Origin of the sequence: Dactylosporangium sp. CA-092794, assembly GCF_050948465.1 — a bacterium.
GTDB lineage: Bacteria > Actinomycetota > Actinomycetes > Mycobacteriales > Micromonosporaceae > Dactylosporangium.
Genome location: NZ_CP192044.1, coordinates 3783488 through 3841158 on the forward strand (window position 1 = coordinate 3783488; position 57671 = coordinate 3841158).

Annotated in this window: 39 protein-coding genes (1 of these 39 cut by a window edge); 25 read left to right on the forward strand and 14 right to left on the reverse strand. The window is 73.6% G+C overall.

Annotation, left to right across the window (positions count from 1 at the left end; genetic code table 11):
* Both ACQPXD_RS16275 and ACQPXD_RS16280 read right to left on the reverse strand, forming a co-directional pair.
* A protein-coding gene (locus tag ACQPXD_RS16275; protein WP_432839208.1) for an Hsp70 family protein crosses the window boundary here: on the reverse strand, positions 1 to 1763 show its 5' portion. 1210 nt of this gene lie to the left of the window's left edge; 1763 of the gene's 2973 nt are visible here — the first part of the coding sequence; it begins with the start codon at positions 1761 to 1763; its stop codon lies beyond the left edge, outside the window.
* A gap of 1236 nt (positions 1764 to 2999) precedes the next feature.
* A complete protein-coding gene (locus ACQPXD_RS16280; protein ID WP_432839210.1) occupies positions 3000 to 3893 on the reverse strand; it encodes an SDR family oxidoreductase in 894 nt (297 codons plus the stop codon).
* Between the two features lie 90 nt (positions 3894 to 3983).
* Between ACQPXD_RS16280 and ACQPXD_RS16285 the strand changes: the two genes are divergently transcribed.
* Positions 3984 to 4580: a TetR/AcrR family transcriptional regulator gene (locus ACQPXD_RS16285; RefSeq protein ID WP_432839212.1), complete on the forward strand. Its 597-nt coding sequence runs from the start codon at positions 3984 to 3986 to the stop codon at positions 4578 to 4580.
* On the opposite strand, the gene ACQPXD_RS16290 is transcribed toward ACQPXD_RS16285, so the two are convergent.
* Genes ACQPXD_RS16290 through ACQPXD_RS16300 form a run of 3 tightly spaced genes read right to left on the reverse strand, consistent with a single transcriptional unit; the run spans position 4543 to position 7737 of the window.
* Positions 4543 to 5484, reverse strand: coding sequence for a carbohydrate ABC transporter permease (locus ACQPXD_RS16290; RefSeq protein WP_432843868.1), 942 nt, complete (start codon positions 5482 to 5484; stop codon positions 4543 to 4545). The two genes, ACQPXD_RS16285 and ACQPXD_RS16290, sit on opposite strands and share 38 nt — an antisense overlap.
* Positions 5485 to 5491: 7 nt before the next feature.
* The gene (locus ACQPXD_RS16295) at positions 5492 to 6478 is read right to left on the reverse strand and encodes a carbohydrate ABC transporter permease (RefSeq protein WP_432839214.1); all 987 of its coding nucleotides are present in this window, start codon (positions 6476 to 6478) and stop codon (positions 5492 to 5494) included.
* The gene (locus tag ACQPXD_RS16300; RefSeq protein ID WP_432839216.1) at positions 6475 to 7737 is read right to left on the reverse strand and encodes an ABC transporter substrate-binding protein; all 1263 of its coding nucleotides are present in this window, start codon (positions 7735 to 7737) and stop codon (positions 6475 to 6477) included. Before ACQPXD_RS16300 ends, ACQPXD_RS16295 begins: the two co-directional genes overlap by 4 nt.
* A gap of 326 nt (positions 7738 to 8063) precedes the next feature.
* On the opposite strand from ACQPXD_RS16300, the gene ACQPXD_RS16305 reads away from it, so the two are divergent.
* The 3 genes from ACQPXD_RS16305 to ACQPXD_RS16315 all read left to right on the forward strand — a co-directional run bounded on the left by ACQPXD_RS16305 (position 8064) and on the right by ACQPXD_RS16315 (position 11677).
* Positions 8064 to 8396: an STAS domain-containing protein gene (locus tag ACQPXD_RS16305; protein ID WP_432839218.1), complete on the forward strand. Its 333-nt coding sequence runs from the start codon at positions 8064 to 8066 to the stop codon at positions 8394 to 8396.
* A gap of 48 nt (positions 8397 to 8444) precedes the next feature.
* Positions 8445 to 8879 carry a hypothetical protein gene (locus ACQPXD_RS16310; protein ID WP_432839220.1) on the forward strand — a complete coding sequence of 145 codons (435 nt, stop codon included), beginning with the start codon at positions 8445 to 8447 and terminating at the stop codon, positions 8877 to 8879.
* Positions 8880 to 9040: 161 nt separating this feature from the next.
* Positions 9041 to 11677 (forward strand): putative bifunctional diguanylate cyclase/phosphodiesterase, encoded by a 2637-nt coding sequence (locus ACQPXD_RS16315; protein WP_432839222.1) that lies wholly within the window; start codon positions 9041 to 9043, stop codon positions 11675 to 11677.
* 25 nt (positions 11678 to 11702) lie between these two features.
* Here ACQPXD_RS16315 and ACQPXD_RS16320 read toward each other — a convergent pair whose 3' ends face one another.
* Positions 11703 to 12503 carry an ROK family protein gene (locus ACQPXD_RS16320; RefSeq protein WP_432839224.1) on the reverse strand — a complete coding sequence of 267 codons (801 nt, stop codon included), beginning with the start codon at positions 12501 to 12503 and terminating at the stop codon, positions 11703 to 11705.
* Between the two features lie 30 nt (positions 12504 to 12533).
* Between ACQPXD_RS16320 and ACQPXD_RS16325 the strand changes: the two genes are divergently transcribed.
* Positions 12534 to 13292: a methyltransferase domain-containing protein gene (locus tag ACQPXD_RS16325; RefSeq protein ID WP_432839226.1), complete on the forward strand. Its 759-nt coding sequence runs from the start codon at positions 12534 to 12536 to the stop codon at positions 13290 to 13292.
* Here the strand turns inward: ACQPXD_RS16325 and ACQPXD_RS16330 are convergent.
* On the reverse strand, positions 13255 to 14610 hold the full coding sequence (locus ACQPXD_RS16330) for a DHA2 family efflux MFS transporter permease subunit (protein WP_432839228.1): 1356 nt from the start codon (positions 14608 to 14610) through the stop codon (positions 13255 to 13257). The two genes, ACQPXD_RS16325 and ACQPXD_RS16330, sit on opposite strands and share 38 nt — an antisense overlap.
* Positions 14611 to 14728: 118 nt before the next feature.
* Here ACQPXD_RS16330 and ACQPXD_RS16335 point away from each other — a divergent pair, with 118 nt between their 5' ends.
* Positions 14729 to 17089 carry a ricin-type beta-trefoil lectin domain protein gene (locus tag ACQPXD_RS16335; RefSeq protein WP_432839230.1) on the forward strand — a complete coding sequence of 787 codons (2361 nt, stop codon included), beginning with the start codon at positions 14729 to 14731 and terminating at the stop codon, positions 17087 to 17089.
* Between the two features lie 790 nt (positions 17090 to 17879).
* Here the strand turns inward: ACQPXD_RS16335 and ACQPXD_RS16340 are convergent.
* Positions 17880 to 18656, reverse strand: a complete 777-nt coding sequence (locus tag ACQPXD_RS16340) for an alpha/beta fold hydrolase (RefSeq protein ID WP_432839232.1) — start codon at positions 18654 to 18656, stop codon at positions 17880 to 17882.
* Between the two features lie 53 nt (positions 18657 to 18709).
* Here ACQPXD_RS16340 and ACQPXD_RS16345 point away from each other — a divergent pair, with 53 nt between their 5' ends.
* The 12 genes from ACQPXD_RS16345 (at position 18710) to fxsT (ending at position 37877) form a co-directional block, all read left to right on the forward strand.
* Positions 18710 to 19351, forward strand: coding sequence for a TetR/AcrR family transcriptional regulator (locus tag ACQPXD_RS16345; protein ID WP_432839234.1), 642 nt, complete (start codon positions 18710 to 18712; stop codon positions 19349 to 19351).
* Positions 19352 to 19423: 72 nt separating this feature from the next.
* Positions 19424 to 20176, forward strand: a complete 753-nt coding sequence (locus tag ACQPXD_RS16350) for an ROK family protein (RefSeq protein ID WP_432839236.1) — start codon at positions 19424 to 19426, stop codon at positions 20174 to 20176.
* A gap of 52 nt (positions 20177 to 20228) precedes the next feature.
* Positions 20229 to 22265 (forward strand): alpha/beta fold hydrolase, encoded by a 2037-nt coding sequence (locus ACQPXD_RS16355; protein ID WP_432839238.1) that lies wholly within the window; start codon positions 20229 to 20231, stop codon positions 22263 to 22265.
* A gap of 2 nt (positions 22266 to 22267) precedes the next feature.
* Positions 22268 to 23362, forward strand: a complete 1095-nt coding sequence (locus ACQPXD_RS16360) for a nucleotide disphospho-sugar-binding domain-containing protein (RefSeq protein ID WP_432839240.1) — start codon at positions 22268 to 22270, stop codon at positions 23360 to 23362.
* 279 nt (positions 23363 to 23641) lie between these two features.
* Positions 23642 to 27205 carry a choice-of-anchor D domain-containing protein gene (locus tag ACQPXD_RS16365; protein WP_432839241.1) on the forward strand — a complete coding sequence of 1188 codons (3564 nt, stop codon included), beginning with the start codon at positions 23642 to 23644 and terminating at the stop codon, positions 27203 to 27205.
* Positions 27206 to 27300: 95 nt separating this feature from the next.
* Positions 27301 to 28497 carry an ROK family protein gene (locus ACQPXD_RS16370; RefSeq protein WP_432839243.1) on the forward strand — a complete coding sequence of 399 codons (1197 nt, stop codon included), beginning with the start codon at positions 27301 to 27303 and terminating at the stop codon, positions 28495 to 28497.
* 92 nt (positions 28498 to 28589) lie between these two features.
* Positions 28590 to 29489, forward strand: a complete 900-nt coding sequence (locus ACQPXD_RS16375) for a DUF4231 domain-containing protein (RefSeq protein ID WP_432839245.1) — start codon at positions 28590 to 28592, stop codon at positions 29487 to 29489.
* A gap of 78 nt (positions 29490 to 29567) precedes the next feature.
* Positions 29568 to 29738 carry a hypothetical protein gene (locus tag ACQPXD_RS16380; protein WP_432839247.1) on the forward strand — a complete coding sequence of 57 codons (171 nt, stop codon included), beginning with the start codon at positions 29568 to 29570 and terminating at the stop codon, positions 29736 to 29738.
* A 54-nt stretch (positions 29739 to 29792) separates the two neighbouring features.
* Positions 29793 to 31958 carry an FxsB family cyclophane-forming radical SAM/SPASM peptide maturase gene (locus ACQPXD_RS16385; protein ID WP_432843870.1) on the forward strand — a complete coding sequence of 722 codons (2166 nt, stop codon included), beginning with the start codon at positions 29793 to 29795 and terminating at the stop codon, positions 31956 to 31958.
* 134 nt (positions 31959 to 32092) lie between these two features.
* On the forward strand, positions 32093 to 32764 hold the full coding sequence (locus ACQPXD_RS16390) for a TIR-like protein FxsC (RefSeq protein WP_432839249.1): 672 nt from the start codon (positions 32093 to 32095) through the stop codon (positions 32762 to 32764).
* Complete coding sequence (locus tag ACQPXD_RS16395) at positions 32761 to 33945, forward strand: TIR-like protein FxsC (RefSeq protein WP_432839251.1); 1185 nt, start codon at positions 32761 to 32763, stop codon at positions 33943 to 33945. Before ACQPXD_RS16390 ends, ACQPXD_RS16395 begins: the two co-directional genes overlap by 4 nt.
* Positions 33942 to 37877, forward strand: coding sequence for an FxSxx-COOH system tetratricopeptide repeat protein (fxsT, locus tag ACQPXD_RS16400; RefSeq protein WP_432839253.1), 3936 nt, complete (start codon positions 33942 to 33944; stop codon positions 37875 to 37877). Before ACQPXD_RS16395 ends, fxsT begins: the two co-directional genes overlap by 4 nt.
* A 40-nt stretch (positions 37878 to 37917) precedes the next feature.
* Here the strand turns inward: fxsT and ACQPXD_RS16405 are convergent, their stop codons facing one another.
* Positions 37918 to 38754, reverse strand: coding sequence for an alpha/beta fold hydrolase (locus ACQPXD_RS16405; RefSeq protein ID WP_432839255.1), 837 nt, complete (start codon positions 38752 to 38754; stop codon positions 37918 to 37920).
* Between the two features lie 270 nt (positions 38755 to 39024).
* The gene (locus ACQPXD_RS16410) at positions 39025 to 40029 is read right to left on the reverse strand and encodes a LacI family DNA-binding transcriptional regulator (RefSeq protein WP_432839257.1); all 1005 of its coding nucleotides are present in this window, start codon (positions 40027 to 40029) and stop codon (positions 39025 to 39027) included.
* 113 nt (positions 40030 to 40142) lie between these two features.
* Here ACQPXD_RS16410 and uxaC point away from each other — a divergent pair, with 113 nt between their 5' ends.
* From uxaC to ACQPXD_RS16445, 7 genes are all read left to right on the forward strand, one after another.
* Entirely contained in the window at positions 40143 to 41555 is a 1413-nt protein-coding gene (gene uxaC / locus ACQPXD_RS16415; protein WP_432839259.1) for a glucuronate isomerase, read from the forward strand.
* The gene (locus tag ACQPXD_RS16420) at positions 41552 to 42838 is read left to right on the forward strand and encodes an enolase C-terminal domain-like protein (RefSeq protein ID WP_432839261.1); all 1287 of its coding nucleotides are present in this window, start codon (positions 41552 to 41554) and stop codon (positions 42836 to 42838) included. The genes uxaC and ACQPXD_RS16420 overlap by 4 nt, the downstream gene beginning before the upstream one ends.
* Positions 42826 to 44178 (forward strand): mannitol dehydrogenase family protein, encoded by a 1353-nt coding sequence (locus ACQPXD_RS16425; RefSeq protein ID WP_432839263.1) that lies wholly within the window; start codon positions 42826 to 42828, stop codon positions 44176 to 44178. The genes ACQPXD_RS16420 and ACQPXD_RS16425 overlap by 13 nt, the downstream gene beginning before the upstream one ends.
* Positions 44179 to 44223: 45 nt before the next feature.
* Positions 44224 to 46950 carry an RNA repair domain-containing protein gene (locus ACQPXD_RS16430; protein ID WP_432839265.1) on the forward strand — a complete coding sequence of 909 codons (2727 nt, stop codon included), beginning with the start codon at positions 44224 to 44226 and terminating at the stop codon, positions 46948 to 46950.
* 233 nt (positions 46951 to 47183) lie between these two features.
* The gene (locus ACQPXD_RS16435) at positions 47184 to 49124 is read left to right on the forward strand and encodes a polysaccharide deacetylase family protein (RefSeq protein ID WP_432839267.1); all 1941 of its coding nucleotides are present in this window, start codon (positions 47184 to 47186) and stop codon (positions 49122 to 49124) included.
* Between the two features lie 733 nt (positions 49125 to 49857).
* Positions 49858 to 50544 carry a SanA/YdcF family protein gene (locus ACQPXD_RS16440; protein WP_432839269.1) on the forward strand — a complete coding sequence of 229 codons (687 nt, stop codon included), beginning with the start codon at positions 49858 to 49860 and terminating at the stop codon, positions 50542 to 50544.
* A 15-nt stretch (positions 50545 to 50559) separates the two neighbouring features.
* Positions 50560 to 51630, forward strand: coding sequence for a nitronate monooxygenase (locus ACQPXD_RS16445; protein WP_432839271.1), 1071 nt, complete (start codon positions 50560 to 50562; stop codon positions 51628 to 51630).
* On the opposite strand, the gene ACQPXD_RS16450 is transcribed toward ACQPXD_RS16445, so the two are convergent.
* The 4 genes from ACQPXD_RS16450 to ACQPXD_RS16465 form a co-directional block, all read right to left on the reverse strand.
* Positions 51627 to 52292 (reverse strand): response regulator, encoded by a 666-nt coding sequence (locus tag ACQPXD_RS16450; protein WP_432839273.1) that lies wholly within the window; start codon positions 52290 to 52292, stop codon positions 51627 to 51629. The two genes, ACQPXD_RS16445 and ACQPXD_RS16450, sit on opposite strands and share 4 nt — an antisense overlap.
* Positions 52289 to 53422: a sensor histidine kinase gene (locus tag ACQPXD_RS16455; RefSeq protein ID WP_432839275.1), complete on the reverse strand. Its 1134-nt coding sequence runs from the start codon at positions 53420 to 53422 to the stop codon at positions 52289 to 52291. The genes ACQPXD_RS16450 and ACQPXD_RS16455 overlap by 4 nt, the downstream gene beginning before the upstream one ends.
* Positions 53423 to 53433: 11 nt before the next feature.
* Positions 53434 to 53955 carry a hypothetical protein gene (locus ACQPXD_RS16460; RefSeq protein WP_432839277.1) on the reverse strand — a complete coding sequence of 174 codons (522 nt, stop codon included), beginning with the start codon at positions 53953 to 53955 and terminating at the stop codon, positions 53434 to 53436.
* A 76-nt stretch (positions 53956 to 54031) separates the two neighbouring features.
* A complete protein-coding gene (locus ACQPXD_RS16465) occupies positions 54032 to 57553 on the reverse strand; it encodes a BTAD domain-containing putative transcriptional regulator (RefSeq protein WP_432839279.1) in 3522 nt (1173 codons plus the stop codon).
* Positions 57554 to 57671 lie beyond the last annotated feature (118 nt).

The window sequence follows — 57671 nt, forward strand, 5'->3', positions numbered from 1 at the left end:
AGCTTGGCGAGCAGGAGCGTCAGCAGCTCGTCGGCGGTGTACCGCGCGCCGCCCCGCTCGATGCTCCACCCCGTGCCGACCAGCAGCTTCGCCCCCCGGACCGTCCCGGCCGGGTCCGTCATCGCCCGCCGGGCCGCGGCCGCCCCGATCAGCGCCGCGCCGTCGGCGGTCACCGCCACCACGCTCGGCGTCGTCGTGGCGCCCTCCGCGTTCGGCACCATCCGCACCCGGCCCCGCTCCAGCACGCCGACGGCCGCGTTGGTGGTGCCCAGGTCGATGCCGATGACCGGGTCGCGGCTCGTGGCCGGGCGCTGCCCGGGCACGGCGCCGAGGCCGTTGCCGTACCACAGCTCCCGGGCCCGCCGCGCGACCGCCCGGTCGGGGTCGCCGAGCAGCGTGCGCAGGAGCGACTCCCCGTCCCGCCGCGCCGCCGGCGTCCGCAGCAGCCGCTCCGCCCGCGCCAGCCCGTCACGCTCCTCCTCGGGCGGTGCGGTGGCCCTGGCGTGCTCGACCGGAACCGTCTCGGCCCTGGCGTGCTCGACCGGAACCGTCTCGGCCCTGGCGGGCTCGACCGTGACCGTCTCGGCCCTGGCGGGCTTGACCGAAACCGTCTCGGCCCTGGCGGGCTCGACCGTGACCGTCTCGGCCCTGGCGGGCTTGACCGGAACCGTCTCGGGCCTCGCTGGCTTGACCGCGACCGCCTCGGCCAGCAGGGCGCCCTCGGCGACGACCAGTTCGGGCAGGTCGAGCGTGGTGGGTGCGACCCGCAGGGCCCGGTGCAGCAGCGTGGCCACCAGCGGCACCCGGGAGCCGCCGCCGACCAGGAACACTCCCGCGAGCGACTCCGCCGCCACCCCGACCACGCGCAGCACGGACCGCGTCAGCGCGGTGGTCCGCTCCAGGTGCGGCCGGGCGAGCGCCTCGAACTCCTCCCGCGTCACGTGCACGTCCACGCCGACGAGCGGCACGTGCAGCCCCGCCGTCGGGCGCCGGGACAGCTGCTCCTTGACCGCGCGGGCGGACTGCAGCAGCTCGTAGCGCGCCCGCCGCTCCGGGTTGGTGCCCGGCCGGTCCAGCGCCGCCCAGCCCGCGTGCCCGGCACCGGCCTGGGCGCGCACGTGGTCGAGGATGGCGGCGTCGAGGTACAGCCCGCCGACGTCGCCGAGCCCGTCCTCGGCCAGCACGACGAAGCCGTCGCCCCGCCGCCGCACGACGCTCACGTCGAAGGTGCCGGCACCCAGGTCGTACACCACGAGGCACTGCCCCTCGGCGAGGCGCTGCCCTCCGGTGAAGTACGCGGCCGCGGCCACCGGCTCGGCGACCAGCCGCACGTCGGGCAGCCCGGCCCGCCGCGCCGCCTCCACCAGGACGCCCTTGCGCAGGTGCCGCCAGCTGCTGGGATGGGTCAGCACGGCGGCGCCGACCGCCCCGCCCGCGACCCGCCGCGCCTCCTCGACGACCCTTTCGAGCACGGCCGCGATGAGCTCGACGACGGCCACCTCCCGCTCGGCGAGCCAGACCACGCCGTCGTCGATACGCTGCTTGGGGTTGGGCTCCAGCCCGTCCGGCGCGGACAGCGCCGCCCGCTCGGCGTCGGCCCCGGTCAGCGGCGCCCCGCCACCGGCCGGCACGAACACCGCGGACCCGAGCAGCGGCGAGGCGTCGAACAACAGCGGCCGCACCCGCCCACCGGCGTCGCGCAGCACGCCGACCGTGCTCGACGTGCCGAAGTCGACCGCCAGGGTGTACCCACGCCCGTCCATCGCCGTCAGCGTAACGACGCCCCGCCCCCGCCCCCGCGCGCGACGCCTCGACTACGCGCTTCCTCTATGCGGGGCGCCGGCCTACGCTCGCTGGGGCGCGCGGGCTGGGCGAAGCTCGCGCCGAACGCCGAACGCCGAACGCCGGACGCCGGACGCCGGACGCCGGACGCCGGACGCCGGACGCCGGACGCCGGACGCCGGACGCCGGACGCCGGACGCCGGACGCCGGACGCCGGACGCCGGACGCCGGACGCCGGACGCCGGACGCCGGACGCCGGACGCCGGACGCCGGACGCCGGACGCCGGACGCCGGACGCCGGACGCCGGACGCCGGACGCCGGACGCCGGACGCCGGACGCCGGACGCCGGACGCCGGACGCCGGACGCCGGACGCCGGACGCCGGACGCCGGACGCCGGACGCCGGACGCCGGACGCCGGACGCCGGACGCCGGACGCCGGACGCCGGACGCCGACCCGGGGCCGCGGCCAGCGCTTGCGGTTGGCCGAGGTCAGAGCGCGCCGCCGACCGCGCCGCCGCTTCATCGCAACGAGGCCGCAGTTCGAGCGCGACGAGATCGGATCCAGCACGCGAACGGCAATCTCGCCCGCCGATGCGGCTCCGCCAACGTCATGCCCGCCGCCGCGTCCGTAGCGGGGACCGTGCGGCGCGTTCCCCGCGCGGTCGTTGATCCGTTAAGTCGGGCGTTCCGCGCCACGACTTAACGGATTTATCTCCTGACAGGGCATAAGTCCGAAAAGTCGCGGCGCGGAGCGCCCGACTTTTCGAAACCGCCTCCGCAGCGAGCGGCCAGCGGGTGCCGCGACCATAAGTCTCCGCGATCATGCGTGTGCGTCGCCGTGTGCCGCCGTTTCTCGTGATCGCGGAGTGGAAATGTACCTATAGGTACCAAAAGTCTCCGCGATCATGAAAAACCCTTGGTGTCGGAGTGGTCGCGTTCATGATCACGGAGACTTGTCGCTGCGTGCCGCGCCGACGGGGACGAGCCGCGGCAGGCGAATCGGCCGCGGCGGACGGGAGCGGGCTGCGGCAGACGGAGCGGCCGCGGCAGACGGAGCGGCTGCGGCAGGGCGGCGTTATGTGCGACGGCGGGTGATCACCGCCGAGGCGGTGGAGCGGTGGCAGGGGACGCGGCGGGAGCCGGGGGCTGTCCGGGCGAGGCGGGGGCGGGCGGTGGTGCCGCGGCAGGTGCCGGCGGCGCCGACACCAGCACAACCTACCGGGGAGAGTAGGCCCCCGCGTCGATGTCCTCGATGAGCGTCGGGCCGGTGGGCGTCCAGCCGAGCAGCTCCCGGGTCGCCGTGCTGGTCGCGCGGAGGTCGGCGCCGAAGAAGCCGCCGATCCAGCCGAAGTGCTCGGCCGCCTTGGCCGGGTCGACGGAGGCGACGGGCAGGTCGTACGCGCGGCCGAGTGCCTCGGCGATGGTGCGGGTGGGCACGGTCTCGGCGACGGCGTGCAGCCGCGCGCCGGCGGGCGCCTTCTCCAGGCCCAGGACGACCAGGCGGGCGGCGTCGGAGATGTGGACGGCGGACCACTCGTTGGTGCCGTCGCCCGGGTAGGCCGAGACGCCGGCGCGGTGGGCGACCTCGCCGATGATGGCGATGAACCCGTGGTCGCGGTCGCCGTGCACGGTCGGCGCGAAGCGCAGGCTCACCGGGCGCACGCCGCGGTCGGCGAACTCGAGCGCCAGGTTCTCGGAGCCGCCGCGCGGCGCGTCCGGGCCGTGGAAGGGGTTCGGGTCGTCCTCGGTGGCGGGCCGGCCCTGGACGAGCATGGCCACCCCCGACGCGAGCAGGAACGCCCGGCCGCTGCCGCTCAGGGTGTCGCCGATGGTCTGCACGGCGGCCCGCTCGGCGGCGTTGGTGGCGGCCTGGTCGGCCCAGTCGTGCTTGTTGGCCAGGTGGATGACGGCCTCGGCGGCCTCGCTGCCGGCCCGGATGCCGTCGAGGTCGTCGAGGTCGCCGCGGCGGACCTTGGCGCCCTTCGCGGCCAGCTTCGCGGCGGAGGCGTCGGACCGGGCCATGCCGGTGACCTCGTGGCCCGCGGCGAGCAGCTCGTCCACGACGGCCGAGCCGATCCAGCCGGAGGCTCCGGTGACGAACACGTGCATGGTGTAACTCCTTCATGTCTGTGACTGACGTCAGTCACAGACATACCGTACTCCTTCAAGTCAGCCGCTGTCATCACTACACTCGAACCCGTGGTGCGATGGGAACCGGGCGCTCCGGAGCGGCTCCAGAAGGCCGCGCTGGAGCTGTTCGCCACGCGCGGGTTCGAGCAGACGACCGCCACGGAGATCGCCCAGTCGGTCGGCCTGACCGAGCGGACCTTCTTCCGCCACTTCAGCGACAAGCGCGAGGTCTTCTTCCACGGCCAGGAGCGGCTCGTCGACGCGTTCGTGGAGGCCGTCGCCGCCGCGCCGGCCGGCGCGGACCCGATGGAGGTCGTCGTCTTCGCCCTGCAATCCACGGCGCCCGTCTTCTTCAGCGAGGAGCGCCGGCCGTTCTCCCGGATGCGGCAGTCGGTGATCGAGAAGAATCCCGCGCTGCAGGAGCGCGAGCACCACAAGCTGGGCACCCTCGCCGAGGCGATGGCCGGCGCGCTGCGCGCGAGGGGCGTCGACGAGCTCACGGCCGCGCTGGCGGCGCGGTCGGGGATCACCGTGTTCGGTCTGGCGTTCCTGCAGTGGATCGACGAGGGCGAGTCGCGGTCGCTGGCCGAGATCGAGGACGAGATGCTCGCGCGGCTGCGGCTGCTGATCAGTCCTGCAGCGTCCCGGCCAGCAGGCCGCGCATGAAGAACCGGCCGAGCAGGATGTAGATGGCCAGGGTCGGCAGGCTGACCAGCAGCGCGCCGGCCATGGCCTGGCCGAACGGCACCGACTGGCCGCCGGCCACGTTGTTCAGCGCGATCGTCACCGGCCACGAGTCGCGGCTGGTCATCATGGCGCCGAACATGAAGTCGTTCCAGGTCGACGTGAACTGCCAGATGACGGCGACGGCGAAGGCCGGCTTCGACAGCGGTACCGCCAGATCGACCCAGGTCCGCAGCACCCCGGCGCCGTCGAGGCGGGCCGACTCGAGCAGCGCGTTGGGCATCGACACGAAGTGGTTGCGGAAGATCAGCGTGGTGATCGGCAGGCCGTAGATGACGTGGATCAGCATCAGGCCGAGCAGGCCGCCCGTGGCGTCGCCGCTGCCGCGCAGGCCCACCGTGGTCATGGTCTGCGAGACCGGGATGATGACCGCCTGGTACGGCACGAAGATGCCGAACAGGATCAGCGGGAAGACCACGTTGGAGAGCGGGAAGCGGAACTTCGCCAGCACGAAGCCGTTCGCGCAGCCCAGCAGCGCCGAGATCAGGCTGGCCGGGATCGACAGGGCGAGGGAGTTGCGGAAGCCCGAGGAGAGCTTCGGCAGCACCGCGCCGAAGTTGTCGAAGGAGAGGCTGGTCGGCAGCTCCCAGATGCGCGTCACGCTGACGTCGGCCGGGTTCTTGAACGACGTCACGATCAGCACGTAGATCGGCATCAGGAAGAACGCGGCCAGCGCCCACAGCGCGATGTACCGCAGCGTCGTGCGCAGCGGCCCGGAGCGCTGCCAGCGCGGCGTCTCGCGGTCCGACTCGGGCGCGATCGGCGCGGGTGGCAGCGCCCGCGGAGCGCGTTGCGTGGGGACGACGGCGGCGGTTGCCCGTACCATCACCGATTCACCGCCGTTCCGTGCGCAGGCTGTACCAGACGTATGGGCCGACCACCAGGGCCACCCCGATGAGCAGGACCGTGGCGATGGTGGCGCCGCGGTCGTAGAAGCCGCCGTCGAACGTGGTGAACCACATGTACAGCGACGGTGTGTCGATGCGCAGGTTGCCCTGGTCCAGGGCGTAGAGCAGGTCGAACGTCTTCAGCGAGATATGGATCATGATGAGCAGGGCGCTGAAGGTGACCGGGCGCAGCGAGGGGCGCACCACGTACCAGAAGACCTGGGTCTCGCTGGCGCCGTCCATCCGCGCGGACTCGCGCAGCGTCTCGTTGACCCCGCGCATCCCGGCCAGGAACAGCGCCATCACGTAGCCCGACAGCGCCCACCCGGCGGGCAGCGCGACCGCGGCGATGGCCCAGATCGACTCCGACTTGTGCCAGTCACTGCGCAGGAATCCCAGCCCGACGTCGGCGAGGAGCTTGTTGATGCCGGCGGTGTCGGAGCCGGAGCCGTTGTCCAGCAGCCACCGCCAGACGATGGCGGTGGCGATGAACGAGATCGCCATCGGGAACAGGTACACGCCGCGCAGGAAGCCCTCGCCGCGCACGCCCTTGTCCAGCAGCATCGCCATGAAGAAGCCCAGCAGCGTCGCGCCGGCCACGAACACGAAGGTGAAGATGACCAGGTTGCGCATGTCGGTGCGGAAGCGCTCGTCGCGCATCAGCGCCGTGTAGTTGTCGAAGCCGACGAGGTGGTACTGCGGGGAGAGCCCGCGCCAGTTCGTGAACGACACGCGCACGTTCCAGCCCAGGAACCCGTAGACGAAGATCCCGATGAGGATCAGCGACGGGGAGACCAGCACCAGCCCGGGCAGCCAGCGGGGGCCGTGCTGCTTGCGGGGCCGGCGCTGCTTCGGTGCGAAGGCGGGCTGCGCCGGCTCGGAAGAGTGGCGCGCCACGTGGGCGGGCGACGTGTAACGATCGACCCCGGTCACTGTGTCTCCCGGTACTGCTGCTCGACGGTCCTGGCGAACTTGGCCCGGTCGCCGTTCTGGACATACAGGCCCAGCGCCGAGTCGATCTCCGCGTTGTACGCGTTGTTCGCCACCACGCCGTGGGTCAGCGAGCCGACGATGCGGGTCTTCGGGTCGCGCCATTGCTGCAGCGCCCACTCAAGATAGCCCTTGTAGATGCTCGCGTCGGCGTCGGTGCGTGCCGGCACGGAGCCCTTGAGCGGGTTGAACAGGTTCTGCCCGGCCGCCGAGCCGCACTCGATCAGCCACTTGCGGGACAGGTCGGGTCGGCGGGCGCCGGTGGGCAGCGTGAAGGAGTCGGAGAGGAAGTCGTACACGCCGTCGCTGCCCGGTGACGGCGCGACGTCGTAGCCGACCTTGTACTGCAGCTTCTTGGACTGCTCCAGGTAGGACGACGACCAGTCGCCCATGACCGCGTAGACCGCCGAGCCGGAGAACACCTTGTCCAGCTGCGGCTGCCAGTCGCCGGCCGCGGACTTCACGTCGGACAGGGCGAGCACCTTGCCGTAGATGTCCAGGGCCGAGGTCACGTCGGGCGAGAGCCAGCTGATCCCGCCGGTGAAGAGCCGCTCGTACTTGTCCGCGCCGAGCTCGCCGAGCAGTACCGTCTCCAGCAGGTGCTTCTGGGTCCACTCCGGGCCGACCGCGAGCGGGATGCGCCCCTTGGCCTTGATCGTCTCGGCCTGCTGCAGGAACTCGGTCCAGGTCTTCGGCGGCCCCGAGAGCCCCATCTCCTGCAGGGTCTTGGGGCTGTACCAGATGAGGTTGGCCCGGTGGATGTTCACCGGCACCGCGTAGACGCGACCGTCGATGGCCAGGTTGTCCACGAGGCCCTTCGGGAAGACCTTCGTCCAGCCCTGCTCCCGGTACAGGTCGGTGAGGTCCTGCACCTTCCCGGAGCGCACGTCGTCGAGCAGCTCGAGGCCGGCGTGGCGCTGGTAGGAGTCCGGCGGGTCGTTGGCGAGCAACCGGCTGGCCAGGATCGCCTTGGCGTTGGAGCCGGCGCCGCCGGAGACGGCGGCGTTGACGAACCGCACGCCGGGGTTGGCGGTCTCGAAGGACTTGGCCATCGCGGCCAGGCCCTCCTCCTCACCGGGGCCGGTCCACCACGAGTACACCTCGAGCTGGTCGTTGCTCGCTCCGCGTACGGTGAACATCGACAGGGTGGCGATCAGGGAGACGAACAGGATCGCGGCGATCGCCAAGCGGCCCTTCCACACGGCAATCCTCCCGACATCGGGGCGCGGCGCGGCCTCTCCATCCGGCGGGGCGGCGCGCGCATGTCGTGCACGGACGCTATTGGGTGCACATACCGGATGGTGATTGCACCTTAGGTCGCTACCCACCGTCGATCGGCCACTTACATCCGCCGAACGGGGGAGCTTTTTTCGCGCCGTGATGGAAACATTGCCGACCGTCACGGTGGATGTTCACTCCTGGTCGGAAGCGTGCGTAAAACGATCATCAGTGAGCAGTTCACACGCCGGTACCAAATTCGTTACGGTGGCACTCGGTGCAACATCCACCGACACCCTCGGAGGCAAGCGTGCCGCACGAGAGTCCATCGGCACCCGACACCGCATCGACCGGCGGGGACGTCCGGCTGCGCCACGAGCCCAGCAGCCCCGTCGCGGTTCAGTTCGACGGCGAGATCGACGCGGCCTGCGCACCCCAGGCCCAGCACCGGCTCGTCGAGGCCCTCCTGGACCACCGTCCCGACCCGATCGTCATCGACCTGCGCGGCGCGACCCGCCTCGACCCGCGCGTCGTCGGCGCCATCCTGGCCACCATCGAGGCCGCCGACGACCTGCACGTGCCCGTCGAGGTCCTGCTGGGCGCCGCCGACCCGACGGGAGGGTTACTGGCGACGTCCCGCTGAGCGCGGGCGGGCTGCGTGCTCACCCGCCCCTCTGCTAACAATGTCGGCATGAACCGTCGTCTCCGGTGGGCCCTCATCATCACGGGCGCCGTCTTGCTGGTGTGCGTCGGCGGCCCGTTCGCCGCCACCTTCCCCCAGCGGTCGGCGTTCCTGGCCCGTCAGGAGCCGGGGGCCTGCGCGCTCGTCGCGCGCACCTCGCCGTTCGGCGGGGTCACCGGCTGCATCGACCTGGGCCGGCGCACCCCGCCGCTCTACGGCGCCGGCCACGTCTTCCTCATGCTGGAGACCGGCACCGGCCCGGCCGTCGTGCGGCTCGACTACACCGGCACCGACGACGAGTCGTATCACACCACCGCCGTCGAGGTGCCGACCTGGGAGGCGCCCGGCGTCTCCCACGACACCGTGGTCCGGCTGCAGACCGGCATCGACGGCCGCGGCGGCCTCAAGGCGCGGCCCTGGGCGGTGTACCCGGCCCCGAACTGATCCCCGGGCGAGCGGGGGTGCCCGTCGCGCGGGATGCTGTTCGGGGTCGCCCCGGATCTGAGCATCGGGGGCGCCGCGGCGCTGATCCCGGCCGCGCTGGCGCTGCGCACACCCGCGGCGCTGATCGCCGCCATACGCGAATAAACGGTAAACCCGCTCGGTTGGCGGCCGATTGGAGCTTTGTGCTGCTGCGGGGGTATATCGCGGTGGGGGTGGCACTGAGCGTCGTCTACTACGCGACGCCCGATTCGCCCCTGCGTACCCTGCTGTGGACGCTCATCGCCGGTTCCTCGGTCGCCGCGATCCTCACCGGCGTGGCCGTGCACCGACCGGCCCGGCCGCTGCCGTGGCTGCTCGCCGCGGCCGGGCTGGCCTCGTACACCGTCGGCGAGTGGCTGTTCTACTGGCCGCAGCTCGTCGACGGCCAGGCCGCCGGCGGCCCGTCCTTCGCCGACGTGTGCTACCTCGCCCTGTACCCGTGCCTGGCCGGCGCCCTGGCGATCCTGGTCCGCCGGCAGAACCCGGGCGGCGACCGGGCCGCGTTGCTCGACGGCACCATCGTCACCGTCGGCGTCGCGTTGCTGACCTGGGTCTTCCTCATCGAGCCGTATCTGACCGCGCCCACCATCTCCGCCGGCGAGCGGCTGGTGTCGATCGCCTACCCGTTCGGCGACGTGCTGGTCCTCGCCGTGCTGGCCCGCCTCGGCGGCGGCCGCACCGCCCGCGGCGCCCCGCTGCGGCTGCTCTTCGCCGGCCTGGCCTGCCTGCTCGCCGCCGACGCCGTCTACACCTGGCAGTCGCTGCGCGGCGAGTTCCACGCCGGCAGCTGGGTCGACCTCGGCTGGATCGGCTTCTACCTGTGCGTCGGCGGCAGCGCCCTGCACCCCGGCATGCGCCGGGTCGACGAGCGCCTCCCGCCCTCCGCGCCGCGGCTGTCCAGCGGCCGGGTCGCCGTGCTGCTGGCCGTCGCCGCCCTGCTCATCCCGCTCGTCATCACCGTCAAGGCGGCCGAGTCCACCGAGCTCGCGGTGTTCCTCACCGCCTCCTGCGTGCTGTTCGTCCTGGTGCTCGTCCGCCTCGCCGACGTGGTCGCCGTGCTGCGCGAGGTCCAGCGCCAGCGCGCCGAGGACCGCTTCGCGCGCCTCACCGAGCAGGTCACCGACCTGCTGTCGATCTGCCGGCGCGACGGCGTCATCCAGTACGTGACGCCGTCGGTGGAGTCGCTGCTGGGCCGGGCGCCGGACGAGGCCATCGGCGTCAACATCATGGATCTGGTACACCCCGACGACCGCGGCCGGGTCGAGCTCCTGCTCGGCACCGGCGCCGCCGCCGGGCATCTCGGCCCGGTCGAGTGCCGGCTGCGCCGCGCCGACGGCGCCTACGTCGTCACCGAGACCGTCGGGCGGGTCGTCGACGACGCCGACGTCAGCGGCTACCTGCTCACCACCCGCGACATCACCGAGCGCAAGGCGCTCGAGGAGCAGCTGACCCACCGGGCGTTCCACGACGAGCTCACCGGCCTGGCCAACCGGGCCCTACTCGCCGACCGGGTACACCACGCCCTGGAGCGGCGCGGCAGCCCGTACCGCCACATCGCCCTGCTGATCGTCGACCTCGACGACTTCAAGACCGTCAACGACTCGCTCGGCCGGGCCGCCGGCGACGCGCTGCTGCGCGCCACCGCCGACCGGCTGCGCTCCTGCCTGCGCTCGGCCGACACCGCCGCGCGCGTGGGCGGCGACGAGTTCGCGATGCTGCTCGAGCACCTCGACGACGCCGCCGAGGCGGCCCGCGTCGCCGAGCGCGTGCTGGCCACCGTCAGCCGCCCGCTGTCCGTCGGCGGCCGGGAGATCCAGCCCCAGGCCGGCGTCGGCATCGCCCTGCCCGACCCGGACCGCCCGCCGTCCGCCGACGAGCTGCTGCGCAACGCCGACGTGGCCATGCACATGGCCAAGCGGCAGGGCCGCAACCGCTACGCCTACTTCGCCCCGGCCATGCACGCCGGCCTGGTGGAGAAGCTCGACCTCGCCGAGGACCTGCGCGGCGCGATCGAGCGGCACGAGCTGCTGGTGTACTACCAGCCGTTCGTCGACCTGCGCGACGGCTCCATCTCCGGCGCCGAGGCCCTGGTCCGCTGGCCGCACCCGCGCAAGGGCCTGGTACCCCCGGACCGGTTCATCGGCCTGGCCGAGGAGACCGGCCTCATCCTGCCGCTCGGCTACGAGGTCCTCGGCGCCGCCTGCCGCGCCGCCGCCGGCTGGCAGCGCGGCGACCGGCCGCTGCGGATCAGCGTCAACCTCTCGCCCCGCCAGGTCCAGGACCCGGCGGTAACCCTCTACGTGCAGCAGACCCTGGCCCACACCGGCCTCGCCCCTCAGCTGCTCACCCTGGAGATCACCGAGTCGCTGCTCAGCGAGGACGCCGACGTCGCCGCCAGCCGCCTCGCCGAGCTCAAGCAGCTGGGGGTACGCCTGGCGGTCGACGACTTCGGCACCGGCTACTCGTCGCTCTCCCGCCTGCACGCCTTCCCCATCGACATCCTGAAGATCCCCAAGCCGTTCGTCGACGGCGTCGCCCGCGGCCCGGAGCGCTCGGCGCTGGCCCGCGCCATCCTCGACCTGGCCGTCGCCCTGGGCCTGCAGGTCGTCGCCGAGGGCATCGAGGACGCCGGCCAGGCCCGCGAGCTGCGCCGGCTGGGCTGCCCGGTCGGGCAGGGCTTCCACTTCTCCCGCCCCGTCCCGGCGGTCGAGTTCGCCGCCCTGCTCGACCGCGGCTCCTTCGCCCTCGCCGACGCCTGATCGGCCCGGACCGGCGGGGCCGGGATCAGTGCAGCACCGCGCCCGGCGGGAGGGTCGGCAGGGTGGCGGCGCCGGTGAGTGGGGCTTGCTCGCCGAGGGCGGCGGGGAGCAGCGTCAGCGGCTGGTAGGTCAGGATGCGGGCGAGCGCCGCCCGCAGCGGCGGCCAGAGGGACTCCTGGCGCAGCGCGATGGCGCCGCCCAGGGCGATCGCCTCCAGGCCCGCCGTCAGGGCGAAGTTGGCGAGGCCGAGGGCCAGGCTCTCGGCGTACGACTCCCAGAATGACCCGTCCGGGATGGACTCCGGCGGGCGGCCCAGGTGGCGGCGCAGGGCGTCGCCGCCGGTCAGGGTTTGCAGGCAGCCGGTCTGGCCACACTCGCAGCGGCGCGGGTTGCCGGCGATCAGCTGGTGGCCGGCCTCCGTGGTCAGGGTCGTCGGGCCCAGGCGCAGGGCGGCGCCGACGCCGGTGGAGAGGGTGAGGTAGCCGCAGCGCTCGTAGCCGGCCAGGGCGCCGGCCGCGATCTCGCCGAGCAGGCCGCAGGTGGCGTCGTGCGCCACCCGGACCGGGCAGCCCAGGGTGGCGGCCAGGTCCCGGGCGAGTTCGCGGCCCTCATAGCCGCGCAGGTTCAAACACACCCGCACGGCGCCGGCGGGGGTGACGCGGCCGCCGAAGGAGACGCCCGCCGCCTCCCATGCGCCGGCCGCCGCCGCGCCGATGCGGGCGAGCTCGCGGTCGTACTCCGGCTCGGTCGGGAACCGGTCCAGCAGCTCGCCGCCGGCGGCCACGCGCGTCCACGTGCCGCCGATGTCCACCGCCACGACCGTCACGTTGCGGGAGCGTAGTACCTTCACCAAACCGTGGACATTGCCTATCTCGATCGGGCCGCGGCCAGCGACGTGGGGCGGCGCTACAAGGAGCGGTTGCTCGCCGGGCTGCGGCTGCGGGCGGGCGACGCGGTGCTCGACGTCGGCTGCGGGCCGGGGACCGACCTCGCGGCCCTGGCGAATGCGGTCGGGCCCGCGGGGGTGGTCGTCGGGATCGACCGGGATCCGGTCATGGCCGGGCAGGCGCGGCGCCGGAGCACCGCAACGGCGCAGGTCACGGTCATCGGCGGCGATGCGCACGCGCTGCCCCTCGGCGACGGCAGCGTCGATCGGGCGCGGACCGACCGGGTGCTGCAGCATCTGGCCGATCCGGCTCGGGCGGTGGCCGAGTTACGCCGGGTGGTACGCCCCGGTGGCCTGGTCGCGCTGGCCGAGCCGGACTGGGACACGCTCGTCATCGACGACGCCGACATCGCCACCAGCCGGGCGTACACCCGCTTCATCACGACCGCCGTGGTGCGCAACGCGGGCATCGGACGGCGGCTCGCGCGGCTGCTGCACGACGCCGGGTTCGAGGTCGACGCCGTCGACGCCTCGGTCGCCCTGTTCCGCGACTACGCGGCCGCGGACACCATCCTGCAGCTGCCGGCCGTGGCCCGGCGCGGCTGGGAGGCCGGCGCGCTCGACGAGCAGGCCACCCGGGCCTGGCTCGCCCGGCTCTCCGCCGAGCCGTTCCTGGCCGCGCTGACCTTCTTCACCGCGATCGGGCGCGCTCCCGCGGCGCGCGGCTGACCCACGCCCAGGCCACCGCCCCGGCGGCGGCCACGTAGAAGGCCACACAGATCCAGGACGACGCCGCGAAGCCGGTGCCGGCGGCCAGGGTGGCGACCAGCACGGCGGTGCCGATGGCCGAGCCGAACTGGCGGGCCACCTGCAGCACCGCGCTGCCGCCGGCGCTGGCGTCCGGGGGCAGGCCGTGGCCGGCGATCCAGGTGAGGGTCGGCACGGCCAGGCCTCCGCCCGCGCCGGAGACGATCCAGCCGGGCAGGACGGCGTAGGCGAAGTGGTGGCCGTCGGCTGCCGCGAGGGTCGCGGTGATCGTCGCCTGGCCCAGGGCGATGCCGAGGAAGCCGACCGCGGCCAGGGCCGCGGGGCGGACCTTCGGGGCCAGGCGCGCGGCGAGCCGGGCGGCGAGGAACGTCGCGAGCGGGGCCGGGGCCAGGGCGGCGCCGGTGGCGAGCGGCGACCATTGCCACGACCGCTGGAGGAACAGGCTCAGGCCGAGCAGCTGCATGGCCAGGCCGGCCGCGCCCAGCAGCATCGACAGGTTCGCGGCGGCGAACGGCCGGCTCCGGAACAGGGTCCGGTCGAGCACCGGGGCGGCCGATCGGCGGTTCGCCGCGACACAGGCGGTGCCGCAGAGCACGGCGATCAGGCCGGTGCTCAGGGTCTCGGCGCTGGTCCAGCCCCAGTCGGTGGCCTTGGCGACCGCGAGGGACAGGGCCCCGGCGGTACCCATGAGCAGCACCGCCTCCACCGGGTCCGGCACGCGGCCGGCGGGGCGGCGCGGGGGTGACGGCACCCATCTCGCGGCGGCGACGATGGTGGCGATGCCGATCGGGGCGTTGATCAGGAAGATCCAGCGCCAGTCCAGCTGGGTCAGCAGGCCGCCGGCGACCGGGCCGGTCGCGCCGGCCAGGGCGCTGCTGACCGCCCAGGTGCGCACGCTCGACGCACGCCGTTCGGGGGCGGTGGTCGTGAGGACGAGGCTCAGGCTGGCGGGGACCAGGATCGCGGCGCCGGCGGCCTGAAGGCCGCGGGCGGCCACGAGGGTCCACAGCGACGGGCAGAGCGCGCAGGCCACGCTCGCGGCGGTGAACAGGGCGGCGCCGAGCAGGAACAGCCGCTTGCGGCCGAACCGGTCGGCGGCCCGGCCGGCCGGGATGAGCAGCGCGCCGAAGACGATCGCGTAGGCGTTGAGGACCCACGAGACGCCGGTCAGGGAGCCGCCGAGGTCGGCGCCGATGTCCTGCAGGGCGACGTTGACCACGAAGAGGTCCAGGGCGGCCATGAAGTTCGCCAGGCACAGGGCGACGAGGGCGGAGCGCATGATCCGAGGCTGGGGTCTCCCGCCGGGGGAGGGTCAAAACGCGTGGGTACATGTTGAAGTCTGTCGATGCGTGTGGGAATCTGGGCGTGGTTCGTACCACCGCCAGGGAGGACCGCACATGAAACTTCGTCTCGCGGCGTTCGCCGCGCTCTGTCTGGTCGCCGCCCAGCTCGTCGCCGCCGGGCCGGCGGCCGCGGCCACCACCGTCACGATCAACGGCAGCTCGGCCGGGCGCACGTTCGACGGCGTCGGGGCCATCTCCGGGGGCGGTGGCAACAGCCGCCTGCTGTACGACTACCCCGAGCCGCAGCGCAGCCAGATCCTCGACTACCTGTTCAAGCCCGGCTACGGCGCGGCGATGCAGATCCTCAAGGTCGAGGTCGGCGGCGACACCAACTCGACCAGCGGCGCCGAGCCCAGCCACCAGCACACCGCGAGCGACCTCGACTGCAACCGCGGCTACGAGTGGTGGCTGGCCGAGCAGGCGCGCGCCCGCAACCCGCAGCTCAAGCTGTACGCGCTGGCCTGGGGCGCGCCCGGCTGGATCGGTAACGGCAACTTCTGGTCGACCGACATGGTCAACTACTACGTCAGCTTCCTGGACTGCGCGAAGAACAGCCACGGGCTCACGTTCGACTACATCGGCGGCTGGAACGAGCGCGGCTACGACAAGGGCTGGTACGAGCGGCTGAAGTCCACCCTCACCAGCCGCGGCTACGGCAACGTGCAGGTGGTCGCCGACGACACGAGCTTCGACCCGGCCAACGACGTGGTGTCCGACCCGGCGTTCGCGGCGGCCGTGGACGTGCTCGGTTCGCACTACGTCTGCGGGTACCGCGGGTCGCAGACGAACTGCCCGAGCAGTACCAACGCCATCAACAGCGGCAAGAAGGTCTGGGCCAGCGAGAACGGGTCGGACGACTACAACCTCGGCGCCGTCGCGCTCGCCCGGGGCATCAACCGCGGCTACCTCGACGGCAAGATGACCGCGTACATCAACTGGCCGGTCATCGCCGCGATCACGCCGAACATCCCGTTCCCGACGATGGGCGTCGCGCTCGCCGCGCAGCCGTGGTCGGGCAGCTACTCGATCGGCAAGAACGCCTGGGTCATGGCGCACACGACGCAGTTCACCGCGCCCGGCTGGCGGTACCTCGACGGCGCCTCCGGCTACCTCGGCGGCAACCGCGCCAACGGCAGCTACGTCACGCTGCGCGACCCGAGCAGCGGCAACTACAGCGTCGTCGTCGAGACCCTCGACGCGACCGCCGCGCAGACGTTCACCGCGACCGTCACCGGCGGGCTGTCCACCGGCCCGGTGCACGTCTGGTCGTCGCTGCTGAGCTCGAACAACGGCGCCGACCTCTTCACGCACACCGCCGACGTCACCCCGTCCGGCGGTGCCTACACGCTCACCCTGCAGCCCGGCCGCGTCTACACGCTGAGCACCACGACCGGGCAGGGCAAGGGCACCGCCACGTCACCGGCGGCCGGGAGCCTGGCGCTGCCGTACTCCGACGACTTCAACGGCTACGCGATCGGGCGTGAGGCGAAGTACCTCGCGGACATGCAGGGCGCCTTCGAGATCGCGCAATGCGGCGGCACGCGATGCGTCCGCCAGATGTCGCCGCGCGCCCCGATCACCTGGGACGATCTCAGCGACCCCTACGCCCTGCTCGGCGACCTCGGCTGGAGCAACTACAAGGTCGCCACCGACGTGCTGCTCGAGCAGGCCGGCTACGCCGAGGTGATCGGCCGGGCGGGCACCCAGCACGCCTTCGGCCCGGCCGGGCTCAACGCCTACTACCTGCGCCTGTCCAACACGGGGGCGTGGACGCTGCTGCGCAACGACGTCAACAACGCCAATACGGTACTGCGCAGTGGCACCGTGGCCGCGCCGGGCACCGGGACCTGGCACAACCTGGCCCTGACCTTCTCCGGCAGCAACCTCACCGCCCAGATCGACGGCGCCACGGTCGCCACGCTGACCGACACGGTGTGGAGCACCGGGCAGGTCGGCATCGGCACCTCCCAGGGCGAGACCGCCCAGTTCGACAACCTGTCGGTGACCCCGGTCGCCGGCCCGCCCCCGCCGGTCTCGGGCCCGCTCGTCGGCGTCCAGTCGGGCCGCTGCCTCGACGTGCCCAACGTGTCGCAGACCAACGGCACGCAGGTGGAGATCTGGGACTGCAACGGCGGCGGCAACCAGCAGTGGACCCAGCTGTCCGGCGGCGCCCTGCGGGTGTACACGAACAAGTGCCTGGACGTGCTCAACAACGCCACGTCGCCCGGCTCGGCGGTCGCGATCTGGGACTGCAACGGCGGCGCGAACCAGCAGTGGACGGTCAACCCCGACGGCACCATCGTGGGCGTCCAGTCCGGCCTCTGCCTGGACGTGACCGGCCAGGGCACGGCCAACGGCACGCTGGTCGAGATCTGGACCTGCAACGGCGGCGCCAACCAGCACTGGACCCGCTGACCCAGGCCCGCGCCGGGCGGCCGTCCACTATGGACGCCCGCCCGGCGCCTGCCCGGTCGCGGTGCCAAGAGCGAAACGAAAAGTCGGGCACTCCGTGCCACGACTTTTCGGACTTATACCCCGACAGGTGGAATATCCGTATAAGTCGGCGTTCGGCAGGCACTAAGTCTCCGTGATCATGCGACGGGCGCCGCCGACACCACCGGTTTTTCGTGATCGTGGAGACTTACGGTACCCACGGGTACATCAGGTCTCCGCGATCACGAAAAAGCCGGCGAACGGCGACGAGTCCCGCATGATCGCGGAAAGTTGTGGTCGCGAGCGGGTGCGACACCGCGGCGCCCGGCGCCGGGCATGCGCCGGCCCCTGTCCTTGGGCTCGTGCGTCGCGGCGAAGATCCGCCGCGCCGACGCGCGGCATCCGGTGAAACGGATATATCCGCCGTCAGGGTATAAATCCGATCCCGGAACTCGACGAGATGCAGGTCCAACTCCGCATGGTGTTCTAGCCCGCCCCCGCCCGCCGCGCCACGGCAACCCTGCCACGAGCCGGCGCCCCGGCGCGGCAGCACTCGTCGACCGGGCCGGCCCGCACCAACGCAAACACTCCGTGATCATGAGCTCCGAGCTCGTGACGCCCGCGTTTTCCATGATCGTGGAACCTTTATGTACACATGGGTACCAAATGTCTCCTCGATCATGGAAAAGCGATGGTGTCGAGCGGGCGTGGGCATGATCGCGGAGAGAAAGCGCCAAATGCGCCACCGCTCCACTCCCGGCCGGCCCGGGGTTCAGTGCGGGGACGGCACGGGGGAGCCGGTGAGGAAGTCGGCCAGCAGGTTGGCCAGGCGGGGACGGGCGATGCACGGCGCGTTGTGCGACGAGCGCGGCACCACCGCGGCGCGGGCGTTGGGCATCGCGGCGGCGAGGGCCTCGTTCATCGGGCGGTAATACGGCTGGCTCTGCGCGCCGCTGAGGAACAGGCCCCGGGCCGTCACGCCCGCGTAGTCCGACGAGGGGCCCGAGTGGGCTCCGACCTCCTCGACCTCCACGATCGTGGTCGGCAGCAGCGGGCCCATGGTCCTGCCGATCGGGGTGGCCAGGAACGCCTTGCCCATCGCCCGCAGCGCCCACAGCGGCCAGCGGGACGCGGCGCCGCCGGTCTGGTTGCCGCGGCTCATCTCCGCCAGGGCCAGGGGGAGGTCGCCGGCCTCGATCGCGGCGCGCATGCGGGGCACGAAGGCGGTCGGGAAGAGGCCGTCGACGTTCACGGTGCCGTCGTACATCGAGACACTGTCGAGGTCGAGCTCCAGCGCGGCGCGCATGACCACGAGCCCGCCGTAGCTGTGGCCGAAGACGTTGCGGGCGCCGGTGCGCTCCAGGACCGCGGCCAGGTCGGCGATCTCGTCGTCGACCGTGTAGCCCGGGGCCTTCGGGCCCGCGTCGGCCCGGCCGCGGCGGTTGTACAGGTGCACCGTGACCCGGCCGGCCAGGGCCCGCACGAGCCGCTCGTACATGTCCGCGGTGACGCCGCCGCCGTGCACCACCACCAGATCCTCGGCCGCCATGGCCATCCCCTCCCATAAAACAGCTAACGATGTTCGCAGTTTACAGTATAGGGGTGGCCGACAGCCAGTCGATATTCCAGCGGGCGGAGCGGGGGAGCCGGGGGCCCGTGCCGTCGCACAGCCGGGACGAGATCGTGGCCGCGGCGGTGGCCATCGCCGACGCCGATGGGCTCGCCGCCGTGTCGATGCGCGCGGTCGCGGGGCGGCTCGGCACCGCCGCCGGTTCGCTGTACCGCTACCTCTCCTCCCGCGACGACCTGCTCGACCTCATGGCCGACGCGGTGGTCGGCGCGCTGCGGCCGTTCCCGGAGGCCGCGGACCCGTTCGACGCGCTGGCCGGCCTCGCCCGGGCCCAGCTCGCCGTCTACCGGCGCCACCCGTGGCTGGTGGAGACGATCCAGCGCACCTCCGGGCTCGGGCCCAACAGCCTGGCCTACTTCGACCACTGCCTCGGCGTCCTGGAGCCGCTCGACCGGCCGGTCGCGCGCAAGTTCGAGGCGATCGCGATGCTCACCGGCGTGGTGACGCTGTTCGCGCGGCCCCAGCCGGAAGGCGTGTCGTTCGCCGGCATCGACATGACGCGGTACCCCAACCTGACCGCCGCCTTCGCGGCCGCCGGACCGCCCGCGCCCGAGACCGGGCCGGACCTGTTCGAGCGGACCGTTCGCAGCCTGCTGTCGGGGCTGCTCGGCTGACGGCCGTGATCAACGCGGCGTTTTTGCCGGTCGGTGCGGTGGATCCGGGCCGCGTGGCGCACAATCCTGCGGGTGGTGAACACGCTGACCATCGACTGTGGCGGCGGCGGGCTCAAGGCGGCCGTCGTCGACGACTCCGACGCGCTGGTCGGCGGCCCGCTGCGCATCCCGACGCCGTATCCGTTCCCGCCCGAGCGGTTCATCCGCTCCCTGCTGCGCATCGCGGCGCAGCTCCCCGAGGCCGACCGGGCCACCGTCGGCCTGCCCGGCATGATCCGGCACGGGGTGGTCGTCGCCACCCCGCACTACGTCACCAAGGCCGGCCCGCACACCGAGATCGACCCGAAGCTCTACGCCGCGTGGACCGGCTACGACGCCCGGGCCGCGCTCAACCTCGCCTTCGGCCGGCCGGTGCTCGTGCTCAACGACGCCGAGGTGCACGGCGCCAGCCTGGTCGTCGGCACCGGCCTCGAGGTGGTGCTCACGCTGGGCACCGGCCTGGGCAACGCGATCTTCGACGACGGGGTGCTCGCCCCGCACCTGGAGCTGTCCCACGCGCCCATCCGCCGCAAGCGCACCTACGACACGTACATCGGCGAGATCCAGCGCCGCGAGGTCGGCAATGCCCGCTGGTCGCGGCGCGTGCGCCGGGTGGTCGACGGGCTGCGGCCGGTGATCCGCTGGAACCGGCTCTACATCGGCGGCGGCAACTCCGCGCTCATCGACGCGCCCACGCTGGAGCGGCTGGGCACCGACGTCACGATCGTGCCCAACACCGCCGGCGTGCTGGGCGGATCCCGCGCCTGGAAGCTGATGGGCGCCTGACACGCCGTACAAAATCATCAAAAATCCCGAAAAATCGGACTAACCTGGCCGCGTGCTCACGCTCAGCGACGCGGCAGCGGAACTCGTGCTGGAAACGGCCGCCGGCCCGGTAGCGGCGCTCCGCGCGGCGCCCCGGGAAGCGCACACCACCGTCGTCCTGTGCGCCGGGATCGTGGGCTCCAAGGAGGACTTCCTGCCGCTGCTGCCGGCACTGTCCGAAGCCGGCTACGAAGCGTACGCATACGACTACCGCGGCCACTACGGCGAGCTCGACGGGGAGTCACCCGATCGCCACACGATCGAACGGCACGCGGCAGACCTGGCCGCGGTGCTGGAGCACACCGGCGGAGGCGGGCCGGTACACCTGGTCGGGCACTCCTACGGCGGCTTCGTCGCCCGCGCCGCCGCCCTGGCCCGCCCCGAGCTCGTCCTGTCGGTCGCGCTGATCGGCGCCGGGCCCGGCATGGACGGCGCCCGCCACCGCAAGCTGCTGTCCGGCTTCGACGCCACCCTCGCCCTGCAAGGCTCCGCGGTGATGTGGCCGGTCGTGCGCCGCCTGGTGCCGGAGCGGGACGTGGCGCGCCGCGAGTTCTGGCGGCGGCGGCTGTCCGGGATGCGGCTGGCCTTCCTGCACGGCGCCCTGCGCTCGCTCACCGCGGAGCCCGACCGGGGCGCCGACCTGCGCGCCACCCGCCTGCCGGTGCTGCTCATGCACGGCCACCGCGACCAGCGGCTGTGGTCGGCCCGCGACTTCGCCGACTACGCCGAGCGGCTCGGCGCCCGGCTGGAGGTCATCCCGGACGCCTCGCACAGCCCCAACCTGGAGCAGCCGGCGCTCACCGCCGCCGCCCTGCTGCGCTTCTGGCGCGGCGCCGAGCACCGCCGGGCCGAGCGGCTCTTCCTCGACCTGGTGCGGCCGCGGGCGCTCGCCGACCCCTACGAGACCTACCGCACGCTGCGCGAACGGACCCCGGTGCTGCGCGTCGACCTGCCCGGCAAGGCGGCCGCGGTGGTGCTGAGCCGGCACGCCGACGTGGCCCGGCTGCTGCAGGAGCCGAGCTTCCAAAGCCCCGGGGAAAACCCGGCGCTGCTCACCCCGAACTGGCGCGACGTGCGGCTCATCCGCTGCCTGTACCAGTCGTTCGGCTGGCGCGAGGGCACCGTCCACAGCGAGCTGCGCACCGCGCTGGCCCGCAGGCTGGTCCCGCGCCGGGCGGAGGAGCTGCGCGACGAGACCGCGGCGACGGCGGAGGAGTGCCTGGACCGCCTCGGCGCCCGGCTGGCCGCCGAGGGCACCGTGAACCTCGCCGAGGCCCTCGCGGTGCCGTTCGCCGCGCTGGTGCTCGGCCGGCTGCTGGAGCTGCCCGACGCCGAGGCGCTGCGACTGGGCGAGGCGGCGCGGGCGGCGTCGGCCGCCTTCGAGCCGTTCATGACGCCCCGCCAGCGGCTGGAGATGGCCGGGGCCGGCGAGGAGATCATCGACGCGCTCGAGGCGCTGGCCGCCGACCGGCCGTCCGGTCTCCTCGGCGTGGTACGCCAGCTGCGCCCCGACGCCGGCGAGCAGTACCTGGGCGACCTGGCCCTGCTCTTCGGCGCCGGCTACGACTCGCCGGCGAGCCTGGTGACCCTCGGCGCGCGGCTGCTGCTGGCGCACCCGGACCAGGCGGCGCTGGTGCGCGACGACGCGACCGCGGAGCGGGCCGTCGAGGAGATCCTGCGGGTCGAGCCGCCGGTGCAGATCGCGGTGCGCATCGCCACGGCCGCGGCCCGCTTCGGCGACGTCGAGGTGGTGCCCGGCATGGCGGTGCTCGGGCTGGTCGGCGCGGCCAACCGCGACCCGGCCTTCGTGCCCGACCCGGACCGCTTCGACGTGCTGCGCCGCCCGCCCCGCCCGGCGCTGAGCTTCGGCGCCGGCCGGCACTACTGCCCGGGCGCGGCGCTGGCCCGCATGCACGCCCAGGTGCTCTTTCCCCGCCTGCTGCGCCGGTTCCCGGGGCTGCGCACCGCCGGCCCGGCCCGCTACCGGGCCCCCGGCACGATGCTGCGCGGCATCGAGGACCTGCCCGTGACGCTTGAAGGAGGCCGCTGACCGTGCGGGTGCTGTTCACCATGAACCCGGCCCCCGGGCACCTGTTCTCGATGGTGCCGCTGGCCTGGGCCCTGCACCTGCGCGGCGACCAGGTGCTCGTCGCCGTGCCGAGGCCGCTGCACCAGCAGGTCCGCCGGGCCGGGCTGACCGCGGCGGTGGTCGGCGGCGACGCGTCGTTCTTCGAGCTGTGGCCGGCCGGGCTCGACCTCGGCGGCAACGAGGAGCTCGACCTCGACGTGTTCGTGGCCATCGCCGAACGCACCCGCGACGACGTCGGCGCGCTGGTCCGCGCGTGGCGGCCGGACCTGGTGGTGACCGAGCCGGTGGAGTACGCGGGCCCGCTCGCCGCCACCCGGGCCGGCATCCCGTGGGTGCTGCAGCACTGGGGCCTGCCCGTCCCCGAGCCGATCCACCGGGCCGCGCTGGGCCGGGTGGAGGGGCGGCTGCGGCGGTTGTACGGCGGGACCGAGGTCGACCCGCCGGCCCTGACGGTCGACACCTGCCCGCCGAGCCTGGGCGCCGTGCCGGGCGGGACGCCGATGCGGTACGTGCCGTACAACGCCGCCTGCACCGTCCCCGACTGGCTGCTGACGCCCCCGCCCCGGCCGCGGGTGTGCGTGTCGATGGGCACCGTGCCGATCCCGGAGGGCGTCGACGGCCTCGCCGCCGCCCTGCGGGGCCTGAGCGAGCTGGACGTCGAGGTGGTCGTCTCGGGTGCGGGGGTACACGATGTGCCGGACCTCCCCGCGAACGCCCGCCGGATCGGCTGGATCCCGCACAACCAGGTGCTGCCGACCTGCGCGCTGTTCGTCCACCACGGGGGCTCGGGCAGCTCCATGGCGGCCCTGACCATCGGCCGCCCGCAACTGCTCATGCCGCAGATGTGCGACCAGTTCGCGATCGCCGACCGGCTCACCGCCGCCGGCGCCGCCCGCAGCGTGCCGTTCCGCGGGCGCGGCGCCGAAACGGTCCGCGCCGAGGCGGCCAAGCTGCTCGGCGACGACGGCTACGCCGCCCGCGCCGCCGCCCTGGCCGCCGAGATCGCCGCGATGCCGTCCCCGCTCGCCGTCGCCGACCGCCTTGCCGCCCTGACCTAGGCGAACGCGGCGCCGTCATGCTCTTGCGGCGCACGGTAAGAATCCAACAACGATGTGTCCCGATATTGCGCTCCCGTGTGGGCCGGGTTACGGTCCCTGGTGCACCGCCAAACCGCCGACCGGTGTACCGCCCGAACGGCCGACCCCAACCCGGCCGCCCCCAACCCCCGCCGTGCCGACCCCTCCACACCGACGCCAACGGACCGACGGCCACCGATCCCGCCAACCGGGGCCGCCGGGCGATGGGTCGTACGCCCGGCTCGTCGAAAGTGAGCGACCATGCTCCGGCTCATCCGAACCAAGCGACCGAGGGCGCGCACCGCCGCCCTCGTCGGCGCCGCGACGCTGGCCGCGGCCGGCGTGGCCGTCGCCGTGGCGACCCCGGCCCTGGCGGCCGCGACCGGCGGCGTCGGCGCGACCCTGCCCTACGTCGAGGTGCAGGCCGAGAACGCCTCGACCAACGGCACGATCATCGGGCCCAGCGCGGCGTACAACACGCTGCCCGCCGAGGCGTCCTACCGCAAGGCCGTGACCCTGCAGGGCAGCGGCAAGTACGTCGAGTTCACCACCCCGGTGACGACGAACTCGATCGTGTTCCGCTACAGCATCCCGGACACCGGCAGCGGCTCGGTGTACACGGCGCCGCTGTCGCTCTACATCAACGGCACCCGCAGCACGAACTTCACCCTGACCAACGCCTACAGCTGGTACTACGGCGGCTACCCGTTCACCAACACGCCGGGCAGCAACGCCCACCACTTCTACGACGAGGTCAACCGGCTGTTCCCGACCACCTACCCGGCCGGTACCACGTTCCGGCTGCAGGTGGACTCGGACTCGACCGCGTCGTCGTACACGATCGACTTCGCCGACTTCGAGAACGTCGGCCCGGCCCTGGCTCAGCCGGCCGGATCGGTGTCGATCACCAGCAAGGGCGCGGACCCGACCGGCGTGCAGGACTCCACGTCGGCGATGAACCAGGCCATCGCGTCGGCCGGAGCGGGCGGCACCGTCTGGATTCCCGAGGGTACCTTCAAGATCCTCGGCCACATCGCGGTCAACAACGTCACCATCAAGGGCGCCGGCATGTGGCGCTCGCGCACGACCGGCGACCGCATCGGCTTCTACGGCAACTCCGCGCCGACGCCGAGCACCAACGTGCACCTGTCCGACTTCGCCATCTTCGGCAACGTCCAGGAGCGCGTCGACGACGACCAGGTCAACGGCATCGGCGGCGCCCTGAGCAACTCCACCGTGGACCGGGTCTGGATCGAGCACACCAAGGTCGGCGCCTGGCTCGACGGGCCGTTCGACAACCTGGTGCTCAACCAGATGCGGCTGCGCGACTACACCGCCGACGGCGTGAACTTCCACAACGGCGTCACGAACTCGAAGGTGACCAACAGCGACGTCCGCAACGCCGGTGACGACGGGCTGGCCATGTGGGCGGAGCACAACGCCGACACGAACAACTCCTTCGACCACAACACCGTGCAGCTGCCCATCCTGGCCAACGGCATCGCGGTCTACGGCGGGCACGACAACTTCGTGACCGACAACCGGGTCATCGACGCCGGCCTGTCCCAGGGCGGCGGCATCCACGTCGCGCAGCGGTTCACCTCGACCCCGCTGGGCCGCACCGACGTGCTGCGCAACACGATCATCCGCTCCGGCAGCCTCGACCCCAACTGGAACTTCGGGGTCGGCGCGCTGTGGTTCGACGCCCGCGACGCGGCCATGAGCGGGCTGGTCAACGTCGACAACATCCTGATCCAGCAGAGCCCGTTCGAGGCGATCCACTTCGTCTCGGGCTCGAGCATCACGAACGTGCAGATCAACAACGCGACGATCCAGAACACCGGCACCTGGGTCGTCCAGGAGCAGGTCGGCGGGTCCGCGAAGATCAGCAACTCGACGGCGACCGGCACGCAGGCCCCGGCCGCGATCTACAACTGCGGCGTCGGGTTCACCCTCACCGACGGCGGCGGCAACAGCGGGATCAGCGGTACCGCCTGCCAGAACATCACCAACCCGGCGTTCCCGCCGTACCTGCCGGACAACGGCTCCAGCATCAGCGTCAGCCCGAGCGCACTGGGCTTCGGTTCCGTCGTCACCGGCTCGACCAGCGCGGCGCAGACCGTCACGGTCACCAACTCCGGCACCGGCGCGGCCTCGGTCGGCACGATCGCCGTCGCCGGCGACTTCGCGCAGACCAACACCTGCGGCACCAGCATCGCCGCCGGCGCGTCCTGCACGGTCAGCGTCACGTTCCGGCCGACCGCGAACGGCTCCCGTACCGGCAACCTCACGATCACCGCCTCCGGGATCACCAACACCGTGCCCCTGTCGGGCACCGGCGTGGCCCCCGGCCCGATCGTGAACGCCAACCCGGGCAGCCTGAGCTTCGGGGGTACCGTCGTCGGCTCTTCGGCGGCGGCGCAGACCGTGACCCTGACGAACTCCGGGACCACCGGGGCGGCCGTCTCCGGCATCGCGGCATCGGGTGACTTCACCCAGACGAACACGTGCGGCAGCAGCATCGCCGCCGGCGCCTCCTGCACGGTGAGCGTCACGTTCCGGCCGACCGCCTCCGGCACCCGCACCGGGTCGCTGACCGTCACCAGCAACGCCAACAACAGCCCGGCGGTCGTCGGCCTGTCCGGCAGCGGCATCGGTACCGACACCAACATCGCGCTGAACAAGCCGGTCACCGCCAGCAGCCAGGTCAACGCCACGCAGGCGCCGGCCACCGCCACCGACGGCAACGCCGCCACCTACTGGGAGAGCGCCAACAACGCCTTCCCGCAGTGGGTCCAGGTCGACCTGGGCGCGGTGACCAGCATCGGCAAGGTCACGCTGAAGCTCCCGCCGGACACCGCGTGGGCCACCCGCACGCAGACGCTGTCCGTGCTGGGCAGCACCGACGGCAGCAACTTCAGCACGCTGTCGGCGTCGGCGGGCCGCACCTTCGACCCGGCCACCGGCAACACCGTGGCGATCACCGTGCCGGCCACCGGCGTGCGGTACGTGCGGATCAACATCACGGCGAACACCGGCTGGCCGGCCGGCCAGGTCGCCGAGCTCGAGGTGTACCCGAGCGGCGGCGGCACCACCAACGCGCCGGTGCTCAGCGCGAGCCCGTCCGCGCTCACCTTCGCCTCGCAGGCGCTGAACACCACCAGCGCGTCACAGGCGGTGACGATCACCAACACGGGTACGGCGGCGGCGACGGTCTCCGCGGTCAGCACCTCGGGCGACTTCAGCCAGACCAACACCTGCGGCTCGATCGCCGTCGGCGGGTCCTGCGCGGTCAACGTGAGCTTCCGGCCCACCGCGAGCGGCACCCGCACCGGCGCGCTGACCCTGACCAGCAACGCCAACAACAGCCCGACCACGGTCGCGCTGAGCGGCACCGGCGCGGGCGGCACGGCGACCAACCTGGCCGCCGGCAAGCCGACCGCGGAGTCGAGCCACACCCAGACGTACGCTTCGGGCAACGTGACCGACGCCGACCAGAACACCTACTGGGAGAGCGCCAACAACGCGTTCCCGCAGTGGGTGCAGGTCGACCTCGGCTCGGCGCAGAGCGCGTCGCGGATCGTGCTGCAGCTGCCGGCCAGCTGGGGCCAGCGCGTCCAGCACATCCAGGTCCAGGGCAGCACCAACGGCAGCACCTTCACCGAGGTCAAGGCCGCGGCCGACTACACGTTCGCGCCCGGCTCCGCCAACACCGTCACCATCACGTTCGGCGCGACCAGCCAGCGGTACTTCCGGCTGAACATCTCGTCGAACACCGGCTGGCCGGCCGGCCAGATCTCCGGCTTCCAGGTCTGGAACAGCTAGTGGGGTGGCCCCCTGCCCGCGCGGACACCCCGCGCGGGCAGGGGGTTCGGTAAGTACTTGACTGAACTGCCGCCTTGGCAGCAGGATTACGCGCCGTGGCGGCGCAGCAGACGCATCCCCGCGACCTGTGGCGCCGCGATCTGGGCGGGACCGCCCGGCGGATCGCCGAGACGCTGCGCCTGTACGGCCCCCGCACGCGGGCCGAGCTCGTCACCCTCAGTGGCCTGTCCCGCCCGACCGTCTCCGCCGCGCTCACCGACCTCGGCGCGGCCGGGCTGATCAGCGAGCGCACCGGCGCCGCCGCCCGCCCGGTCGGCGGCCGCCCCGCCTCCGTCGTGCAGCTGACCCGCCGGGCCGGTATCGCCGTCGGCGCCGACATCGGCCGCCGCCACGTCCGGGTCGCCGTCGCCGACCTCGGCCACGCCGTCATCGCCGAGCGCGCCGCCCGCACCGACTTCGACATCGACGACCGCCCGCTGGACGCCATGGAGCTCGCCGTCGGGCTCGTCGACGCGGCCCTGTCCGACATCGGCGCCGGCCGCGACGAGGTCGTCGGCGTCGGCCTTGGCGTGCCCGCCCCGATCACCCGCGACTGGCGGATCGGCTCCCCGCCCATGCTGCCCGGCTGGGCCGACCTGCAACCGGCCGGCGAGCTCACCGCCCGGCTCGGCCTGCCGGTGCGGGTGGACAACGACGCCAACCTGGCCGCGCTGGGGGAGTACGTCTGGGGCGCCGGCCGCGGCTGCACCGACCTCGTCTACGTCAAGCTCGCCACCGGCATCGGCGCCGGCATCGTGCTCGACGGCCGGCTGTACCGCGGCGCCGCCGGCACCGCCGGCGAGCTCGGCCACGTGACCCTCGACGCCCGCGGCGCGGTCTGCCGGTGCGGCAACCGCGGCTGCCTCGAGCTCGTCGCCGGCGGCCGCGCCCTGCTCGCCCACGCCCGCCAGACCCACCCCGAGCTGCACGACCTCGGCGGCCTGGTCGAATACGCACACGCCGGCGACCCCGGCTGCCGGCGGCTCATCATCGACGCCGGCACCCAGCTCGGCTACGCCCTGGGCAACCTGGTCAACCTCATCAACCCCCAGCGGGTCCTGCTCGGCGACGAGCTCGGCGCCGCCACCGACCTGCTGCGCGAGCCCCTGCAGCGCGGCCTGGCCGAGACCGCCCTGGCCGCGGCCGCCGAGGCGGTGGAGGTGGTGCAGAGCGCCCTGTCCCGGCGCGCCGCCGCCCTGGGCGCGGTCGCCCTGGCCCTGGGCATCGACACCGTGCCGTTCGCCGCGGCCTGAGGCACACCGGCCGCGGCATCGCCCCGGCGGGGGCGAATCGGGCGCGCGGCGAGCGCGGCTCGCGGCGCCGGGATGGGCCTATGATGCCGGGCGTGCAGGATTCCGGGGCCCGGGTGGGCGTGACCTACGTGTGGGAACAGCAGAACGTCTGGTCACAGGCCGCGGCCGCGGCCAAGCGCGGGGTCGTGTTCGCCCGCCGGGCGCTGGGCGGGCTCACGGCCGTCGCGGCGGTGCTCGGTGCGGCCACGGCGCAGGTCGGCTCCGCTCACCGGCACGTGGCGCAGGGTCTGGCCGTCGGTGCGGCGGTGGCGCTCGCGCTCGTGCCCCTCGCCGCGCAGGGCGGAAGCCGGCGGCGCATCCAGGCCTGGACCAGGCTCCGGTCGGTGTCCGAGGCGCTCAAGGCCGAGACATACCGCTACCTGGCCGCGGTGGCGCCCTACAACACGGCCGACCGGGATCGCGAACTGCTCGACCGGCACCGGCAGTGCACCGACGACGCCGACGATCTGACCGGGCACACCGCCGGGCTGGAGCCGCGGGATCGACCGCTGCCGGAGATCCACGACGTCGACACATATGTCCGGGACCGGCTCGAGGCGCAGGTCGAGCAGTACTACCGGCCGCAGGCGCGCCGCATGGCCCGCTACGGCATCCGCGTGCGCGTCGGCGCCACCGCCCTGACCGTCGCCGGGGCGGTGCTCTCGGCCGCGATAGCCGTCCTCGGCGACCCGGCGGGCGTGGTGGTGTGGATCGGCGTGGCGACCACCGCCACGACCGCCGTGACCGGCTACGGCGCCGCCCAGCAGTACGAGGAGCAGCGGCTGGAGTACGCCCGGACCGCGGAACATCTCGAGTGGCTGCGGACCGTTCAGTCGACGCCCGACGCGTTCGGCGACGCCGCGTTCGTCGCCGAGGTCGAGCGGATCATCTCACTGTCCAACGACGGCTGGATGGCCAAGATGGTGAAAGAAGACGGCGCAACGTACCGGTGACACGACGCCGCGTGTTTCTTATGCTTATCGAGGGCCGTCACACGCGGACGGCCTTCGAGTCCTATTGGGGGGACGCACGTGCAAGACAACGCGAACAGCTCGGTCCTGCTCGACGAGATCCACCTGACGCCGCTCGACGAGATCAACCCCGTGGCGGCCGACAACCTCGTCCGGTTCAACGACTGCAAGACGGACGACGACGCGGCGGCCGCGGTCCCGGTTGCGCGCTTCGGTTCGGCGACGGTCTGACCTGGATTCCTCGGCGTGCCGCCGCCCGCCCGCGACGGCGCCATCAGCCAGTTCGTGCTGAAGGTCGCCAGCCGCTGCGACCTGGCCTGTAGTTACTGTTACGTCTACAACTCCCCGGATCAGAGCTGGCGTCATCGGCCGCGGTTCATCACACCGTCCACGGTGGACCGCGCGGCGCAGCGCATCGCGGATCACGCAGAGTCGCACGATCTGCAGGCGGTCACCGTCATCCTGCACGGCGGGGAGCCGCTGCTGGCCGGGGCCGCCCGGCTCGACGACATCAGCCGGCGGTTGCGCAAGGTCATCGGAGACCGGCTCCAACTCGGGATGCAGTCCAACGGGGTGCTGCTCACCGAGGAGATCTGCGACGTTCTCGCCGCACACCAGATCAAAGTGGGCATCTCGCTCGACGGCGACGCCGCGGCCAACGACCGGTATCGCCTGTTCCCCGCCGGACGGAGCAGTCATCAGGCCGTGAGGGACGCGCTGGCCCTGCTGCGCCGCCCGGAGTACCGCGAGTGTTACGCCGGCATCCTGTGCACCGTCGATCTCGCCAATGATCCGGTCGCGGTCTATGACGCGCTGCGGCTCGAGGAACCGCCGCAGATCGACTTCCTGCTGCCCCACGCCAACTGGGATCGTCCGCCCCGGCGCCCGGACGGCCGGGCGGCCCCGTATGCCGAGTGGTTGCTCGAGGTGCACGACCGCTGGGTCGGCACCGGCCGGCCGGTGGGGATCCGGCTGCTCGACTCCCTGCGCTCGGTGCTCGCCGGCGGCTCCAGCAGCACGGAGGCGGTCGGGCTGAGCCCGGCGGCGCTCGTCGTCATCGAGGCGGACGGCACGTTCGAGCAGGTCGATGCCCTCAAGTCGGCGTACGCCGGCGCGCCGGACACCGGGCTGTCGGTGTTCGGCAACACCGTCGACGAGGTCGCCGCGCATCCGCTGATCGCCGTGCGGCAGGCTGGGCTGGCCGGGCTCTGCGCCACCTGCCGCAGCTGCGAGGTGGTGCGCTACTGCGGCGGCGGTCACTTCGCGCACCGCTACCGCACCGGCGGCGGGTTCGACAATCCCTCGGCATACTGCGCCGATCTCAAGGAGCTGATCGGCCGGCTCCGGCCCCGCCCGGTCGGCCTGCCCGACGCGGTCCTGGAAGACCTCGGGACCGGCACCGGTTCGGCGGCCTCCGCCGCCCGGCTCGCCGCGATGCACGAGCGGATCGTCCGGGCCCACCTGGCCCGGCTCGGTCCGCGGGCCGATGCGGATCCCGCGGCGGCGCCGGCCTGGCGGCTGCTGCTGCGCCTTGACCGGGAGCACCCCGCCGCCGCGCGGCAGGTGCTCGCCCACCCGTTCGTGCGGCGCTGGGCCGCGACGGTCGACGAGCCCGGCTTCGACCTGTGGTTCCTGGCCTGCGTGGCGGCGGCGGTCGCGGTCGCGGCGGGGGCCACGGCGGAGCTGATCGTGCCGGTGCGCGACGGCCTCGTCGTGCTGCCCTCGCTCGGCGCGCTGGAGGCCGCGACCGGCGCGGACCGGATCGGGCTGTCCATTGTGGACGGCGAAGTGGCCGGCGACCCGGCCTGGCTGCGCTCGCACCGGCTGCGCCCGGGGGGCCTGGAGATCGTGCTGGAGGACACCGATCCGTACCGCGACTGCTTCGACCTGCCGGTGACGGCCCGCCTGGACCGCCCGGAGGTGCGTCGGTGGGCGGAGCGGCTCGACGGCGCGCTGCGCCTGGTGGCGGACGAGACGCCGCAGTACCTGCCGGGGATCCGCGCCACCCTGCGCGCCGTGGTGCCGCTGCGCGCCGATCCCGGCGGCGATCTGCGCAGCGCCGCCGCCCGCCGGGCGTTCGGCGCGGTGGCCGTGGCCCCGGCGCCGGACGACGCGTCGCTGGCCCTGCTGCTGGTGCACGAGGTGCAGCACCTCAAGCTCGGTGCGATCATGGACGCCTGCGAGCTGCTCGACCCGGCCATCCGTGAGACGGTCTCCGTGCCGTGGCGGCCGGACCCGCGCCCGGTGGAGGGCCTGTTGCAGGGCACCTACGCGTTCCTGGCCGTGGCCGATGTCTGGCGCAGCCGGGCCGGCCCGGCGGCCCGCGAGCGGTTCCTGCAGCACCGCGAGTGGGTGGCCGACGCCACCGGCAAGCTCATGCGCAGCGCCGCGCTCACCCCCGACGGGCGGCAGTTCGTCCGGCGCATGCGCGAGACGCTGGACGGCTGGTGATGTGCTGGCCGTTCGGCCGGTTCTCGTATCGGATGGACGAACCCCGCCGTGCAGCCGGTGTCGCGATACCTTCCGAGTGCGGTCGGTCGATATGGTTGATCCTCATCAGCGCCAGTGTTGAGCGGGAGCCACGTGTGACGGAGGAATGGCCGGAGCCGGCGCCCGGCGCACCGCTGTTCTTCCTCAGCTACGCCCGTTCCAGACGCACCGCGGCCGGCCGCGGCCGCGACGCCAATCGGCGGGTGCTCGATTTCTACGCCGAGCTGTCCGAGTACGTCTACGAGCTGGTCGCCCTGGAGCCCGGCTGCGAGCCCGGGTTCATCGACCGCTCGCTCGACGGCGGCGAGGAATGGGCCAAGGAGCTGGCCTTCGCGGTCGGCCACTGCCAGGTGTTCGTGCCGCTGCTGTCCGAGCGGTATCTCAAGAGCGTCTGGTGCGCGCGGGAGTGGGACGCCTTCACCCGCCGCGAGGTCCTGGTCAACCCCAAGGTCCCCGATGCGGGCAACCGGACGTCGGTGATCCCGGTGATCTGGAACGTCATCCACGACGACACCCCGATTCCCGAACGGATCGCTGCGCTGCAGCGGTTCAGCCCGACCGGCCTGCCCGGGCAGCGGATCGAGGCCAGGTACAAGGAGGAAGGCATGTTCGGGCTGATCGTCATCGGCAACCGGCGCGGCGACCTCAGCGCGGCGACCTGGCGCCTGGCGCAGCGGATCGTCCAGGCCAGGCACGAGCGCTGGATCGAGCCGGACGTGCCGGCCGACCTGCGGTCGCTGCGCTCCGACTTCGGCGGCACGACGTGACCGCGCCGGCGCAAGACCCGTTGTTCTTCCTCAGCTACGCCCGCCCGTCGCTGCCGGCGGCCGAGATGGTGGCGAACGACCGCGACTACTGGGTGCGCAAGTTCTTCACCGATCTCGGCGCCGCGGTCGAGAGCCACGCCGAGCGGCGGCCGGGGCTCGGCGCCGGGTTCTTCGCCGGCCTCCTGGCGCCCGGCGTCGACCTGCGCCTGGCCCGCGCCGGCGCGCTCGACGTCGCCCGGGTCTTCGTGCCGCTGTACGCCCCGCTCTACTTCGTCAACGACTGGGCGCTGGGCGAGCGGCGCTCCTTCCAGCAGCGGCTCGCCGGCGACGGCCTTTCTGCCGCGGCCGTGGCCCGGCGCATCGTGCCGGTCCTGTGGACGCCGCTGCCGCCCTGGGAGTCGCGGCCGGAGCTCGACGTGGCCCGGGAGATTCTGACCGGCACCGAGGCGGAGGGGTACGCCGAGTCGTATGCGCAGAACGGGCTGCGGATGATGTGCCAGCTCGACGCCTACGAGGAGCAGTACCGCGCCATCGTGCGGGCGCTCGCCGGGCTGATCGTCCGCGCGGCCGCCGCCGAGGCCGGCGGTCCCGAGGCCGCTCCGCGCGACGTGGCGACCGAGGCCGGTCTGGGCGACCCGGCCGCCGGCCAGAGCGTCGCCGCGACGCCGGATCCGCTGCTGCGAGTCGGCGTGCTGCCGCCCTCGGAGGGCTCCGGCTGGCATCCGTACGAGGACATCGGCCACGCCCTGCCCGTGGCCCGGTATGTCGCCGAGACGGCCGAGCGGCTGGGCGTCTCCACCGAGATCGTCGAGCTGGCGGGCGCGGCCCCGATCCGGCCCGGCCCGCTCGTGGTGCTGGTCGACGGCACGGCCGACGGTGCCGCCCTGCGCCCCGGGATCGCGGCGCTGCCGCCGTGGGCCGTGCCGGTGATCCTGCCGGGTGAGCGTGGCGCGCCGCCACGCGCGGGCGTGCTCGATATCCTGCGAGGCGCGAAGCTGCGCGGTGCGGAGACCGTCCGGCACCTCGACCAGCTGGACCGGTTCGTGTCGCTGGCGGTGTTCCGGGCCCGTAACCAGTACCTGAAGCAGATGCCCAAGGATCGCAAGCTCACCGACAGCCGGCCGAGCCTGCGCTCGGGCGCCGGTGCCGAGGAACCGCCCCGAACGGAAGAGGATCGATGACGCAGCGCGATGGTCAGGTCATCACGTTCTACTCGTACAAGGGCGGCACCGGCCGTACGATGGCGCTGGCCAACGTGGCCTGGATCCTCGCGGCCAGCGGCCACCGGGTGCTGGTCGCCGACTGGGACCTGGAGTCCCCCGGCCTGCACCGGTTCTTCCGGCCCTTCCTCGACCGCGGCCAGGTGGCGACCACCGGCGGCACGGTGGACCTGCTCGGCGAGTATGAGTGGGCGGCGACCCAGGAGGCGCCGGGCCGGCCCGAGGACTGGTACCGCGAGTACGCCCGCGTCGAGAAGTACGCCTTCTCCATCGCCTGGGACCATTTCCCGCCCGGCGGCGGCCTGGACATCATGCTCGCCGGCCGGCACAACCTGGACTACGACAAGACCGTCGCCGGCATGGACTGGGACGCGTTCTTCGACGCGGGCGGCGACGAGTTCCTCGACGCGCTCCGCGCGAACATGAAGGCCCGCTACGACTACGTGCTCATCGATAGCCGCACCGGGCTGAGCGACGTGGCGGACATCTGCACGCTGCACCTGCCCGACGTGCTGGTGGACTGCTTCACCTTCAGCTACCAGGGCATCGAGGGCGCCGCGGACGTCGCCAAGCGGGTGGCCAACTACGACAAGCCCGAGCCGCGCGCCCGCTCCCGCCGCGTGCTGCCGGTCCCGATGCGGGTCGGCGACGGCGAGACGTTCAAGGTCGACGCCGGGCGTGCCTTCGCCCGGCGCCAGTTCGGCCCGCTGCCGAGCGGCATGACCGACGACGAGCGGCGCGACTACTGGTTCACCGTCGAGGTGCCGTACCGCGAGTTCTACGCCTACGAGGAGATCCTGGCCACGTTCGGCGATCCGCCCGGCGCCCGGCGGACGCTGCTGGCCGCCTACGAGACGCTGACCGGATACATCACCGGGGACCGGGTGCGGTCGCTGCGGCCCATGAGCGACGCCCTGCGCCAGCAGACCATGGCGAAGTTCAACCGCAAGATGCAGGTCGCCGACGAGGTGATCGTCCTGCGGTACTCCCCGGCGGACCAGTCCTGGGCCGAGTGGGCGCAGGGCGTGCTTACCGCCGCCGAGGTGCGCGTGGCCGAGGGCGAGGGGGCGCTGCCGCACACCGCGTCGCGCGAGCTGGCGCTGGTGTCGCAGGCATACGACGGCATGGATCTCGACCCCGACGCCCTGGTGGTGCTGCTCGACGAGGCCCGGGGGTCGCTGAGCACCACCTCGGACAACTCGGTCTCCATCGCTGGCGAGGATGCGGCGGGGGCGGCCCGGCGGCTGTTCGACCTCGTCGGCGCCGAGCGGACCGAGGGCCGCCAGGGCCGGTTGCCGCGCTTCCCGGGTGACGCGCAGCAGGCGTTCTACGTGCCCGGCCGTAACACCCGGTTCACCGGCCGCGCCGAGCTGCTGCGCGGCCTGCGCGCCCGGCTGCGCGCCGGCGGCCCCGGCAGCGTGGTCGCCGTGCACGGCGAGCCCGGTACCGGCAAGACGCAGCTCGCGCTCGAGTACGCCCACCGCTTCCGCGGCGCCTACGACGTCGTGTGGTGGGTGACCGCCTACCCGCCGCAGTTCGTCGACGTCGGCTTCAGCGATCTCGGCCGCGAGCTGGGCCTGCCGAGCCAGCCGGCGATCCCGGACCGGGTCCGGGCGGTCCGGCAGTGGCTGGACCGCGGCGGCGCCCAGGCCCGCTGGCTGCTCGTGTTCGACAACGTCAACGAGTACCGCGACATCGAGGGCTATCTGCCCAAGGGCAACGGCCACGTGATCGTCACCACCCGCGAGCCCAACCTCAGCGAGTCCCTGACGACCGTCGAGGTCGGGCCGTTCGCGCTCGTCGAGAGCATCGATCACCTGACGAACCGGGTCGGCGCGGACCGGATCACCGGTCCCGAGGCCGAGCAGGTGGCGCGGACGGTCGCCAACCTGCCGCTCTTCGTCGCGCTGGCCGGCGCTCGGCTCGCCGACCCCGACGTGACGGTCGCCGAATACCTGGCGGACCTGCGGCGGTATCAGCCGGTGCCGGCCGTCGGCGCGGGCGATGCCGGGCTCACCCCCCTGGGCGAGGAGGCGGGCGCCGTGCCGGTCCGGCGCGACGACATCGAGGCGGTCTGGGACGTGTCGCTGGGGCGTCTCGAGGCCGACTCGCCGGGCGCGTTCCGGCTGTTGCAGCTCACCTCGGTGCTCGCCCCGGAGATCTCGCTCGACCTGCTCTACGGCGATCCCGTCGCCCGGATCATCGCCGGCCGCGACCCGGCGGTCGCCGCGCTGCTCGCCGACCGCGTCAGCGAGCGCAACATCGCCGTCGGCCTGGTCCAGCGGCTCAACCGGCTCGCCCTGATCAAGCTCGACCAGCAGCTGCGGCTGATCCAGGTGCACCAGCTGCTGCAGGCCGCCCTGCGCAAGCGGATGAGCGACCAGGAGGCGGCCGAGGTCCGCCAGGAGGTCCACCGCATCCTGGTCGAGTCCCGCCCGCCGGGCGAGGTCGAGGAGCCGACGCTGCAGCAGCGGCTGCGGATCCTATGGCCGCACCTGGACCACTCCGACGCCGTCGACAGCCCCGACGACGACGTGCGCCAGCTGGTGATCGACCGGGTCCGCTACATCTGGCAGCTCGGCGGCTACGACCAGGGCGTCCGCTACGCCCGCCAGGCCGACCGCACCTGGTCCGCGCAGCTGGAGGCGATGCCGGCCGACGACCCGCGCCGCCGCTCGCTGCTGGTCCAGCTGCTCAACCTGCGCTTCAACTGGGCCAACCTGCTGCGCAGCCTGGGCCGCTTCGAGGAGTCGTGCGGGCTCAGCGAGGACACGCTGCGCCAGCAGGAGGCGCTGATCGGCCCGGCGCACCCGCACACCTTGTCGACCGCCAACGGCTACGGCGGCGACCTGCGCGCGCTCGGCCGCTACCGAGAGGCCCTGCGCCGCGACATGCAGACCTACGAGACCTCGGTGCAGGAGTTCGGCGCCGACGACCGCCAGTCGCTCATCCTGGCGAACAACCTCGCCGCCTCGTACCGGCTGATGGGTGACTTCCGCCGGGCGATGGAGCTGGACCGGGCCACCTACGAAAGCTGGAACCGGTCGGTCGGCGGGCGGCACCCGCGGACCCTGTTGTCGGCCGGTAACCTCGCCAGCGACCTTCGGGAGGCCGGGGAGTACCGCGAGTCGGTGGACCTGCTGCGCACGGTGCTGGACGGCTACTGGGACCTCTACGGCAACCGTTCCCGCGAGGCACTCATGACCCAGGTGAACCTGGCCGGCGCGCTGCGCGGCGCCGGCGAGCTCGACGAGGCGGCCGACCTGCTCGACACCGCCTTCCACGGCATGCAGGAGGAGTCCGGCCCCAGCCACCCCGAGACCGGGCTGGCCCGCCTCGCCCGTGCCGCGACGATGCAGCTGCGGCGGGAGACCGCGGAGGCGCTGACCGAGACGACCGCGACGGAGGACATCTTCGTCCGAGCCTTCGGCGGCGAGCATCCCTACGTGCTGGCGTGCCGGGTCAACCGGGCCGTGGCCGCCTGGGACGAGAGCCGTGGGGAGACCGACCGGGAGGCCGCCCACACGCTGGCCGCGGCCGCGGCCGCCGCGCTGGAGCAGTTGCTGGGCGCGGAGCATCCCTCGGCCATGGCCGCCGCGAACAACGTCGCGGTCTTCACCATCATGCTGGGTGACGCCCAGGCGGGGCGGGCGATGATCGACGACGTGGTGCGCCGGATGGCCCGCGTGCTGGGCGACCAGCACCCCGACACCATCCGCAGCCGGGGCAATGCGGCGCTGAGCCGGGAGAGCCGCGACGGGGGCTCGGCGAGCCCGGAGCGGGCGACGGTCACCGACCTGCTGGCGAGCCGGATCGGGCAGCGTCACCCGAGCGTGGTGGCCTTCCGGGACGGGCGCTACGTGCGCCGGGTCCTGGACCCGCACCGGTACTGATCGGGCCTGCGGGCCGGGACCGGTGCCCGGCCGGCGCGGGTCAGGAGGCGCCGATCAGGGCCCCCGTGCGGGCCGGCTCGGAGCCCTGGATCAGCCACGGCAGGAGCCGGGGCAGCACCTCGATCGCGTCGAAGTGCGCCGCGTGCGGGTCGACCTGCATCGTGGCGCCCGGAATGGCCTGGTGCAGCAGGTGCGCGTGACCGACCGGGGCGAAGGTGTCGTGGGCGCCGTGCCAGATGAGCACCTTGATCTGATCGGTGTCGATCGCCGCCAGATCGAACTTCCAGTCGCGGCGCAGCGCGAGCGCGTCGTCGATCCATCCGTACGGCCCGGTGCGCAGGGCCTCCCCGTGCGACTCGACGATCTTGCGGCGCAGCGCATACTGGTTGATCGTCTGCAGGTCCTTGGGCGGCATCTGCTCCATGAGGTGGCGGATCAGGTGATACGGGTCCTGCCCCGCCTGCTTGGCCCGCCAGGCGATCTCCGCCTCGACCGTCGCGGTGTCCGGCGCGTCGCGGCCGAACCCGCGCACGTTGTCCTCGTTCATGCCGTCGTACCAGTCGACGTCGGGGCTGTCCCACGGGGCGAAGCTGACCAGGACGGCCACCCGCGTCACCATGGAGCGCACGGCCGGATGGGCGGCGCAGGCGAGCGCATGCGGACCGCCGCCCGAGCGGCCGACGATCGCGAACCGCTTGAGGCCGAGGAAGCCGGCCACGGCGGCGACATCGTTGGCCGCGTCGGCGACGTCGCGACCCTCGCGCCGGTCGGACATGCCGTAACCGGGCCGGTCGTAGCTGATCAGCCGGATGCCCTGGCGATAGAGCGCGATGCCGCGGGGCTTGGGGCCTTTTCGGCTGCCCGGCGTGCCGTGCATCAAAAAGACGGGAAAACCGTCCTTGGCGCCGGTGACCTCGAATGCGATTTTCAGGCCGTCGCCGCGTCTTGCGTACGCGGGCTCGCCGTCCTGGGACACGCCTGCCGCCCTCCAAGTGCTGCTTTCAAGGTCGCGCTCAGCGCAGCGGCTTAGTGAAACCGGTCAATGTGTCCGCATAACCGGCTGAGCACCTCAGCTTAACCGTGCGGCTGGTTGCGTGGCTACGGCAACGGCGGACAAGGACCGGAACAGACAGGAATGATGACATGTTCATCCGTTCTCAATCGCCCTACCGTCGGGTAACACCGGGCCGGTGGAGTCGCGGACGATCAGCTCGGTCTGCAGCGTGACGAGGGCCGCCGCGCGGTGGTCCTCGTCGTGGTGCAGCAGCAGATCGACCGCGGCGCGGCCGGCGGCGGCGGTCGGGGTGGCCACGGTGGTGAGCCGGGGGCGGACCAGCCGGCTGAGCGCGATGTCGTCGACGCCGACCACGCTGAGCTCGCCGGGCACCCGCACGCCCCGGTCGTGCAGGGCCTCCAGCAGGCCGATCGCCATGAGGTCGTTGTAGGCCAGCACGGCGGTCGCGCCGGTGCGCAGCACCGCCTCGGCGGCGCCGGCGCCGGCCGCCTCCGTGGGCCGCAGCGGGCCGAGCGGGGTGAGGGTGGCACCGGCCGCCCGGGCCGCGGCGGTGGCGGCGCGGCGGATCTCCCGGTTGGACCACGAGCCGCGCGGGCCGCCGAGCAGGGCGAGGTCGCGGTGGCCGAGGGCGACCAGGTGCTCGATCGCGCTCCGGGCGCCGCCGGCGACGTCCATGACGACCGCCGGCAGCCCCTCCACGGGACGGTTGACCACCACCAGGGGCACGTCCCGGCGCAGCTCGCCGATCTGCTCGTTGCTCATCCGCGGGCTGCACAGCAGCACGCCGTCGACCTGCTTGGCCAGGGCGTGGACGAGCTCCGCCTCGACCGCCGGGTCCTCGTTGGTGTCGGCGACGAAGAGGTGGTGGCCGCGCTCGCGGGCCTGCGACTCGGCGGCCTTGATCAGCGGCGGGAAGAACGGGTTGGCGATGTCGGCGACGATCAGGCCGATGTTGTGCGTGCGGCCGGTGATCAGCGCGCGGGCGGCCGGATTGGGCCGGTAGCCGAGGCTCTCCGCGACGGACAGCACGCGGCTGCGCGTGCCAGGGTTGACCAGGTGCGGCGCCGAGAACGTGCGCGACACGGTGGAGACGTGCACGCCACAGGCGCGGGCGACATCTCGGATCGTGGCGGGCACCCGATGAAGCTATGCAAAGGTTTGCCGCCATGTCAACGAGCCTATTGACCATATCCGCGGCCGATGGGCATAGTCGTACTGCAAACCTTTGCAGAATGAGGTTGGGATCGCCCATGGATGACGACCGGCTGCTGCCCGCCGAGCCGGGGGTCCGCGCCATCGCGCGGGAGCTCTACCGGCACGCCAAGGACCTGCCGCTGATCAGCCCGCACGGCCACGTCGACCCGGCGATCCTCGCTGACGACCGGCCGTTTCCCGACCCGGCCCGGCTCATCGTCGTGCCCGACCACTACGTCACCCGGATGCTCGCCAGCCAGGGCGTGCCGCCCGCCGCGCTGGGCGTGCTGGCGGTGGACGGCACGCCGGTGGAGACCGACGGGCGCACCATCTGGCGGCTGCTCGCCGAGCGCTGGCACCTCTTCCGCGGCACCCCGTCGCGGCTGTGGATCGAGCGGGTGCTCGCCGACGTCTTCGGTGTCGGCGTCCCGCTCGGGCCGGCGACCGCCGACGCGGTCTACGACGCGGTCGCCGAGCGCCTGGCCGGGCCGGACTTCCGGCCGCGGGCGCTGTTCGAGCGGTTCAACCTCGAGGTCCTGGCCACCACCGAGTCGCCGCTGTCCGACCTCGGCCAGCACGCCAAGCTCGCCGCCGACGGGTGGGGCGGGCCCGGCGGGCGGGTGATCACCACGTTCCGCCCCGACGACCTGGTCGACCTCGACTGGCCGGGCTGGGCGGAGCGGATCGACCGGTTCGGCGCCGCCACCTTCGCGCAGTTCCTCGACCGGCTGCGGCAGCGGCGGTATGACTTCATCGCCGCCGGCGCCACCTCCAGCGACCACGGCCACCCCACCGCGGCCACCCTCGCGCTGCCCCCGGCCGAGGCCGCCACGATCTTCGGCCGGGCGCTGCGCGGGCGGGCCGAGCCGGGCGACGCCGAGCGGTTCCGGGCCCACATGCTCGTCGAGTTCGCCCGGATGTCGGTCGACGACGGGCTCGTCATGCAGCTGCACCCGGGCGCGGTGCGCGACCACAACACCGCCCTCTTCGCCCGGCACGGCCGCGACGTGGGCGGCGACATCCCGAGCCCGACCGAGTACGTGCGGTCGCTGCGACCGCTGCTGGACGAGTTCGGCACCGACCCGAGGTTCCGCATCGTGCTGTACACCCTGGACGAGACGACCTTCACCCGCGAGCTCGCCCCGCTCGCCGGCGGCTACCCGGCGGTCTTCCTCGGCGCGCCCTGGTGGTTCCTGGACAGCCCCGAGGGCCTGCGCCGGTTCCGCGAGGCGGTCACCGAGACCGCCGGCTTCTACAACACCGCCGGGTTCGTCGACGACACCCGCGCGTTCTGCTCCATCCCGGTCCGCCACGACGTGGCCCGGCGCGTCGACGCGGGCTTCCTCGCCCGGCTGGTCGCCGAGCACCGGCTGCCGCTGGACGAGGCCGCCGAGACCATCGCCGACCTCGCCTACCACCTGCCCAAGCGCGTCTACCGACGCACCGTCCGCAACGGAGCAACCGGATGACCCGGATCACCGGCCTGGCCGTCCACGACGTGCGGTTCCCGACCGCCGCCGCCGGTGACGGCTCCGACGCCATCAACCGTGGCGACTACTCCGCCACCTACGTGGTGCTGCGCGCCGACGACGGCACCGAGGGCTTCGGGCTGACCTTCACCAACGGCCGCGGCAACGAGCTGACCTGCGCCGCCGTCGAGGCGCTGGGCCACCACGTGCTCGGCCACGACGTCGAGGCGCTGTGCACCGCCGAGGGCGCCCGCACCCTCACCGCCGACGTGCAGCTGCGCTGGCTCGGCCCGGAGAAGGGCATCATCCACATGGCGGCCGGCGCGCTGCTCAACGCCGTGTGGGACCTGCGCGCCCGGCTGGCCGGGGCGCCGATGTGGCGGCTGCTGGCCGAGCTGCCGACCGCCGACCTCGTCGCCGCCGTCGACTTCCGCCACATCGCCGACGCGCTCACCCCGGCCGAGGCCGCCGCGATCCTCGACGCCGGCCTCGACGGCTACGCCGGGCGGCTGGCCCACGCGCGCGAGCACGGCTTCGGGGCGTACACCACCTCCGTCGGCTGGCTCGGCTACGACGACGAGAAGGTTCGCGCGCTCACCCGGCAGGCGGTCAAGGACGGCTGGACCGCGGTCAAGATGAAGGTCGGCGGCCCGATCGACGACGACGTGCGGCGGGCCGGGATCATCCGCGCCGAGATCGGCCCCGGCGCGCTGCTGATGATGGACGCCAACCAGGTCTGGGACGTCGGCGAGGCGATCGCCAACATGGAGCGGCTGGTCGCCTTCGACCCGTACTGGATCGAGGAGCCCACCCACGCCGACGACGTGCTCGGCCACGCCGCGATCCAGCGGGCGCTGGGCGAGCGGTGCCGGGTCGCCACCGGCGAGGTCGCCGCCAACCGGGTCATCTTCAAGCAGCTGCTGCAGGCCGGCGCGATCGGGGTCATGCAGGTCGACGCCTGCCGGGTCGCGGGCGTCGGCGAGGTGCTCGCCGAGCTGCTGCTGGCCGCGAAGTTCGGCGTCGCGGTGTGCCCGCACGCCGGCGGGGTCGGGCTGTGCGAGTACGTGCAGCACCTGTCGTTCTTCGACTACCTGCGGGTCGGGCGGTCGCTTTCCGGGCGGATGATCGAGTACGTGGACCACCTGCACGAGCACTTCACCGACCCGGTCCGCATCGCCGGCGGCCGCTATCTGCTCCCGGAGCGGCCCGGCTACAGCGTCGAGCTGCGCCCGGAGTCCGTGGCGCGGTACTCCTTCCCGGAAGGGCCCGCATGGAGCGCCTGAGCCGGTCCACCGTGGACGGTCTGGATCCCGCGCTGCGCCCGGCGATCCGCCCGGGCGAGGCCGGCACCGGCATCCTGCACCTCGGGCTCGGCGCGTTCCACCGCGCCCACCAGGCCGTCTACACCGAGGACGCGATCGCCGCGGCCGGCGGCGACTGGGCCATCGCCGCGGTCGCGCCCCGCTCCCGCGACGTGCTCGATGCGCTGCTGGAGCAGGACCGGCTCTACAGCGTGCTGACCCTCGACGGCGCCGACGTCCGGCCGCGGGTCCTCGGCGTGCACGCCGAGCTGCTGCACGCGGCGAGCGACCCGGCCGCCGTCGAGGCGCGGCTGGCCGACCCGCGGATCCGGGTCGTCACGCTCACCGTCACCGAGAAGGCGTACCGCCCCGACTCGGCGATCCTCGGGTTGCTCGTGCGCGGGCTGCGGGCCCGGGCCGCCACCGGCGCGCCGCTGGCCCTGGTCAGCTGCGACAACCTGCCGGGCAACGGGCGGCGGCTGCGCGAGCTGGTCACCGCGGAGCTGGGGGAGTCCGTCGTCGAATCCGTGAGCTTTCCGTCCACCATGGTGGATCGCATCGTGCCGGCGAGTACCGACGCCACCTGTGCCACCGCCCAGGCGGCCCTCGGCTTGGTCGATCGCGCCGCCGTCGCGGCCGAGCCGTTCAGCCAGTGGGTCGTCGAGGACGACTTCCCCGGCGGCCGCCCGGCGTGGGAGCGCGCCGGCGCCATCCTCACCGCCGACGTCGCCCCGTGGGAGCGGCTGAAGCTGCGGGTGCTCAACGGCGTGCACTCGGCGCTGGCGTACCTCGGCGCGCTCGCGGGCGTGCCCACCATCGAGCGGTCCCTCGCCCTGCCCGGGATGCGCCCGCTGGTGGAGGCGTTCATCCGGGCGGACATCGCGCCCACGCTGAGCCCACCGGAGGGCGTTTCCGTCGAGGGGTACGGCGAGAGCGTCCTGCGGCGCTTCGCGAACCCGGCCCTGCGCCACCGCACCTTGCAGGTGGCCATGGACGGCTCGCAGAAGCTCCCGCAGCGCCTGGTGGGCACGATCGCCGACCGCCGCGCGGCGGGCGCCGTGCCCCGCTACGCCGCGCTCGTCCTGGCCGCCTGGATGCGCTTCGCGCGCGGCGAGGCCGACGACGGCAGCCCGCTGCCGCTGGACGACCCGCTCGCCGACCGGCTGCGCGCGGCCGCCTCCTCGCCGCGGACGCTGCTCGCGCTGGAGGAGGTGTTCCCGCCCGGCTTCGCCGACGACGCCGAGCTGTGCGCCGCGATCGCCGAGTGGTCGCGCTCCCTGGACCGCCACGGCGTGCTCGGCACCCTGCGGGCCCTGGCCTGAGAAATCGCTCGCCGCATGGGCGAGCGGGTGCCTACGCTTCCGGCCATGGCGAAGGCGCACGGCGGCGGACTGCGGCCCGTGCAGGACGTCGTCTCCCGGATTCGGTACGACGCGGCCATCGACGCGGCGCGGTTCGTCGTCGGCTACACCGAGCGCGGCGCGGGGATCCGCGAGACGCCGCTGCTCGCGTTCGTCGGCGGCGGGGACGTGCCGTGGCACCGGGTGCAGTATCTCAAGGCCGGGCCGGTCACCGTCTGGGACCGCCAGGCCCGGGTCGACCTCGTGTTCGGCTCCGGCGACGGGCCGCCCGCCGACCTGGCCGCGGTGCTGCGCGAGCCGCCCGCACCGGCGCCGGTCCCGCCGCGCCCGCGCGGGGGCCGCCGGGCCGTCGCCGCCTTCGACGCCGCGGCCTGCCTGCGCTTCGACAGGGCGGCCGGGGAGTGGGTGCCGGCCGGGCCGCCGGCGCCGGTGCACGCCGACGCGGTCCAGGTCGCCACGTTCAACGTGCTCTCCGACGCCTACGACCGCGAGCTGACCTACCCCGAGCGGCGGGTGCCCGCCTGCGTGGAACTGCTCGAGAGCCTCGACGCCGACGTCGTCGCGCTGCACGAGGTCACCCACGAGCTCTGGGCCGCGCTGCTGGCCGCGCCGTGGGTCCGGGCGCACTACTGCGTCTCCGCCGGTCCCGACGCCGAGATCGGATACGGTACTACGCTGCTCGCCCGCTGGCCGCTGGCGCTGGAGGTGCACCGGCTGTCGGCCTACAAGCGGCTGGTCCTGGGCCACACCGTGCTCAACGGCCGGCCGGTCGGGTTCGTCGCCGCGCACCTGACCAGCGACCACACCGAGGGCGCCGAGCAGCGCCGCGAGCACCAGCTGCGGGTCATCGACGAGCGGGTCGGCCGCGGCGACCTCGCCGCCGCCGTCGTGCTGGCCGACCTCAACGCGGGCGACGACGCCGCGCCGGCCGTCCCCGGCTACACCGACGCGTGGCGGGCCGTGCACCCGCACGACGCCGGGTTCACCTTCGACCCGGCGGTCAACCCGCTCGCCGCCGTCGCCTCGCGCACCGGCCGGGCCGCCCGGCTGGATCGGATCCTGGTCCGCGGGCCGCTCACGCCCGTCGTTGCCGAGCGCTTCGGCGACGAGCCGTTCGCGCGGGACGGCGGCGCGCCGAGGTACGTCTCGGACCACTTCGGCGTCACCGCGCTGCTGCAGCCCGCCGCCCAGACCATCGGTTCGCCCGCGGTGCACACCTCCGCGCTCGTCGTGCGCCCGCCCGAGCGGGTGTGGGGCCCGATCCAGGCGATCCGCGCGGCGCACGACCCGTCCTACCGGCGCTGGATGCCGCACATCAACCTCGTCTACGGCTTCGTGCCGGAGGTCGACTTCGCCGCCGCCGCGCCGGTCGTGGCCGCCGCGGTCGAGGGAACCGGCCCGATCCGGGTCCGGCTGGCCCGGGTGCGCCGCTTCGAGCATCGCGGCAGCACCACCGTGTGGCTGGAGCCGCAGACCGACCCGCCGGGGGCGCTGCACCGGCTGCAGGGGGCGCTCGCGGCGCGGTTTCCCGGCTGCACCGAGCAGGACACCCGCGGCGAGTCCGGCTTCACGCCGCACCTCACCATCGCGAAGCTCACCGGGCCGGCGGAGCGGGTGGCCGAGCGGATCGCGGCGATCGAGCGGGACTGGCGGCCGGTCGAGTTCACGGTGACCGCCGTCGACCTGATCAGCCGGCGCTCGGACGAGCCGTTCGTGGTGCGGCACACCGTGCCGTTCGCGACCGGCCACGGCGCGGCGCTGCGGCTCGTCACCGAGGCCTGCACGGCGCTGCGGCCCGGCTCGCGGGTCTACGTGGTCGGCTCCGTCCGCCTCGGCGTCGCCACGCCCACCACGGACCTGGACCTGGTCTGGGCCTCCCGCCGGGGCGCTGCCACGCCCACCACGGACCCGGACTCGTTCCGGGCCTCTCGCCGGGGCGCTGCCACGTCCACTACTGACATCGACCCGCCGCCGGCCCCTCCCTCAGTTGCCGACATTTCGGAAATGTCCGAACTGGTCGATCTGCTCCCGGGGGCGCGGCTGGCCGGGGCGGTGGTGCCGGTGGTGCGGGCGACGGTGGCCGGGGTCAGCGTCGACGTCCAGCACGTCGCGGTCCGGGACGTCGACCGGCTCGACCCGGACGACCCGGCGCTCGACGACGCCGGCCGCCGGGCCGTGCTCGCCGTCCGCGACGCCGACGCGCTGCTCGAGGGCCTCGACCCGGCCGCGTTCCGGGCGCTGCTCTCGCGGGTGCGCGCCTGGTCCCGCGAACGCGAGCTCGACGGCGCCGCCTGGGGCCTGGTCGGCGGCTTCAGCTGGGCCGTGCTCACCGCCGAGGCGATGCGGCACAACGTCACCGACCTCGACGGCTTCCTGCGCCACTGCGCCGGGCACCCGCGCCGGCCGCGGGCGGGGGACCGGCACGCCTACTGGCCGGTGTACTCGCCCGCCCCGCCCGGCGTGAACACCACCCGCACCATGACCCGCGCCACCGCCGAGCTGGTCACCGCCGCCCTGGCCGGCCGCCCGGTGGCGGAAAGCCACGATCGGGTGATCACGCTCCCGGGCGACGACGACCTCGACGGCCGGGTTCTGGGCCTGATACTGGCCCTGGAGGACGCGGGCGCCCGCGTCCGGCCGTACCCTCGCCGCCTCCAACTGGGCCTCGACGGTGGCACCCCCGCCGCCGTCGACGCCGCCCTCACGGCTCACCCTCGGGCGCGCCTGAGTTAGTCCTAACGGGCGATAAGGGGTGGCCGTTTTCCTGAAGTGATGCAGGTCGCGGCAGGGTGATACCGCGTCACCGAAGAGGGCTACTTGTGGTGTGTTGACGGTGAATGTGCCGGATTGGTCAGATACCACGTCCGAGGTTGCTCACCGTGACGAAGGGGTTTCGAGACGTGCGCCTGTACAGATTGCTCATAGGCGGGGTTCTGGCGGCTGTCGTCTCCACGCTGTTGCCCAGCGTGACGGCGTACGCGATCGGCGCCAACCTCATCGGTAATCCGTCGGCCGAAACCGCCGCCGGCACGGGGCCGGCGAGCTGGACCTTCGACAAGTGGGGCACGAACGCCGCCACGTCGAGCTGGCAGAGCGGCGGCAAGGACGGGCAGAAGAGCCTGCTCATCACGATGACCTCGCGCTCGTCCGGCGACGCGAAGTGGATGGCGGCGCCGGTCACCGTCAAGCCGAACACCAAGTACGTCGTCTCCGACTGGTACATCAGCAACGTCCAGACCAGCCTCGAGGTCGTCTACACCGACGCCGCCGGCAAGCAGACCTTCGTGTGGCTGGCCGACGCCGCCGCCTCCAGCGCCTGGAAGCAGCTCTCGATCGAGTTCACCACCCCGGCCAACGCGGTGAAGGCGTCCGTCTACCACGTGCTGGACAAGAAGGGCAGCCTGCAGACCGACCTGTACTTCCTGGCCGAGTCCGGCGCCTCCACGCCGACCCCGACGCCCGCCTCGGTGCAGCTGACCGCCCCGGCCAACGGCGCCACGGTCAGCGGCACCCAGCAGGTCGCGGCCACCGCCAGCGCCGACGTGGTCGGCGTGAAGTTCGCCGTCGACGGCGTCGACCTCGGCGCCGAGGACACCGCGGCGCCGTTCACCGCCAGTTGGGACACGAAGAAAGCCACGAACGCGGTCCACACCGTGACGGCCACCGCGCGCACCGCCACCAGCGCGACCGCCGCCACCACCAAGGTCACCGTCACGGTGAACAACGCGACCACCCCGCCGCCGACCACCCCGCCGACCACCCCGCCGCCGACCACGCCGGGCAACCTGATCGGCAACCCGTCGGTGGAGACCGCGTCGGGCACCGTGCCCGCCGGCTGGAGCAGTTCCGCGTGGGGTACGAACACGTCGACCTTCGGCTACCTGACCACCGGCCGCACCGGCAGCCGCAGCATCAAGACGCAGATCTCGAAGTACACCAGCGGCGACGCGAAGTGGAGCCCGGCCGCGGTCACCGTCACGCCCGGCAAGACCTACCAGTACGCCAACTACTACCAGTCCAACGTGGACAGTGAGATCGACGTCGAGGTCACCATGGCCGACGGCTCGCAGCAGTACGCCTACCTCGGCACCGCGCCGGCGTCGGCGAGCTGGGCGAAGGTCAGCGCGCAGTACATCGCCCCGGCCGGCGCCACGAAGATCACCGTCTTCCAGGTGCTGGCCAAGGTCGGCTGGGTCACCACCGACGACTTCTCGCTGAGCGAGTACACCCCGGCGCAGCTCAACCGGGCCCTGATCAGCCTGACCTTCGACGACGGGTGGCGCTCGCAGTACACCGCCGGGCTGCCGCTGCTGGACAAGTACAACATGGACGCCACCTACTACCTGCTGACCAGCACGATCGACTACCCCGACTACATGACCAAGGCGCAGATGGGCGACCTGGCCACGCACGGCATCGAGCTGGCCTCGCACACCGTCGACCACCCGCACCTGCCCACGCTCACCGCGGCACAGATCGACGCCGAGCTCAAGGACAGCCAGGCGACGCTGCGGCAGTGGTACGGCACCGGCGTGGCCAAGAACTTCGCGACGCCCTACGGCGAGTACAACGCCACGGTGCTGACCACGAGCAAGAAGTACTACCGCTCGCACCGTTCCACCGACGAGGGGTACAACACCAAGGACGGCACCGACGTCAACAACATCAAGGTGCAGAACATCCTCAACACCACCACGCCGGCACAGGTCGGCCAGTGGATCGACCAGGCGATCCGGGACAAGAGCTGGCTGGTGCTGGTGTACCACGAGGTCAGCACGACGGCGGAGGACCCGACCTACGCGGTGACGCCGGCCAACCTGGAGGCCGAGCTGAAGCTGATCCAGAGCAAGAGCATCGCGGTGCGCACCGTCGACCAGGCCCTGGACGAGGTCGTGCCGCAGCTCTGAGCCGCCGCCCGCGGCCAGCACGACGAGCCTGGGGTGGACCGCGCGGGACTTGTGGGCCTTGCTGGCCGGCAAGGATCCCGCGGTCCACCCCAGGACCGCGTTCGGCCGCTCCCTGCCGGCGCCTAACCGCTGCCGGTCGGCGGCACGACGGCTACTTCGTCCCCGGCACCGAGACCCTGACCGCGTCGGCCGCCATCGCTCTCGGCGCGACCCCGCCCCGCAACGGCTGTAGCCCGCAACGCCCATGCCGGCGCGGTTCGCCGAAGGCGTTCATCCAGGCGCGGGCGTGTTCGGTGGCCCGCCGCGCTTGGCCGAGCCCTCGATCGGCGTGATTCCGGCGGCCATCGGGCATCGCGACCGAATCTCTCCGCGATCATGCCGCGGTCGCACCCGTATCGCGTGTTTTTCATGATCGTGGAATGATTATGTACCTATAGGTACCATATGTCTCCGTGATCATGAAAAACACGCCGCGCGCCAGTGAGAGTCGCATGATCGCGGAGAGAATGTGCGGTCGAGTCGTGGCGGGTAAGTGCGGCGAAAAGTCACGACGCCTAGCGGCGTCATGACTTTTCGGACTTTTCGCCTGTCGGGGTATAAGTCCGAAAAATCCGGACGCGGAGCGTCTGGATTTTTCGTTTTCGTGGAGCAAGTCGTGGAGCGAAGGGGTCGGTATCCGTCAGGGTTCTGACCGTCGGCGGACGCGGGGGAGCGAGGGGGTCATGCTGCCCGTATGGTGAGGCTTGTCGATCTTGTGCGGCGGCGGTGGCTGGGGGTCGTGCGCGTCGCGCTGGGGGCCGGGGTGCTGGTGCTGGGGCTCACCGGGGCGCCCAGCGGCTGGCTGTGGGCCGAGGCCCAGGGGCACGTCTACACCGTGCAGGACGTGCCGGCGGCCCCCGTCGCGCTGGTGCTCGGGGCGCAGGTCTACCCGGACGGGTCGCCGTCGCCGTTTCTGGCGGCTCGGCTCGACATCGCCCGGCAGCTGTACGGCCTGGGGAAAGTCCGGGCGATCCTCGTCTCCGGCGACAACAGCCGGCCGGACTACGACGAGCCGTCGGCCATGCGCAAATGGCTGGTCGAGCACGGCGTCCCGGAGTCCAAGGTGGTGCTCGACTACGCGGGCTTCGACACCTACGACTCCTGCGCGCGGGCCGTGCGCATCTTCGGCGTCCGCCAGGCGATCGTCATCTCGCAGGGGTACCACGTGCCGCGGGCCGTCGCGCTGTGTCGCCACGTCGGCATGGACGCCAGCGGCGTGGGCGACCAGAGCATGCGGCAGTTCCACAAGCCGTGGATGACCGGGGCGTTCCGGGAGTTCGGCGCGGCCGACAAGGCCGCCTGGGACGTGCTGTCCGGCCGGGACCCGGTGTACCTCGGCCGCCACGAGACGGGGGTGGATGACGCGCTGCGCGCCGGCTGAGGGCACGATCGAGGTATGACGTCACCACTTGGCGGGCCGGCCGGACCGCTCGGCGGGCCGCTGGCCGGGCTCGGTGTGCGCAACCCGGTGCTCGCGGCGCCCATGGCCGGCGGACCGACCACGCCCGCGCTCGTGCTCGCCGCCGGGCGGGCCGGGGCCCTGGGGTTCCTCGCCGCCGGGTACCGCACGCCCGAGGACCTCGCCGGCCAGATCGCGGCCGTGCGCGCGGGCGGCGGGCTGTTCGGGGTCAACGTGTTCGCGCCGAACCCGGTGCCGGTCGACTCGGCGGCGTTCCGCGAGTACGCGGCGAGTTTGCGGGCCGACGGCGAACCGTACGGGCTCGACCTGGCCGGCGCCGGGATCGTGGAGAACGACGACCACTGGGCCGACAAGCTCGACCTGCTGCTGAGCGACCCGGTGCCGGTGGTGTCGTTCACGTTCGGGCTGCCGCCGAGAGACACGATCGCGGCGCTGCGGCGGGCCGGGAGCCTGGTCGTGCAGACGGTCACCTCGGCGGACGAGGCGCGGGCGGCGGCGGACGCCGGCGTGGACGCGCTCGTCGTGCAGGCCTCGGCGGCCGGAGCGCACTCGGGGACGTTCACGCCGGCGGTGTTGCCTGCCGCGGTACCGCTGCCGGACCTGCTGCGGTCGGTGTGGCAGGCGCTGCCGCTGCCGGTGCCGATGTTCGGGGCCGGCGGGCTGGCGACCGCGGACGACGTCGCCGCCGCACTCGGGGCCGGGGCCGTGGCGGTGCTGGCCGGGACCGCGCTGCTGCGCACCGACGAGAGCGGCGCGTCGGCGGTGCACAAGGCCGCGCTCGCCGAGCGGGCCGGCGCGCCGACGGTGGTGACCCGGGCGTTCAGCGGGCGGCCGGCGCGGGCGATCCGCAACCGGTTCGTGGCCGAGCATCACGACGACGCGCCGCTGGGCTATCCGGCGGTACACCATCTCACCACGCCGCTGCGCCGGGCGGCGGCCGCGGCCGGTGACGCCGAGCGGGTCAACCTGTGGGCCGGCACCGGCTTCCGCCACGCCCGCACCGGCCCCGCCGAGGCGGTGCTCACCGAGCTCGCCGCGAAAGCCTAAGCCGTCAGGCCGTGTTCGTAGGCGTAGCGCACGGCCTGGGCCCGGTCGCGGACGCCGGTCTTGGCGAACAGCCGGTTGACGTGCGACTTGACCGTCACCTCGGTCACGTACAGCCGCTGCGCGATCTCCCGGTTGGACAGCCCGGCCGCGATGAGCCCGAGCACCTCGGCCTCCCGGGCGGTCAGCCCGTCGGGCAGCGGACCCGCCGCGGGTGCCGGGGCGCAGGGGGACGGCGGGCGGCCCTCGACCGCGGCGGCGAGCAGGCGCTGCTGCACGTGCGCGTCGAGCACCGACTGCCCGGCCGCGGCGGCGCGCACCGCCTGGGCGATCTGCACGCGGCCGGCGTCCTTCGTGAGGTACCCCAGCGCGCCCGCCCGCAGCGCGGACAGGATGTGCTCGTCGTCGGCGTACGTGGTGAGCACGACGACCCGCGTCTCGGGGTGCTCGGCGCGGATCAGCCCCGTCGCCTCCACCCCGTCGCGGCGCGGCATCCGCAGGTCCATGAGCACCACGTCGGGCCGGTGCCGCGCGACCAGCTCCAGCGCCTGCTCGCCGTCGGCCGCCTCGCCGACCACCTCGACGTCGTCGAGCAGGCCCAGCATGACGGCGAGCCCCTCGCGCACCGCCGTCTGGTCGTCCGCGACCACGACCCGAATGGTCATGCGGGCATCTTCACATCCACCGACCAGCCGCCGTCGCACGGCCCGGCCTCGACGCTGCCGCCGGCCAGCTCGGCGCGCTCGCGCAGCCCGGTCAGGCCGTACCCGCTGGACAGGCCGGTGGCGGGCGGACCGGCCGGGCCGTCGTTGCGCACGGTGAGCCGGACCGTGCCCGGCAGGTACGCCAGCCGCACGTCGACCGCGCTGCCCGGCGCGTGCTTGCGCACGTTGGTCAGCGCCTCCTGCGCGCCGCGGAACAGCGCCAGCCCGGTCTCCGCCGTGAGCTCGCGCGGCGCGCCCTCGACCGCGAACGCGGCCGGGGCGCCGAGATCGGCCCGGTAGCCGGCGGCCAGCTCGCCGACCAGCTCGGCCAGCGGCACCGGGTCGCCGCGCAGCGCGCCGACCGCCCGGCGGGTCTCGGTGAGCCCGTCGCGGGCCAGCCGCCCGGCCCGGTCGACGATGGCCGCGGCGTCGGCCGCCCGGTCCCGCTCCAGCAGCGCGGCGGCGGTCTCCAGCTGTACCGACAGCGCCGACAGCGAATGCGCGAGCACGTCGTGGATCTCGCGGGCCAGCCGGGCCCGCTCGGCCAGCGCCGCCGCCTTCGCCTGCTCGCCGGCCAGCAGCCGGTCCTGCGCGGCGCGCTCCTCCCGCTGCCGCCGCACGAGGGCGAGCAGCAGCACGAGCAGCATCGCGCCGGTCCACAGGACGATCGGCTCCAGCGGCGTGCCGACGACGGCGAGCGTGATCGCGAGGGCCACCGCGCCGGCGCCGGCGAGCACGGCGGCGACCACCAGCGGCAGCGACGCCACCCCCATGGCCACGGCGGCCAGCAGATAGCACGGGCCGAATCCGCCCGGGCCCACCGCGGTCAGCCAGAGCCCGGCCAGCATGCAGGCCGCCACGGTGTACCGCTGGATCCGCTCCCCGCCGGCCCGCAACGCCATCGCCGCCCAGGCCGCCCCGCCGGCCGCCACCCCGGCGAACAGGGCCAGGCCCCGGCCGGTGAGGCCCGGCCGGGGCTCGCCCTGGAACATCGCGATGGTCACCAGCACCACGAACAGGAGGCTGCGCATCTGGCGCCACCGGGCGATGTGGCGGTCGGTGACGGTGAACACCGCACCAGTCTGCGTCATCGGGGGCGCGGTCAGAGCCGGCCGGCGCCGGAGCGGGCGTCCCGGCGGGCCCCGCGCGGGGCGAACGGCGCGCCGGTGGCGATCGCCCGGCGGCCCACGATCGCGGCCTCGCCGAGGAAGCTCAGCCCGAGGATCAGCAGCAGGCCCGCGGACAGCACGTCCTGGTCGGCGCCGAGCGCCCGGCCGGCGAGCAGCTGCCCGACCCGCAGGACGATCAGGGCGAGCCAGACGACGGCGGTGATCCAGGTGTAGCGGTACCACACATGGCCGTTGCGCACGAAGACCCGCACCGTCAGGCCGCGCAGAATCCCGCCCAGCACGGCGACGACGGCCCCGGCGCCGAGCACCGCGCCGTCGGCGGCGGCGCTGTGCACCGCGGAGAAGTGCAGGTGGGAGAGGGTGTACCCGCCGAAGACGACGAGGATCAGGGGCGGCACGACGAGGCGCCGGGCGCCCAGCGGCTCGCCGGCGAACCGGCGGGCCATGAGCAGGACGATGACGGCGAGGGCGATCAGCGCGGTGGTGAGGCTCATGCCGATGACGCTATGGACCGGGCCGCCTCCGCACCGCCACCCACGGGTGGAATCGCGCCGGTCACCGGGTGGAGATTCACCGCGACAGGGTGGCGAGCGCGGCCTCGCAGCGCGCCGTGGCGGGCGCGTGGTGCAGCTTGCGGGCCAGCTCCAGCGCCTCCCGGGCGCAGGCCGGGTCGCGCCGGGCGAGGGCGCGCAGGCGGCGCAGGTCCGGTTCGGCGAACCCGCTCTGGCCGGGCAGGCCGCGCTCCAGCGCGGCGCCGGCGGCCGCCGCGGCCCGCTCGGCGTGGCCCAGGGTCAGCAGGGCGTCGGCGTAGAGCGCCTCGAGGCGGCCGAAGCGGCGCATCGCGACGCCGAGGTGGTCGCGGGCGGCGGTCATCCGCTCCAGCCCGGCCGGCGCGCCGGCCCGCACCTCCGTCCAGCCCAGCACCAGCGAGGCGAGGCTGCGGTACTCCGGGTGCCCGCCCCGCTCGGCGTAGGCGAGGGTCTCGCTCGCCGCCCCGGCCGCCGCCACCGGGTCGTCGCGGTCCGCGGCCGCCGCGGCGACGAAGTTCGCGATGTACATGTGCAGGAACGGCTCGCCGACCTGCTCGGCCCGCTCCCGGGCCGAGCGCAGGTGCGCCTGCGCCGCGGCGTCGTCGCCGAGCAGCCCGCAGGCGATCGCGGCCGGCGCGTGCGCGCCGACGATCGGGTCCCAGTTGACGATCGGGAAGATCGGCTGCTCGCCGCCGGGCACCGCGGCCAGCGCCGCGGTGAAGCACCGGTGCGCGCGGGGCAGGTCCAGCACGGTCAGCGCGGCGTGGCCCGCGTGGACCTCGGCGACCAGCACCGCCCACGGGTCGGCGCCGCCCCGGTCCGCCGGGGACCGGGCGACGGAGACGGCGCGCCGCACGTCACCCATGGCGGTGTGGAAGGAGGCGTACCCCCACAACGCCGGCAGCACGTCGAGCACCGGCCGCCCGCGCAGGCGCAGCAGCAGCGGCTCCATCGCGGCGTACTGCCCGGCCACGAACGGCGCGAGGTACCCGTCGGTGGCCTGGTGCATGTAGGCGAGCCGGATGCGCAGGTCGAGCTCGGCGACGTCGCGCCGCTCGGTCGCCGGGGCCCGGTGCAGCACCTCCAGCGCCTCCTCCAGCAGCGCCGAGGCCTGCTCGTGGGCGGTCCGGTCGTAGGCCTCGCCGGCCGCCTCCGCCAGGCCGGGCACCACGTCGAACGGCGAGAGCACCGGCAGCGCCGCCCGCAGGTGCCCGGCCAGCTGCGCCGCGGTGCCCATCCCGGTGTCCCGCAGCGCCTGTGCCGCCCGCGCGTGCAGCCGGGCCCGCCGCAGCGGCCCCTGGTCCTGGTACGCCGTCTGCCGCACCAGGTCGTGCGAGAACCGCAGCAGCCCGGGATCGTCGGTGGCGGTCAGCAGCCCGGCGACGACGGCCGTGTCGAGGGTGTCGAACAGCGCCAGTTCGTCGATCTGCACCACTTCCCGCAGCACGGGTACGGCCACGTCGCGCCCCAGCACCGAGGCCACCGCGAGCACGGCGTTGACCTGCCCGGGCAGCCGGGCCAGGCGCCGGCGGAGCACCTCCTGGACCCGCACCGGCACGTGCTCGGGCGACAGCGTGTGCTCGGCCACGAGCACCCGCAGCAGCTCCACGACGAAGAACGGATTGCCGCCGGTGCGGTCGGCGAGCATCGCCACCGTCTCGTCCGGCACGCCGCCGCCGGTCACCGAGCCCGCCAGCGCGGCGATGCCGTCCGGCCCGAGCCCGTGCAGCGGCAGCCGGACCGCGGCCGGGTCGGCGACCAGCTCCGCGAGCACCCCGGCCAGCGGCGCCTCCGGGGCGAGCTCGGCCTCCCGGTACCCCACCGCCAGCAACACCCGGCTGCGCGGCAGCGCCTTGGCGAACATGGTCAGCAGCACGGTCGACGGCGCGTCCAGCCAGTGCGCGTCGTCGACGACGAGCACGAGCGGCGCGTGCGCGGCGAGGCGGCACAGCCCGTCGACGATCCCCTGGTACAGCCGCGACCGCGCCATCTCGGGGTCCGCCATGCGCTCGGCGGCCGGCAACGGCAGGATCTCGCCGAGCGTGGGATCCAGTACGGCGGGCAGGTTCCCGTACGGCGCGAACGCACCGGCCAGCGCCGCCGCGGCCGCTTCCCCGGAGGTCGCGATGCCCCGCAGGATCTGCGCCCACGGCAGGAACACCGGCGGCGCCTCCCCGTCGACCCCGGTCCCGGTCCCGACCGGCCCGGGCGCCCGCGCGGCGACCTCGCGCAGCAGCGCCGACTTGCCGATCCCGGGCGATCCGGAGACGAGCAGCAGCCGCCCCCGCCCACCGGCGACCTCCGCCACCAGCCGATCGACGATCCGCAGCTCCTCGCCCCGCCCCACCAGCTCGACGCCGTCCCGCTCGGGCGACATTTCCGAAATTTCCGAAATGTCGCCTGAATTCGCCGCCGCCTGCAGCGAGCGGGCGATCGTCGCTCCCGGGACGCTGGCCGCCGCGTCGCTGGACCGCGCCGTCCCGTCGCCGGGCCTGGCCCCCGCGTCGTCGGACCTGGCCCCCGCGTCGTCGGACCTGGCCCCCGCGTCGTCGGACCTGGCCCCCGCGTCGTCGGACCTCGCCGCCGCGCGCTCGGGCCTCGCCGCCGCGCGCTCGGGCCTCGCTCCCGCGTCGCCGGGCCTGGCCCCCGCGTCGCTAGGCCCTGCCGCCGCGCCCTCGCGCCTCGGCACCGCGCCCTCGTGCCTCGCCGCCCTGTCGTCGTGCAACGGCACCCCGTCGCCGGGCCTCGCCCCCGCACCGTCGGGCCTTGGCGCCGCGCCGCGGAGGCCATCCGCGTCGTCTGGCGCGGACAAATCGGAAATGTCGGTAACGGCGGTAGGAACGGCGCGGCCTGGAGCCGGGGGAGCCGAGCCGGGTGGGGTGGCCGGCGGCGATGCGAGATGGGGAGCCTGGCGGAGGATGTCCTGGGCCAGTTGCTGCAGGGCGGGGCCCGGTTCGATGCCCAGCTCGTCGATCAGGCCCGCGCGGGCGCGGGCGTAGGCCGCCATCGCGTCCGCCTGGCGGCCGCTGCGGTACAGGGCGAGCATGAGCTGGGCCCACAGGCGTTCGCGGTAGGGGGTCTCGGCGAGGGCGCCCTCGCTGCGGTACACCACCTCCGCCTCCCGGCCGAGGGCGAGCAGCGCGTCGAAGTGCCGCTCGGTCGCGGTCAGGCGAAGCTCGCTGAGGCGGCTGCGCTCGGCCCGGGCCAGCGGCGACTCGCCCAGCTCGGGCAGCGGGTCGCCGCGCCACAGCGCCAGGGCGCCGTCGAGGGTGCGCAGTGCGGCGGCCGGGTCGGTGGGCAGCTCGGCGGTGGCCCGCTCGACCGCGGCGGCGAAGCGGTTGGCGTCGACGGCCTCGGCGGGGACCTGCAGCACGTAGCCGGGTGCCCGGCTGACCAGCACGGCCGAGCGGTCGCGGGCGGTGCGGCCGGGCTCCAGCGCGCGGCGCAGGCGCGAGACGTACGCCTGCAGCGACGATATCGCCCGCTCCGGCGGCTCGTCGGCCCAGAGCTCGTCGATGAGCCGCTGCACGGAGACCACCCGGCCGGGCTGGCTGGCGAGCATGACGAGGACGGCGCGCTGCTTCGGCGTGCCGGTGTCGACGGGACCGTCCGGACCCGAGACCTCGAGCGGGCCCAGGACGTGGAACTGGAGGATGCGCCCTCCTCCCGACCGATCGGCG

Bases quoted from the DNA above. Each gene is read 5' to 3' on its own strand.
- ACQPXD_RS16280 (WP_432839210.1), bottom strand. From the start codon at position 3,893: ATGCACGTGTTCGTCACCGGAGCCTCCGGCTGGATCGGCTCGGCCGTC.
- ACQPXD_RS16290 (WP_432843868.1), bottom strand. From the start codon at position 5,484: ATGGTACGGGCAACCGCCGCCGTCGTCCCCACGCAACGCGCTCCGCGG.
- ACQPXD_RS16310 (WP_432839220.1), top strand. From the start codon at position 8,445: ATGAACCGTCGTCTCCGGTGGGCCCTCATCATCACGGGCGCCGTCTTG.
- ACQPXD_RS16330 (WP_432839228.1), bottom strand. From the start codon at position 14,610: ATGCGCTCCGCCCTCGTCGCCCTGTGCCTGGCGAACTTCATGGCCGCC.
- ACQPXD_RS16335 (WP_432839230.1), top strand. From the start codon at position 14,729: ATGAAACTTCGTCTCGCGGCGTTCGCCGCGCTCTGTCTGGTCGCCGCC.
- ACQPXD_RS16340 (WP_432839232.1), bottom strand. From the start codon at position 18,656: ATGGCGGCCGAGGATCTGGTGGTGGTGCACGGCGGCGGCGTCACCGCG.
- ACQPXD_RS16365 (WP_432839241.1), top strand. From the start codon at position 23,642: ATGCTCCGGCTCATCCGAACCAAGCGACCGAGGGCGCGCACCGCCGCC.
- fxsT (WP_432839253.1), top strand. From the start codon at position 33,942: ATGACGCAGCGCGATGGTCAGGTCATCACGTTCTACTCGTACAAGGGC.
- ACQPXD_RS16405 (WP_432839255.1), bottom strand. From the start codon at position 38,754: ATGCACGGCACGCCGGGCAGCCGAAAAGGCCCCAAGCCCCGCGGCATC.
- uxaC (WP_432839259.1), top strand. From the start codon at position 40,143: ATGGATGACGACCGGCTGCTGCCCGCCGAGCCGGGGGTCCGCGCCATC.
- ACQPXD_RS16420 (WP_432839261.1), top strand. From the start codon at position 41,552: ATGACCCGGATCACCGGCCTGGCCGTCCACGACGTGCGGTTCCCGACC.
- ACQPXD_RS16425 (WP_432839263.1), top strand. From the start codon at position 42,826: ATGGAGCGCCTGAGCCGGTCCACCGTGGACGGTCTGGATCCCGCGCTG.
- ACQPXD_RS16430 (WP_432839265.1), top strand. From the start codon at position 44,224: ATGGCGAAGGCGCACGGCGGCGGACTGCGGCCCGTGCAGGACGTCGTC.
- ACQPXD_RS16440 (WP_432839269.1), top strand. From the start codon at position 49,858: ATGGTGAGGCTTGTCGATCTTGTGCGGCGGCGGTGGCTGGGGGTCGTG.
- ACQPXD_RS16445 (WP_432839271.1), top strand. From the start codon at position 50,560: ATGACGTCACCACTTGGCGGGCCGGCCGGACCGCTCGGCGGGCCGCTG.
- ACQPXD_RS16450 (WP_432839273.1), bottom strand. From the start codon at position 52,292: ATGACCATTCGGGTCGTGGTCGCGGACGACCAGACGGCGGTGCGCGAG.
- ACQPXD_RS16455 (WP_432839275.1), bottom strand. From the start codon at position 53,422: ATGACGCAGACTGGTGCGGTGTTCACCGTCACCGACCGCCACATCGCC.
- ACQPXD_RS16460 (WP_432839277.1), bottom strand. From the start codon at position 53,955: ATGAGCCTCACCACCGCGCTGATCGCCCTCGCCGTCATCGTCCTGCTC.
- ACQPXD_RS16465 (WP_432839279.1), bottom strand. From the start codon at position 57,553: ATGCTCGCCAGCCAGCCCGGCCGGGTGGTCTCCGTGCAGCGGCTCATC.